Origin of the sequence: Halomicroarcula saliterrae (genome assembly GCF_031624395.1) — an archaeon.
In the GTDB taxonomy this organism is placed as follows: Archaea; Halobacteriota; Halobacteria; order Halobacteriales; family Haloarculaceae; genus Haloarcula; species Haloarcula saliterrae.
In genome coordinates, this window is sequence record NZ_JAMQON010000003.1 from 389,951 (window position 1) to 434,022 (window position 44,072).

Here is a 44,072-nt window from a genome sequence, read left to right on the forward strand (position 1 = left end):
CGGGCATGGGGCTCAGGACGAAGACGGCGCTCGCGGCGGCCGCCCGGTCACGGGGCCACGAGACCGCCTACGACGACGAAATCACGGCGCTGCGCGAGAGACTGGCCGCCCTCGACCGCTCGGAACCCGAACTCCCCAGCGCTCGCGACCCCGTCGACGGCGAGCGTCTCGCCGAGTTGCGGGAGACGGTCGCAGCGGCGCGTGGCCGGCTGCAGGCCCGCGAGGCGGTCGGGGCCGAGACGACCGCGGTCGAACAGGCGGTCCGTGAGGCCACCCGGACCCTCTCGGAGCGCGAGACCGAGCGGACGGCCGCCGAAGAGAGCCGCCGACAGCGACGCGAGCGGGCCCGGGGGTACCGGGACCGGCGGGCGGAACACCGACGCCTCGCGGACCGACTGGCGAACCGCCGGCGTGACGCCCGGCGCGAACTCGTCGCGACCGTCTCCGACCGGTTCGCGACGGCGCTGGACGCCCTCCCCGGGCCGACGCCGAGCGACCCCTTCGACGCGCCGGCGGTGCCGGCCGCGCTGGCGGTTCTCCGGCTGGCCCGGACCGACGCGCCCGTGGTGCTCGAAACCGACCGCTTCCGGAGCCCGGCGGCCGCGGCCGACCGGCTCGGGGCCCCGGTCGTCCGGTGCTGAGATTTAAGTCCGAACGGGCGACCACTCCTCGCCATGGTTACGTTCGACTGTACGACCAGCCACCACGACGGAGTGACGCTGGTCGCCGCCTACCTGCGTGATATCGAGGTGCCCACCCGGGTGGCCGTTCGGAATCGCCTCGACGGCCCGGTGTGGCCGCCCCGGAGCGAGGGGCTGCCCGAGGCGGGCTGGACCGAGACCGGCTTCTCGGGCGTCGTCGGTTCCGGGTCGACGGCGCTGGGCTATGCGACCCCCGCCCCGCCCGCGGAACCGCCGGCCGAACTCGTCGACGCCGTCACGGTCCCCGACGCCGAGCGAACCGAGACGCCGGCCGACGTCGTTCGCGAACTCGGCGACCCGTCGCCGCCGAGCGATGCGATTCCGGCCGCGGACGGCCCGGGGACAGCGGCCCCGAGGGCCACCGACTCGCTCGCTCCGGCGGTCAATCAGCCGACCACTGACGGCCCCGAGACACGGGGGGCCTCGCTCGCGGACGCGCAGGACACCGACTCGTCGGTCGAGCCAGCGCCCGACAGCCCCGACGAGCGGGCACAGCTCCCGTCGGCCGTCGGCCCGTGGATGGCAGAGATGGCCCGCCGAGTCGAGACCGCCGAGGCCCTCTCGGCGGCGGAGACCGTCCCCGACGCGACGGACGCGGTCCGCGATGCCGGCGGCCTGGCCGAGGTGCGGGCTCTCGCCGACGCACCCGACGAACGGCGACTCCGACTGGTCGCCCGTCGTGCCCGTCGGCTCGCACAGCGACGGTCGGCAGCGACGGTTCCGGTCGAGACGCTGTCGACACTGGCATGATTCTGGCCGTCACTGGGGGGAAAGGCGGCGTCGGGAAGTCGACGGTCGCCTACAACCTCGCGGCCCAGCTCGACGGCGTCGTCGTGGACGGCGACCTCGCGATGGCCGACCTCCCGGCGAGCCACGGCCCGGACCTCCACGACGTGCTGGCTGGCCGGGCCGCGGTCGAGGAAGCGGTCCGCGAGGACGGACCGGTGACGATGGTTCCCTGCGGCCGCACGCTCGCCGGCGCGCGGGCCGTCGAGCCGACGCGACTGGCCGACGCCCTCGAACGGCTCGACCGCGCTCACCGCTGGGTCGTCGTGGACTCGCCGGCCGGGCTCCGTGCCGACGTGGGACTCCCCCTTTCGGTCGCCGACGCGACGGTGCTGGTGACGACGAACTCGACGGCCGCCGTCGCCGACGCCCTGCGGGTCCGCGAGCTGGCCAGGGAACTGGACGCCGGGCTCTGTCGGGTGGTTCTCAACCGGACCGGACCGGAGCCCGCGACCGACTCCGTCGCCGACCGGTTCGGGGCGCCCGTCGTCTCGGTCCCCGACAGCGACGACCTCGCGGCGGCACAGCGCCACGGCCACCCGGTCGACCGGACGGCGCCCGACTCGCCCGCGGCGAACGCCTTCGAGGCGCTCGCGGCCGCCGTCTACTCCTGTAGCTCCGTGTAGGTGTTCCGCAGCGTGACGGGGGTCACGTCGGCCGCCGCGGCGGCGTCGGCCTGCGTGAGTTCGACGTCCCGTTCCTGGGTCGCGGTGTAGAGACACGCGGCCGCGACGCCGGCCGGGTTTCGACCGCCGATGAGCCCACGCTCCCGGGCCTCGTCGACGAGTTGCTCCGCCCGGTTTCGGACGCCGTCCGGCAGGCCGAGCGCCGTCGCAAAGCGCGGGACGTACTCCCGCGGGTCGATGGGCCCCGTCGGCAGCCCCAGCTCGCGGTTCAGCGCGTCGTAGGCCGCCCGGAGTTCGTCGGGGTCGGCGCGGGCGGCTCGACAGAGCTCTTCGACGGTCCGGGCGACCCCCTCGGTGCGACAGGTGGCATACACCGTCGCAGCGGCGAACCCCTCCAGCGAGCGACCTTGGAGCAGGTCCGCCTTCTGTGCCGACTCGAAGAGGACGCAGGCCCGGTCGCGGATGGCCGCCGAGAGCCCCAGCGAGCCGACGATGCGCCGGATCTCCGTGAACGCGTACACCTGATTGCGCTCGCGCTTTGAGCTGACCTGTGCCCGGCGGTGTTGCCGTCGCAACCGCGCCATCTGCCGGCGCTTGCGCCCCTTGAGCCGTGTCGACCGGCCGATCTCCGTCGAGAGACCACGGTCGTGTCGCGACCGGGTCAGTGGCGCGCCGGTGCGGGCGCTGTCGGTGTCGTCGTCCTCGAAGTTCCGCCACTCCGGTCCCCGGTCGATGCTGTCCTCGCCGACGACCAGCCCGCAGTGGGAACACACGGTCTCACAGCCGTCCTGTTTCAGCGCTCCGTCACACTCCGGACAACCCGACGTTGTCGTGCTCATACTCGACGCTACGCTCGCCGGGATGGTTAAAAAACCGACGGCTCGGGCGGTTAGCGGCCGATTCAGAGCTAAATCACCTACCGGTTACCGGTAGGTAACAGCTCCGGCCGGAGGCGCGTTCGCTCCGACGAGCGCCACTATTAAATTCCGAGCGGCAGAAGCAGATACCAATGGGGCTCGCCGAGATCGCCGCCGGCATCGAAGTGACCGAGCACCAGCGCGAGCACGGCGTCGCGGCCGTCGACGACACGGAGTCGTCGCTGGCCGAGCGGCTCCGGCCGTTCGCCGACCAGTTGCCCTGTGGCCCGGACGCCGCGGCGACCGTCGTCGACGCGTACGCGAGCGGTCGCGCCGTCGACGACTGCGGTCACGTCGCCGACGTGCCGCCGGTGACCGCCGCCAAGACGCTCCACCTGCTGGGCGAGCAGGTGTCCCCGGTCGGTCCACAGGGCCGCGATATCGTCGACGATTGGCTCGACGGGCGCCTCTCCCGCAGCGACGCGATGGCGCTTGCCGGCGTCGGCGAGCGCACCTTCGCCCTGGCGGCCTACGTCGAGAGCCACGACCCGCTGCCGGAGGCCCGCGACGCCGTGGAGGGGGCGCTCGAAACGGAGGACGAGGACCCGCTGGGGGAGGCGCGCAGCGACGTCGGCGAGCTGCTGTGAATCCCTGTGTGAACGAAATCTGGGCTACGTCGCTGTTGGTCGACGTCGGCGAGCTGCTGTGAATCCCTGTGTGAACGAAATCTCGGCTACGTCGCTGGTAAAGCGTCGGCGAGCTGTTGTGACTCCTGTGTGAACGAAATCTGGGCTACGTCACTAGTTCTGTCACTCTCTCGGCTGGACCACGCTTTTCACCTCTCGACGAGAACCCGGGGGTATGTCGGCATCCGAACTGGCGGCGGCAGTTGGCCGGGCCCTCGACGTGGACGCCGAGGCGTTCCACGCGACGGCGCGGGAAGAGGCCACCCAGCTCAAGGAGGAGATACGCTCGGGGACTTTCGACAACACCGAGGCCATCGTGGGGATGGAGCTCGAACTGTACGCCGTCGACGACCGGACCGACGCGTTGCGGCGGGTGCCACGCCAGTTGCTGGAGCTCATCGGCTTCGAGAAGGAACTCGGGCTCCACAACGCGGAGATGCAGACCAGCCCGCAGCCGCTGAACTCCCACGGGCTGGCCGCCCAGCGCGACGAGCTGAAGGCGTCGCTGTTGCCGGCACAGCAGCGCGTCCAGAGCGAGGGGATCCGGCTGGTCTCGGACGGGATGTGGACCGTGCCGCCCAACGGCGAGACCGGGCGTGAATACCTCTGTGACTGCGTCGAGGAGGACGGCGTCCGCATCGGGACGAACATGACCGACGCGGTGCGGTACCACACGATGGCCAACACCGGCTACCCGTCGGCGTTTGCACTCGACGCACCACACGTCTCGCTGTCGGCCGAGACGGTGATGCCCGAGTCGCTCATCACCTCTATCCAGCCCCACTACCAGATTCCACACGCGCCGGACCTCCCCGAGTACTTCAGCTACGCGCTGCGAATCGCCGCGCCCGTGCTCGCACTGGGCGTCAACTCCCCCTTCTTCCCGCCGGACCTCTACGACGACGCGCCGGACGCCGACATCGTCGCGGACGCACACATGGAGAACCGCATCGGCGTCTTCGAGTCCGTCCTGAACCCGCCCGAGGGCGACCCGACGCCGCCGAAAGTGTGTTTCCCGCCGGACTTCGACAGCGTCGAGGAGGCCATCGACGACATCGTCGAGGACGACACTATCGTCCCGCGACGCCTCCAGTCCGGGACCCGCTTCGACGACGACTTCGTTCACTTCCGGCACAAACACGGTTCGTACTGGCGGTGGGTCCGCCCGGTGTTCGAGGGGCCGACGCGGTCGGCGGCCAACGCCCGCATCGAGTTCCGGCCGCTGCCCGCCCAGCCGACCGTCGACGACGCCGTCGCCTTCGAGGCGCTCGTCGCCGGGCTGATGGAGAGCCTGGTCCGCTTCGAACACCCGATCCAGTCGTTGGACTGGGAGACCGCCAAGTCGAACTTCTATGCGGCCACCCGGGACGGTCTGGAGGCGGACATCGAGTGGATTACCGCCGACGGCGCGACGACGACCGCGACGGACAAGATATACGGCGAGCTGTTCGAGCACGCTCGCGAGGGGCTCGAACAGCGCGGGCTCTCGGCCGAGGCCGCCCACGAGTACATCCGACCGCTGCGCGAGCGCGTCGACCGACGCGTGACGCCCGCCCGCTGGAAACACGACTACGTCCGCCGCCGCGTCGAGGAGAACGTCCCGCTCGCGGAGGCCATCTGGGGGATGCAGGCCGCCTACATCCGCCAGCAAAAAGAGACGCTGCTCGAGGGGACCTTCCTCGACTGGCTCGACCGATGAGACTCTCCGACACCGAACGGCGCCTGGTGTGGCTCGCGAGCGGGCTCGCCGGTCTCGTTCATCTACTCGTCCCGGGCCTCTTGCTCCGACTCGCTCGCGTGGCCTATCGCTGGGGCCTCGCCGTCGAGTTCGACCCGAAATCGGGGGCGAAACGGCGCGTCCGACTCGTCGGCGTCGGTTTCCTGCTGTTCGCCGCCGTCCTCCGTCGGCTCCTACAGCGCTGATTCGACGTAGTCGACCGCGTGCTCGGCGCTCTCCACGCTCCTGATTCCTTCGAGGGTATAAGTACCGACACCAGCGACGGGTCGGCCCATATCGAGGGCGTGGCCCAGCTCCGAGAGCGTCCCGTTACTGCCGTCGACGGCAATAACAGCGTCGCCGTTCAACACCACGAGCACGTTCCGAGCGTTTCCCATCCCGGTGGCGACGGCCGTCTCGACGTCTTCGTTCGCAGCGGCTCGCTCCTCTCCGGGCAGGATACCGATCGTGTGACCGCCCGTCTCCCGGGCGCCCGAACAGACCGCGTCCATGACACCGCCGAGCCCGCCACAGACGACCTCGTGGCCGCGCTCGCCGAGCAACTCGCCGACGCGGTGTGCCTGTCGGTACTGGTCGTCAGTCACTGTCGAACCGCCGATAACGGAGACGCGCATACTCCGGTTACCGACCGGAGCGAAAAGAACCCCTCCCTCAGAGCTGGTCGAGCCAGTCCTGACACTGCGACGGTGACGCGTTGGTGATTTCGGCGAGCGCCGCGGCGTCGTACTCCGTGAGGTCCTCGACGGTCTGGATGCCGGCGTCGTGGAGGCGGTCGGCGTAAGTCGGGCCGATGCCCGAGACGGTGTCGACGTCGGCGGCCAGTTCGCCGCCCTCTTCGGCGGCGACGGCCTCGTCGGCCGCGTCCGCGGCGTCGGCCGCCTCGCTTGCGGCTTCGGCGACCTCTTCGACGGCTGCCCGGGCGTCGTCCTCGGGGGACTCGACCTCGATGTCGACCTCGTTCCGGTGGTTGCGCTCCCGGTACCACTCGCCGACGTCCGGCCAGAGGTTCTCGTGTGTCGACGAGGAGACCGACAGGCCGATGTGGCCCGTCGAGTACTCCATCGTCGTCGTGTCGTCGCTCGCGACGACGTCGTTGAACGGCTTGGAGGCCTCCGAGGGGACGAGGTGGTCGTACTCGCCCATCAGCTGGAGCACGGGCATGTCGATGTTCGCGAGGTCGACGTGTTTCCCGTCGAGCTCCAGCTCGTTCCTGTAGAGCTTGTTGTCCTGATAGATGTCTTCGAGGAACTGGACGTAGGTCTCGCCGGCGACGTCGATGCCGTCGCCGAGCCACTTCTCCATCCGGCCGAAGTTCTGGACGAACGACTCGTTCTCGATGTTCTCGGCGAAGCGGACGTACTTCGAGACGTAGTTCTCGACGGGGTCCATCAGCGCAAAGCCCACGTCGAGCATCTCTGCGGGGACGTTGCCGAAGGTGTCGGTCACGTCGTCGGGGTCGTAGTACTCCCCGGCGCCCCACTCTTCGAGGACGCCACCGGTCTGGTCGAAACAGAGGCCGGCGGCCATCAGGCCCAGCGCGTTGACCTTCTCCTTGTGGAGGGCCGAATACATCACCGACATCGTCCCGCCCATACAGTAGCCAAGCAGGTTGATGGCGTCCTCGCCCGAGCGCTCGCGGACCACGTCGACGCAGTTGTCGATGTAGCGGTTGACGTAGTCGTCGAGCGTGAGGTGCTGGTCGAGCCGCGAGGGCTCGTTCCAGTCGATGAGGTAGACGTCGTGGCCCGCTTCGAGCAGGCGCCGGACGACCGACCGCTCCTCCTGCAAGTCCAGGATGTACGGGCGGTTGATGAGCGCGTAGACGATGAGGATGGGAATCGACTCCTCGTCCTCCTCGTCGACCTCGATGCCGGCGGCCTCGGCGTCGTAGTGGAGCAGTTCGAGCTTGTTCTCCTCGTAGACGACATCGGAGGGTGTCTGGCCGACCTCGACGGACTCCATCAGTTCGAGTCGCTCGTCGGCGACCGACGCGGTGTCGACGGCGTCTGTCATCGACTCCAGCGTCTTGCGCTGCCAGTCGAGCGCGGCCGCGAACGGGCTGTAGTTACTGGACATGAGTTATTCGAGCTCTTCGATGATGCGGTCGAGCTTCTGTTCGACCGCGTGCTGGCGCCGTTCCAGCTCGACGAGGCGCTCGGCGACCTCGTCCATGTTCTCCCGGGTCGGGAACCCCATCTGGGCGATGGCGTCCTGATTGAGCTCCTGGGCCTCCTGTTGCATCTCCATCATCGACTCGACGAGCTGGCCGTTCGCTGCGGCGAAGGCCGACGTGCCCATCACGTGCTTGAACGCCTCGTTGGCCGACTTGAGCCAGATATCACGGAACTCGGCGGGGTCGACATCCTCGCCCTGTGCGGCGTCGGTCGAGCGTTCTATCATCTGTTCGGCCGCGTCGACCCACTCCTCGTAGGCCCGGTTGTACCCCTGCATCCCCTCGGAGAGTTCGTCTTCCGCGGGGATGGAGTCCTCGACCGCGTCGGCCCACGATTCGACGAAGGTCGCCTGTGCCTTCATGTTCTGCTCCATGGAGTCGGCGACCGCCGTGTTCATCTCCTCGACCATTTCGGTCCACTCGTCTTGCATCTGGTTTGTATCGCTCATTGGTGTACTATCGTCTTCTGGCGCACAAAAAACGGCTGGTTCGTTACGCCTCGACGGCGTCAGCGGCCTGGGCCTGCACTTCCTCGACCTGCGACTGAATCTCCTCGACCTGCTCTTGGACCTCTTCGAGCTGGGCGCCGAACTGCTCGGCGACCTCGACGGACTGGGACTCCAGTTCCTCGTGGGCCTCGACGAGCATCGACACCTGCTCGTCGACGGCGGTGACGTAGTCCTCGGTCATCTCGTCGTAGGCCTCGACGCCTTCGAGCATCTCGCTCTCGACGTTGTCGAAGACTTCGGCGTGGTTTTCGAGCAGGAAGTCGTACTGCTCGTCGACGGTCGCGCGGACCTCGTCGATGGTGCCGGCCATGCCGGGCACGGTGGTCTCGATGGTGTCGAGGTAGCTGTGGAAGGCGGTCTTCGAGAGCTCGACGCTGCGGCGCTGGGCCGACTCCTGGGTGTCGAGGCTGTCGATGAACGCCTCGTTGACGTTCTGCTGGAAGCTGACGGTCTGTTCCAGGGCCTTCTGGCTCTGCTCGATCGTCGCACGCTGCATCTCGAAAGCGGTCGTGACGGGGGTGGTGTAGTCTACCATTGGTGTATTACTCCGTGTTGTTCGTGACCGGGAGGACGACTGTCTGGACGATGTCACCTTCCTCGATGCCGAGCGCCTCGCGCTCCGCGTCGGGGATGCTGATTCGGCCGCCGCTCTGGACGCGAGTTTTGAACGTCGCCATCTGGCTCATCGCACCCAACTGATTCATATCGAAACTCGGCATGCCGCCGCTGGCGAACAACTGCTTCATCATCTGTTGTTGCTGTTCCATCGCGTTCTCGCTCGCCTGCTGCATCCCCTTGAACATCGGGGGCCACATCAGACCATCGTCCTCGTCGGCCATCGGTATCAGTCACTACTCCCTTCAGTGACTTAAAACTTTCCGTACTTTACCATCTGATGCCATTGAATGGTATTGGGTGGTATAGAGTTCTCAGCAGCCACGAGCGCCGCGCTCCGCCACGCAGCGGGCGTCAACAGAAATCTATACTGCCGTTGACGCAGGGTAGAAGCCGTCTCGTGGCCATAGAGTGGAATTTAACACCAAGGTTTAATAGCCCGACCCCTAAACACCATTTATCAATGAGTTCTGAATCACAGCGGAACCCGCTTCTGGACACGTGGACCGAGACATCTTCTCACATGTTCAACAGTGTCGTCGCAGCGAACCGAGCGGCGTTTGCGGCGTTCGGCGTCCAGTCCGACGACGACCTCCCGACGCCGGCGGAACGCATCGAACCGGACGAGGACCTCCCGGAGTGGCACGTAACCATCTCCGAGGACCACCCCGACAGTCTCGGCGTCGGCGACCGCATCGAGTTTACGAAGACCATCTCGGACAACGACGTCAGACAGTTCGCCGCCGCGAGCGGCGACACGAACCCCCTCCACCTCGACGACGAGTTCGCCGAACAGACCCGGTTCCGCGGTCGCATCGCACACGGGACCCTCGTCGGGAGCCTCATCAGCGCCGCGCTCGCGCGCCTGCCGGGACTGACCATCTATCTCTCACAGGACCTGGAGTTCCACAACCCCGTCCGCATCGGCGACCGACTCACCGCCGAATGCGAAATCGTCGAGGACCTGGGCGACGAGCAGTATCGACTGACCACGCGCGTCCGCGAGGACGATACCGTCGTCATCGACGGCGAAGCCGTCGTCCTCATCGACGAGCTCCCCGACGACAGCTGAACCCGGCTCACTCCGTCGTCGCACAGAACGACCGCATCGTCTCGTTGAACCACTCCGGGCGCTCCCGGGGCGGGTTGTGACCGCAGTTCTCTACGAGTTCCAGTCTGCTCTCGGCCACTGACGAGGCCGCTCGCCGGGACCACGACGGCGGCAAGAGCGGGTCCTCGTCGCCGTGAATCAGCAGCGTCGGCACCGCGAGCTCGGCCAGTCGGTCCGCGTAGTTGGTCCGGAAGCCGGTCCGCTGGAACTCGCTGCGCTGCCAACGGCGCATCGCCCGGACGGTCCGGCGGTCGACGACGCTGTCCACGTCCTCGACCAGCTGCTGTGGCGGCTCCGTGGCCCCCATGCTCCGCAGGCCGGCCCGTATCGCCGGCTTCGAACTGCTCACGCCCTGCCAGAGCATGTTCCCCAGCATCGGCGTCTGCAGGATGCCACTCGCGGCCGTTCGCCAGTAGGCGTCGCTCCCGAGCCCGTAGCTGTTGACCAGCGCCAGCCGCTCGACGCTCCCCCCGTCGAGCGCGTGGCCGAGCGCCAGCGCCCCGCCCATCGAGAGCCCCGCCATCGCGGGTTCGTCCACGTTCACGGCGTCGAGGAACGCCTCGACGGTCGCCAGATAGTACGGGGTCGTGTACGTGCGGTCGGGTTTGTCGCTCTCGCCGTGGCCCGGCAGGTCCGGGGCGTAGACGGTCCGCTCCTCGGCCAGCGCCGGGAGGGCGTGGCGCCACGACACCGTGGCGGCGTCGAGCCCGATTCCGTGGAGGAAGACGAGGGGCGGCCCGCTGCCGCCGGTTCGGTAGTGGAGGTCCACGTCGTCACCGTCGACGGTCAGTTCGACGCGCTCTGACGTGATTGCTGAACTCATTGTCAGCGTTCGGGGCCCGCGGCGGATGAGACTTTCCGTCAGACGTGTCAACGGCACTGCCATCCTCGGCCTGCAGCCGTCTCACGGCGCCGGGAACTGTGTGCGAGAGACTGTTCACTCCCTCTCTGTATCACCGCTCTCGTAGGCGCCGTTCCGTTCCAGCCGGGCTTTCTGCCGAACTACCGAGGGCGTCCGGCACCGGCCGGGCTCGCCGGTGACCTGCGGGACGGTGCAGTTGTTGCAACTCGCACACAGCGCGTCGCGGCCCGCGAGCAGCCGCGCGCCCAGCCGCGGCTCGGCGTAGAACGGCCGGGCCATCCCCACCATGTCCGCCGCCCGCGCCCCCTCGGCACCGAGATACCGGTCGCAGTCGGCCCGCGTCCGCAGCCCGCCCTCCAGCAACACCGGCACGTCGACCCGCTCGCGGACCCGCCGACAGAACTCGGCGTTCCAGCCGGGCTCGCGGTCGAAACGGCGGGCCTGGAGGCGATTGAGGAGCGCGACCGCCCGCGCGCGATATCGCCCGCCGAAGGCCGCCGCGTACTCGTCTCGCAGCTCGCTCGCGTCCCACGCGCGCTCGGGATAGGCGCCCCGGACGATGCTCATGTCCCAGAACGTCGAGACCTCGACGGGCACGACGGCGTCGTACCCGATTTCGGCCAGCCGAGCGGCCATCTCGACGGCCTCGCTCCGGGAGAGACACCGCCGAACGAAACCGGGTGCCGCGGTCTCGGCAGGCACCTTCGTCACCAGCGCCACGTCGCCGGCGTGCGCGCGGACGGCGTCGTGGACTTCCTCCAGAAACCGGACGCCGTCGGCGAACTCGTCGTCCCGGCGGTTGTAGAACGGCGAGAGAAACTGCTGGATCAGGCTCATGTTCGCCGCCGAGAGGTGGATACCGTCGTACCCGGCGTCGACGGCGTAGCCCGCACACCGACCGAACTGCTCGGCGAGGTCGTACACCGCCGCAGTCGGGAGCACGCGGGGCCGCAGGGAGACCAGTCCCAGCCGGTCGAGCGCCCGCAGCTGCCACGGCGGCCGCGAGACGGCCAGCTGTCGCTCGTCGGGGTGGCGCTCGCGGTAGCCGGCGTGCCACGTCGCCATGCTCCGCAGGCCGCCGTGGGCGAGCTGGAGAAATATCTTGCCTTCGTGTGCATGAATTGCGTCGGTGAGCCCCTCCAGTCGCGCGACGAACTCCGGGTCGTGGACTCGCGTCATGTTCGGGGCGGCACAGCCGCCCTCCGGCGTGACGATGCTGGCCCCCTGAAAGACGAGCCCCACGCCCGAGGCAGCGGTGGGTTCCAGTTCGTCGACGAGCGTCTCGACGGCCCCCTCGCCGTTGCCGGCACACTCGAGCACTGGCGCCCGGTAGAGCCGGTTGGGGACGGTACAGCCGCCGATGTCGAGCGAGTCGCCGAGCTCGGTCACTGGCATCTGGGCCGCCGTTCGTCCCCGTGCTGTCCGACCATGTGTGTCGATAGCACGGCGTTGACAAAACGGCGTCGTTCGGGACCGGGACTCACGGGTCGCTTCGCTCCCCGTTCGCGTCTATCGAGGAATCTCACTTCGTTCGATTCCTCGCTACTTCTCGACGACGAGCAACGCCACCCGCTCGCGGACGGCGTCGGCAAGCGTCCCCTCGGTAGCCGCGAGTTCGGTGTCGGTCACGTCGAAGAAGTCCCTCACGCGGTCGGCGTCGTACTCGCCGAGGGTATCGGCGGGGGCGAATCGGTCGCGCAGTTCCGCCGCGGCCGTCTCGGTGTCTTCGCTCTCCCCCACGACGACCGCGACCACCGGGCACTCCCCTTCGCCGACGCCCATCGCCAGCGCGCGGTTTATCTGGCGCCGTCCGGCGGCGTACAGCAGTATCTCGACGCCGAAGTCGTCGGCGATGGTGTCGCCGCGCTCGCGGGCGCGCTCCGCCAGGTCGACCGCCCGTTCGAGGTGGGCCCGGTCGACGACGCAGCGAGCGTCGAAGGCCTGAATCGTCACGCCGTGGGCCTCGCCGATGGCGTCGAGTCGCGTGACGAACTCGCCGACGTCCGTGATGTCCGCGACGCCTTCGACGACCTCCATCAGAAGTCCCCCAGGCTGGACTGGTCGTCGCTCGTCTCGTCGTCGTCCTCTTCCTCGCCGTCCCGCGGTGACTCCTCGTGGACCTCGACGTCGGGGTCCGGTTCGACGCCCTCCATCGAGGGGTTCCGGTGGCCGGCGTTTTCCAGCACGTTCTCGGCGGTCTTCCGCCGGCCTCGCAGCGCCGCCAGCACGACCGGTTTCGCGGCGTCGCGCAGCTCTGCGCGGTCGCCGATACCGGCCTCGAACAGCCGGCGGGCGCGCTTTCGGCCGACCCCCCGAACGCCGGCGAGGTCGACCAGTTCCTCCCGGACGCCGTGTTCGACGCGGATGCGGGCCTGACTGATGGCGCGGGCGGCGTCCGAGTCGACCTCGCCGGCCAGCGACTCGGCGGCCCCCAGCAGCCACTGGGCCGTCTCGACTTTCCCGCGGATGTCGCCCGGACCGACGCCGTAGCGCTCCGTGATGGTCTCCTCGTCGACCTCGCTGGCCCAGTCTTCGAGCAGCCGGGCGGTCTTGAGCGCCGAGAGCCAGTCCTCGAAGCGCTCGTCCTCGAACTCCGAAGGCGTCGGCCCAAGCAGTTCCGCCTCGCGTTCGTACAGCTCCATCTCGTACTCCTCGCGGTCGCCCGACCGGAGGTAGAGCTGGTACATGTCCGGCGTGCGCGAGACGAGGTGGTAGAGCCCGAGCGCCGAGATGTCCTCGGGGTCGGCCTCGGTCTCCTCGGCGAGTTCGCTCGCCGTGCTGAACGCGCCGTCGGCCGTCGCGTCCACGGGCTCGTCGCTCGCCTCCGGCTCGCCCGCGTGGCGCGCCCAGTACTCCAGCCCGTCGACGATTTCGGCGGCGCTCATCGGGTCCAGATAGAGTCTGGAGACGGTGTGGCCCAGCGACGTGGCGTCGAGCTCCCCTGCATTCACTTCGAGGAAGCCGTTCCGCTCCAGATACGTCAACACGTCGTCGACGACGCGCTCTAACCGACCGCCTTGGTCGGTCTGGCTGGCGTAGAGCGTCTGTTCGAGGAATTCGAGGAGTTCCGTCCGGGAGCGAGCGAAGCCCGAGGAGACGGTCGCGAGGATGTGGGTCCTGAGTGCCGGTTCGGCGGCGAGTTTCGACCGCACCGGCTCGGGGTCTGCCCAGACGTACCGCTCGAACAGCTCGTCGAGTTCGTCGTGGCTGCTGGCCACGAGGACGGCCTCGCCGTAGGGGTCCAGTCCCGGTCGGCCGGCCCGGCCCATCATCTGGTGCACTTCCAGCACTGAGAGGGGGGCCATCCCGCCCGCGCTCCCGTCGTAGCGGCGCCAGTCCCGGACGACGACCCGGCGAGAGGGCGTGTTGACCCCGGCCGCGAGCGTCGGCGTCGCACACACCACTTTGACGAGCCGGTCCTGAAACGCCTGCTCGACCAGTTCCCGGTGGCCCCGCGCCAGTCCGGCGTGGTGGAACGCGGCGCCGTCCGCGACGGCGTCGGCGAGGTCGTCGCTGGTCTCGGTGTCGCTCACGTCCCGGATGTCGGCGGCGATTCCTTCGAGCTGGCCCTTCTCGTCGCCGCTCAGGTGGGGCCGGACCGTGCTCGCCAGCCGGCCGGCTGCGGCCTCGGCGTTGCGCCGGGAGTTGACGAAGACGAGCGTCGAGCCGCCTTCTTCGGTTACCTCGCCGTCCTCGCCGTGGTCGTCCTGCAGCGTGTCGCGGACGACGGCGGCGGTGGGTTTCTCGCTGTTCTGGACCGCCAGCCGCTGCTGGCTCCCGTCTTCGAGGTGAAGCGCCTGCCCGTAGTGGACCCCCTTCTGGAGCTCGATGGGGCGCCAGTCCGAATCCACGAGCTCGGCGTCGAGCCACTCGGCCAGCTCTTCGGCGTTGCCGATTGTCGCGGAGAGGGCCACCGTCTGCAGGTCGGGGTTGAGCCGCCGGAGCTTGGCGAGCGTGACTTCCAGCGTCGGGCCGCGCTGGCCGTCGTCGACCAGATGGACCTCGTCGCTGACGACGCAGGTCAGGTCCTCCAGCCACGGCGCGTCGTTTCGCACGAGGGAATCGACCTTCTCGCTGGTGGCGACGACGATGTCCTTGTCGCCGAGCCAGCCGCCGTCGGACTCGTAGTTGCCCGTCGAGACGCCCACGGAGAGCCCGTACTGCTCGAACTGCTCGAACTCGGCTTGCTTCTCGCTGGCCAGCGCCCGGAGCGGGACGATGTAGAGGGCTTTTCCGCCGCGAGCGACGGCCGACAGCATCGCTAGCTCGGCGACGAGCGTCTTCCCGCTCGCCGTCGGAATGGCGGCGACGATGTTGCCGCCCTCGGTCACCCCGGATTCGACGGCCTCGGCCTGTGGGGGGTACAGTTCCTCGATGCCCTCGGCGCGTAGATGACCGGGGAGCCAGTCGGGGACTCCCGGCAGGTCCGCAACGTCCATTACCCCGTCGTTGGGTCCCGCTTCGATTTAAACTGTCGTGATGCGTTCCCCCGAACCGTTTTTATGGCTGGTTGCCATCGCGAGAGTATGGGAACCACCGTCGACGGTGCCACCGATTCGGCCCGGATTCTGCTCGTCGACGACCAGCCCGACCTCGCGGAGGTGACCGCGCTCCACCTCGAGGACCGCCGCGACGCCTTCGACGTCCGGTTCGTCACCGACGGCCCGACGGCCCTGGAGTTCCTCGACCGAACGGCCGTCGACTGCGTCGTCAGCGACTACGAGATGCCCGGGATGGATGGCCTGGAGCTCCTGCGGGCGGTCAACGACCGGGAGCCGTCGCTGCCCTTCATTCTCTACACCGGCCGGGGGAGCGAGGAGATAGCGAGCGAGGCCATCAGCGCCGGCGTCACTGACTACCTCCAGAAGCGGACGACCAGCGACCAGTACGACGTGCTGGCCAACCGGGTCGAGAACGCCGTCGCCCGCCGCCGCTCCGAGCGGGCCCGCGAGGAGTCCGAGGGCCGCTACCGAACGCTGGTCGATGCCTCCCCTCACGCCATTCTCGTCCACTACGGGGAGGACATCGTGTACGTCAACGACACCATGGTCCGGCTGTTCGGCTTCGCGACCCAGTCACAGGCCCACGGCACCGAGGCGATGTCGTACGTCCACCCCGACGACCGCGACGCCGTCCGCGAGCGGATGCGCCAGGTGCTCTACGACCGGGGCGAGTCCGACTGGATCGCTTGGCGGCTGCTGCGCGACGACGGCGAAATACGCGAGGTCGAGAGCCGCGGGACACCGGTGGTCTACGACGGGCAGACGGCGGTGCAAGTGGTCGTCCGCGACCTCACCGACCAGCGCCGTCGCGAACGCCAGCTCGGCGCGCTCAACGATGTGCTGGGCGACCTCTCGGGAGCCGGCTCGCGGACTGCCGTGGGCGAGACCGCCGTCGACGCCGCCGTCACACTGCTTTCGGACCCGCTCGTCGGCGTCTTCGAGGACGTCGAGGGGGAACTCCTCGAACTCGCGACCGGGGGAACCGACGGCGACGCGTTCCCCATCGACAGCCGGGGTCTCCCAGAAGACAGCGTCGAGATGGCCACGTATCGCACAGGCACGCCGCGGGTCGTCGACGGCTACGCCGGCCGCGAGGACCGGCTCACGCCCGGTGTCGCGACAGCTTTCCTGTTTCCGCTCGCCGACCACGGGCTCCTCTGGGTCGGCTCGACCGGCTCTCGGGGCTTCGCGCCGACCGACCGGGACCTGCTCGAAATTCTGGGCCGCTCAGTCGTCGCCGCCCTCGACCGTCTCGACGACTGATAGGGGCGGTCGTAGCTCGTTTCGGGGTCGCGCCCGCCCGGTGTCGCCGCGCAGGGAAACCGCTACAACGACTCCCGTGAGGACAACGCCTTTGTCCGTCACCGGCGAAACTCGCGTATGCAAATCGAATACGACCGGGACACCTGCATCGGGATGTTCCAGTGTGTCGCGGAGTGGGACGGGTTCGAACGCGACGAGGACGCCGGCAAAGCCGTGCTCGTCGACGGCGAGGAGACCGAGGACGACATCTTCGTCCGCGAGGTCCCCGAGGACGCGGAGTTCGACGCGAAGTTCGCCGCGCGGGCCTGTCCGGTCGAGGCCATCACAGTGTACGACGACGACGGCGAACAGCTGATTCCGTGAGTCACCACGGCTGGACCTCGATGTCGCTTCGGGCGAGCGCGAACACGGCGCCGAGCCCGACCACCGGGACGACCACGAGCAGCCCCGACACTGCTGTCAGGACCCACACGAGGTTCACGAGCAGTCCCACGCCGAAGGCATACGAGACGGTGACGTACGCCGCTCGCCAGGAGAGCCGTCGGTTTCGCAGGTCCTCGATGCCGTCGGTACGGACGTTCTCCAGCCCCAGCCAGTCACAGACGATCCAGTACCCGTCACCGTGGATGAGGGGGTTCAGCGCGAACACCACGTGTCCCGCCACGGTGAGCAAGACGAGCGTGACGAGCCGCGAGCCGGGGTCGAGAAACGCCAGCGCGACGAGCGGGAGCGCGGCCACAAGCTCCAGTAGCGGCCCGGCGAGGTTGACCCACACCCGGCGGCTCCGGGGAAGCATCCAGGCGCCGGTCGTGTCGGTGACCACTGCCGGGAGGACGCCGTTGACGAGGTCGACCCGTATCGACGGGTCGAAGTGGTGCGCACTGACCGCGTAGTGACCGAGTTCGTGGACCGCGACGTACGCCGCGGCGAGACCGACCGCCGCCACGACGTCGACGACGGTGAGCCCTGCGAGGAACGCTGAGGACAGGCTCGGGAGGACGTGGGCGACACCGACAGCGACGACCGCCACGAGGCAGACGAACAGCCCTACTCGGGGCCAGAGCCGGACCCCGGCCGGCGGCACGAGCCTGACGACGGGGTCGCCCTCCCGGAACACGCCCGACTCGATGTACGACTCCACCAGCGCAAGCGCCTCCTCTGCCGTGGTCCCGGCCGTCTCGACGACTACCGTGCCTCCGTCGGCCTGTTCCCGCAACTTCGGGAGCGGCACCGACCCGCGCGCGACCGCCGTCAGCAGGTCCACGACGGCCCGGTTGACGGTCCGGAACCCGCCGTCGGGCTCCCGGAGAAAGTACGTCCCGTCCACGGTGCCCCAGACGAACCCGTACGCGGTGTCGTCGTGTTCGACCTCTCGCTCCATACTCACGAGACGAGATACGCGGCCAGTTCGTCGGCGACGTCGGTGATGCCCGCCGAGTCGGGGAGCATGAACCGGCCGCCGGGGTTGGTTTCCATGAGCGCGTACGAGCCGTCCGGCCGGCGGCGGAGGTCCACCGCCGAGTGGGCCATCGGGGCGGCCTCGACCGCCCGACGCACGTCCCGGCGAACCGGGACCGGGAGGTCGACCGCGTCGGCACCTATCTCCCCGCCGGGGGCGTTCTTGAACGTAAAGGCCGCCTCGTCGTGGGTGTACTTGAACGCGCCGACCACCGTGTCGTCGGTCACGTAGGCTCGCACGTCCTCGCCGGGGACGAACGCCTGGAACAGCACCGGCGTCGTCAGGTCGTCGAGCCGGTCGGCCTCGTCGGTCGTCATGACGTGTGCCCCGCCGACGCCGCCGATGGCCTTGTAGACGACCCTCCCGTGTCGCTCCAGGAACGACCTGGCCGTCTCGGAACTGACCGTGGCGACCGTCTCCGGGACGTCGATACCGAGTGACCCGTACACGTCACAGGCGTACGTGGTCCGCTCTTCCCACTCCAGGGCGTCGTGGGTCGGCACCACCGTCACCCCGTGGTGTTCCAGCGACGCGAGCAGCCCTTTGCACAGCCCACGGTACTCCCGGAGCTGTGTCAGCGCCGCGAACGGGTTCTCGTCCTCGCTGACACAGCCGTCGATACCGTCCTCGATAGCCGGAACGAACAGGGAGTTGGCCTTGACGTACACCCCCTGTATCTCGTCGATGTCGAACGCCCGGTCACCGAACCTGACCCTGTCGGCCTCGATGTCGTGTGTCAGTGGTCGGTCGCTCGGCCACTCGTCGACGTCGACGGTCACCACTGACTCGCCGTGGTCCCTGACGGCGTCCCGAAGCAGGTCGAACTCGTGGCCCCGGTCACGCCCGAGTAGCATGACTGTCATACGACGTCGTGTCGAACGGCGAGGAAATAATCCTTTCCGACAGGTATAAAATCAGCATCTTTAACATGTAAAATGTATCTACTATATGCAAATTTAACTGATATAAAAAATTAATCTAGTTGGCAAGTGACGCTACTACACCCATTCTTTTCGATTGAGCGACACTACTTACGGCCGCCGTTATGGACGACAAACACCTCATCGGCGAACTCGAAGACCGAGACGCAGAGGACCGTGAAAGCACCGTACACATCGTCACCTCGCTCATCTGGGAAGGCTACTGATACTGTCGGCTGTAATCACGTGAACGATTTCGCCACCCCGGGGTGGCGAATATCTTCACGAAGTTACAGCCAACAGTATGACGACCGAGCGGTCACAGCTTCGCCTGCCCGTCGACGCCGCTGGACCGGTGATTCGTCACCGGTGTCGCACCGACGGGGGTTCGAGTCGTCGGCCGGGCCGCCGTCCGGTCGAAACTGACAGGGGCGTCCGGACCAAGAATTCGCCATGGTCCGGCGTGCCCTCCGTCGCCTCGTCACGGCGGTTCCCGCCCTCCTGTCCCGGTTCGGACTGGTCGACAGAGCGAAGGCCACGGAGGCGACCGACCTGGCCGCGCCGGTGATGGTCACCGGCGGCCTCCGCATCCTGTTGCGGCTGGCCGACTTCCTCATGGTCGGCATCGCGCTGGGCGACGCCGCCATCGCCGGCCTGGAACTGGGCTTTCAGTACTACTTCGTCGGCTTCGGGCTCTCGCTTGCGGTCTCTTCGGGCACGATTAGCGTCGTCTCCAGACTCCAGGGTAGCGACCGGCCCGACCGTGCGGACCTGGCGGTCAAGCAGTCGCTGTGGCTGGCGCTCCTGATTTCGGCGCCCCTGACGCTGGTCTCGTGGCTCTACCCGGAGGCGCTCGTCGGCGTCCTCTCGGGCGACCCGACGACCGTCGACTACGGCGCGACCTACCTCTCCATCGTGATGCTGTCGATGGCCCCGCGGTTCTGGAGCATGGTCGCTTCGCGGGCGCTGGCCGGCAGCGCCGACACCCGCACGCCGATGTACGTCCGGCTGCTCACGCTCCCGACGAACATCGCGCTCAACGCCGTCCTCATCTTCGGCCCCGGCCCGTTCCCGGAACTCGGCATCGCCGGCGCGGCGTGGGGTACCGCCGTCGCCAACACGCTCGCGGCGACCATCTTCCTCGGGCTGCTCGCCTCCGGTCGCTACGCGGTCCAGCTGCCCGTCCGCGGGCCGCAGGTCGACCTCTCGTTGCTCCGGGAAATCGTCCGCGTCGCGCTCCCGCTGTCGGGGATGCGGCTCCTCCAGACGTTCGCCCGGTTCCCCTTCCTCTTCATCCTGGGCGTGCTCGGGACGCCGACGCTCGCGGCCTACGCCATCGGCCGACGCGTCATGTTGCTCGCGCTCATGCCCGCGTGGGGGTACGCGACGGCCGCCTCGACGCTCGTCGGCCAGCATCTCGGGTCGGGCGACGAGGAGTCGGCGTCGGACTACGGCTGGCAGACGCTGCGGGTCGCACTGGCCGTCCAGCTCGCCGTCGCCGCCGTCCTCGTCGTCTTCGCTCGCCCCATCGTCTCCCTCTTTGGCACCGAGTACCCCGCTCTCGCCGCCCAGTTCGTCCGCGTCTTCGGCCTGCTCGTGGCGGGCTTTTCGATCTCCCGGACGATGCGGGGCAGCCTTCGAGGTGCCGGTGACACCCGCTGGCCGCTCTACGGGACGATTCTGGGCGGCTACTGCTTCCGGCTCCCCGTCGCGATGCTCGCACTGCCCGCCGGCTTCGTCGTCACCGTCCCGCTGGTGGGCGTCGCCATCTCGCCGGGGCTGGGACTGGGACTGCCGGCAATCTTCGCCGCGCTGGTCGGCGATTTCTACCTGAAGGCGGCGGTGAATACGGGGCGGTTCTGGACCGGGAAGTGGCGGGACGTGGCGAGGAAATCGGCTGTTGGTGCGAGCGACGATTGATGTGGGCTCTGCTCCCGTCGCCACTACTCCGAAGACGACAGTCCTTGACGGCCAGAAAGCCCCCGGACGCTCGACGGCTGCGACTCGCTGCGCGCTTCGTCACTCGTTCCTGCAGTGCTTGCTTCGTCTCGCTCGCCGAGCGTCCGGCCCCTTTCAGTCCCGCCCCGTGAGCCAGCCGACCGGGCGGGACTGAAAGGGCGGTCAGTTGCACGAACCCCGACGATGCAAGCACTGGACCGAGCGAACAGCGAGTCGCGGAAGTGCAACTGACCGGGGCTTTCTGGCTGTCTTGCATCCCGTCCGCTGAGCGGCTCACGGCCGCTTTTGTTCCGGTGACGCCCACCCAGACACACCCACCCACAGCCGATGCTAGCGCCGAAGTCTTAAACAGGCAGAACCCCGTACCCGGAACTATATTATGAAACACGTGAAGATTCCGCAGGACCGGATCGGCGTGCTGATCGGCGAGGGCGGTGAGACGATGCGGGAGATAGAGTCCCGCGCGGAGGTGCGTCTGGATATCGATTCCGAGGACGGGACCGTCAAGGTCGAGTCCGTCGGCGACCCCGTCACGGCGCTGAAGGGCCCGGACATCGTGAAAGCCATCGGCCGCGGGTTCAAGCCCGACGACGCGATGGCGCTGCTCGACGACGACATGATGATGTTCGAGATGATCGACATCGAGGCCGCGGCCCGGAACAAGAACGACCTCCGCCGACAGAAGGGTCGGCTCATCGGCGAAGGCGGCCGGACGCGCGAACTGATGCAGGAGCTGACCGGCGCGGCCGTCGTCATCTACGGCTCGACGCTCGGTATCATCGGCGGCCCGGAACAGGTCGACGCGGTGCGTGAGGCCGCCGAGATGCTGCTCGACGGGGCGCCCCACGGCTCGGTGTACTCGTTCCTCGAACGCAAGCACAACGAGATGAAACACAAGGGGCTGGAGTACCACCAGTTCACGGGGTGACCGGCGACCGAAGTAGCCGCGTAACCGACACTTCGGCGCCTGCTGCGTTTTTTCAGTATCTGGGCGTAACATATAACCCGTAGAGCGGTCAACAACTTCGACGGACAACTGTGGCGAACGACACTGACGGTCCGGGCGGGACCACCGAGACGGAGAGCGGCCAGACCGTCACCGAAGTGATGGACCGGCTGGAAGAGCTCCGCGCCGACGAGGGCGACCGCTCGACGGCGGACGAGGGCATCCTGCTGGACCAGCTCGACGAGGTCGAGGGGCGGCTGCTGGCCTTCGGCGAGGGGCTGGGCGGCGAGGCCGACGACGTGACGGACCTCCCCTTCACCGAGGAAGCGGGGCTCGACCACATGCCGGAGCCGCTGTACGTCCGCCACGACACGGAGATGCTGAATCAGGTCACCTCGTGGCTGTTACAGGACCAGCATATCGGGCTCGTCAGCCCCTACGGAACCGGGAAATCCGCGTTCCGCGAAATCGTTCTGCGGGACCTCTCGAAACACGACGACTTCGTCGTCACGCACCTGGACAACCCCCGCGAGACGACGGCCCGGTCGATGTATCAGACGGTGCTGGAGGCGGCCTACGGGGCCGGCTACTCGATCAAGCCGGGCCACTACTCGCAGGTCCGCAACGGCATTCCGTGGGCGACGGCGGAGGCGAAAAAGGCGGTCCACGAGGTCCTCAGGCGGGTGCGTGCCGACGGGAAGACGCTGCTGCTGGTCGTCGACGAGATAGAGGTGTTGACCGCCGACCTCCTCTCCCCGCTGCAGGTGGCCGGCGACGCCGGCGTCCGACTGTTCCTCACCGGCACCCCGGACGGCAAGCGCCGCGTCGCCGAGATCCGCGGGACCCTCGACTCGCGCCTGCGATACTACGAGAACATCGACCCCTTCTCACCGGACGACATCGCCGAGTACGTCGCCCGCTCGCTGGCGTACTTCCGGGGCCAGCAGTACCGCGGGGAGTCGCCGGACCTCTTCACCCGCGAAGCGATCGAGGACATCCACGAACGGACCGACGGGAACCCCCGCGAGGTCCGCATCGAGTGTCGCGAGCTCTTCACTCGCGCCGCGTTCGTCTGGTACCGGACCGGGCAGGATATCGACCGAATTCAGGTGACGCCCGACCTGCGACACCGCCGGTTCGGGATGGGCTACTGACGACCCAGTAGCCGGTATATAAATAGGATGCGACAAACGGTATCACACCGGACAGCGGCGCCGCAGTGTCGCGGTGATTCGCCCGCCACCACAAGTTTTATATAGAATCACTTTCAATCATCGTGTGACTATGGCTCAACAGCAGATGGGCAATCAGCCCATGATCGTACTTTCCGAGGAGTCCCAGCGCACCTCTGGGAAGGACGCCCAGTCGATGAACATCACGGCGGGCACAGCCGTCGCCGAGGCCGTTCGGACGACACTGGGTCCGAAGGGCATGGACAAGATGCTCGTCGACAACTCCGGGTCCGTCGTCGTCACGAACGACGGCGTCACCATCCTAGACGAGATGGACATCGAGCACCCGGCGGCCAACATGATCGTCGAAGTCGCCCAGACCCAGGAGGACGAGGTCGGGGACGGCACGACGACGGCCGTCGTCATCGCCGGTGAACTGCTGTCGAAGGCCGAGGAACTCCTCGACCAGGACATCCACGCCACGATTCTCGCACAGGGGTACCGACAGGCCGCCGAGAAGGCAAAGGAGATCCTCGAGGAGAACGCCATCGACGTCGACGCCGACGACACCGAGACTCTCGAGAAGGTCGCCGGCACCGCGATGACCGGCAAGGGCGCCGAGTCCTCGAAGGACCTGCTGGGCGAGCTCGTCGTTCGCGCGGTCCAGTCCGTCGCCGACGACGACGGCACCGTCGACACCGACAACATCCAGATCGAGACCGTGGTCGGCGGCGCCACCGACGAGTCCGAGCTCGTCGAGGGCGTCATCATCGACAAGGAGCGCGTCCACGACAACATGCCCTTCGCCGTCGAGGACGCCGACATCGCCCTCCTCGATACGGCCATCGAGGTCCCCGAGACCGAACTCGACACCGAAGTTTCGGTGACGGACCCCGACCAGCTCCAGGAGTTCCTCGACCAGGAAGAGAAACAGCTCAAGGAGTACGTCGACCAGATCGCCGCGACCGGCGCCGACGTCGTCATCTGCCAGAAGGGCATCGACGACATGGCCCAGCACTACCTCGCACAGGAGGGCATTCTGGCCGTCCGACGCGCCAAGAAGTCCGACATCGAGGCCCTGTCGCGCTCGACCGGCGCCCGCATCGTCTCGAACATCGCCGACATCGAGGCCGACGACCTCGGCTTCGCCGGCTCCGTCGCCCAGAAAGACATCGCCGGTGACGAGCGCATCTTCGTCGAGGACGTCGAAGACGCCCGCGCGGTCACGATGATTCTCCGCGGCGGCACCGAACACGTCGTCGACGAAGTCGAGCGCGCTATCGAGGACTCGCTCGGCGTCGTCGCCGCCACGCTGGAGGACGGCAAGGTCCTCCCCGGCGGCGGTGCCCCCGAGACCCAGCTCGCGCTGGGCCTGCGTGACTACGCCGACTCCGTCGGTGGGCGCGAACAGCTCGCCGTCGAGGCCTTCGCCGACGCCATCGACGTCATCCCACGCACGCTCGCCGAGAACGCGGGCCACGACCCCATCGACTCCCTCGTGGACCTCCGCAGCAAGCACGACAGCGGCAACCAGACCTTCGGCCTCGACGCCTACTCCGGCGAGGTCGTCGACATGGAGGAAGACGGCGTCGTCGAGCCGCTTCGAGTCAAGACCCAGGCCATCGAGTCCGCCACCGAGGCGGCCGTGATGATCCTGCGCATCGACGACGTCATCGCCGCGGGCGACCTCAAAGGTGGCTCCGGCGACGACGACGAGGAGGAAGGCGGACCCGGCGGACCCGGCGGCGCAGGCGGCATGCCCGGCGGCGGCATGGGCGGCATGGGCGGCGGCATGGGCGGCATGATGTAGGAGACGAGCGAAGCGAGTCTCCGAACAGCCAAGCGGGGAACGTAGTGACCCGCGAGGCTTAGACCGCTTTTTGCACGTTCCGGCGGTCGAGCGCCACGGTGCTCGACACGCCTCCACGGCAAAAACGTCCTCAGAAATCGAAGATTTCTGATGGGCTGCGGTAGAGCTTCGCTCTACCGAGCGTGGCGAAAAATCGCGGCCTCGGCCGCGGACACCTGCCCTACCGCAGTCCGCACCGCTCGCTAACTGACTTCTCTCTTCGCGTTTCACCGGTGAGCGGTCGCTTCGTCGCGACCGCGTTGGGTGCCTTCCAGCCCCCATCACAAAACCTATCAGTAACGACAGTCGATTGACGAGTATGTGGCTCCAACGACACAGTGTCGTCGAAATCGCCGGCTTTGTCGGGGGAGCACTGGCGGTAGCGGTGGCGGAGACGAGTATCTTCGCGGAGCCCACGAAGTGGGTCGTCGCGCTCGTTGCCACGGTGGTCGGGGGCCTCGTCCTGGGACACGCGCAGTACGCCGTCGAGCGCGACTCGGCGAGTGGCCGACGCCCCATCTTCGACGCCCCGGCGGCCAACGTCGGGTGGTGGGCGCTGTTCTACGCGCTGGTGTTCCACACACCACCTCGCGTCGCCACCGAGGGCGCGAGCAGTCTCTCGGACCTGGGCGTCCTGCCGGGGTGGTTCGTCGTCGCCGCCTTCGTTCTGGTCACGCTCGTCTCGCTCGCGCTGGGTGGCGTCGACCCCAGGGTTCGGCCGTCCTACTCGGAGTACACGGGAAAGCGCGACACGCTCGGTGAGGAGTAAGTAACGATGAGAGCGGTCTTCGACGCAGGCACGTATTTCCCCGACCGACCGCCGACGTGGCTGGAGGTGGGTATCACGCTGCTGGTGACCGGCACCGTCGCCGAGAAGGTGCTCCGCGGCGACGTCGTCTCCTGGCCGGCGCTGTGGGCCGGCTTCGCGGTGTTCGCCGTCGCGCTGGGCCCGGCGTCACAGAGCACACTCGGGGCCCGAATCGGGCAGTGGTTCCGTGGCCTCGACGGCTTCACTCGCGGCGCAGCCATCGTTCTGTTCGTCGCCGGCTTCGCCCTGCTGTCCCGGTTCGCGTGGTTCCCCGACGCGCTGCTCTCGGATTTCGGCAGTGGTGGGTTGCTGGCGGCCGTCTGTTACATGGTCGTCTACGTCGCGTGGGCCGGCGGGGTGTCCGGGTGGACGAGCGGCGGGGCCGACGGTCCCTGACCGCTTCACCTGTCGAGGGAGAGCGACGAGTCAAGAGCTGTTCAAATACTTGAACTGTAATGCCAATATGGGCTCCCGCGCGGTTTCGTCGGTCATCGACCGGGCGGCCACAACAGGAGGCCTGCCTCGCTTCGTCGGCCCGGCGCTCGACCATATTGTTGGTAAGCAGCAGGCTCAAGCCCGACACGCACCTGCCACGAACCGGACAGATGGCTGTCGACCCACTCGGCATCGGACTCGCAGTGCTCGCGACCGTCGGGTTGGCGGGCCAGAGCATCGCGGTCCGACAGGCAGCGAAGTCGCGGTCTATCACCGACCTCGTCGCCGTCGTGTTCGCCGTCAACGTGCTCGTGCTCGTCCCGGCGACGGTCGCCCTGTACTACCCGACCTTCGGCCTCACACCCACGGCGGTCGGCGCCTTCGCAGTCGCTGGGGTACTGGGGTCGCTGCTGGCGCGGGCCGCGCTGTTCGTCGGCATCCACCGGTTAGGGGCGAGCCGGGCGGAGCCGCTGAAGTCGACGTTCCCGCTGGTCGCCGTTGGCTCGGCCGTTCTGGTGCTGGGCGAGCCGTTGACCGCGACGCTCGCCGTCGGCGTGGGGCTGCTGGTGGCGGGAGCGGCCGCCGTGTCGGGTGACGCGCGCGCCAGCGGGGTGACCGCCTCGGGGCGGCAGGTGTGGGTCGACGTCGCCTTTCCCCTGCTGGCCGCGCTGTTGCTCGGCGTCGACCCCGTCTTCACCAAGGTCGGGTTCGCCGAGGGGACGCCGCCGCTCGTCGGCGTGACGGTCCGCGTCCTCGCGGCCGCGGGCGGCTTCGGCGGCTACCTCCTCTGGCGGCGGCTCCGCGGCCGGGGGTACCGGCCGTCGCGGCCGACCCGGCTGACAGTCGCCACCGGCGTCGCGAACACGGTGTATCTGGTGGCGTATCTGGCCGCGCTGGCTCGCGCACCCGTCTCTGTCGTGGCCCCGGTGCTGGGCGCGAGCCCGCTGCTCGTCCTGCTCGGCTCGGTGGTCGCGGCCCGGCGCGACGAGCAGGTCACTCTGCGGCTGGGCGCTGCGGTCGCGGTGCTCGTCGCCGGCGTCGTGCTCGTTCTGCAGGGGTGACCCGCGGCGCGGCAGCGGCCGAGCGGTGCAGTCGGACGCGACCCGCCTACTCCATGCGGCCCGCCGAATCGGGGTCTCTGAGTTCGGGCGGCAGTTCGAGTTGCTTGATACCGGCTCTGTCGTCGATACCGAACCGATAGATGGCGGTCGTCTCCGACTCCGCCGCCCGCTCGAACAGGTCGGGGCGCCAGGAGATGTCCAGCCGCTCTTCGAGGGCCGCCCGTTCGGCCGCGGAGACCGCCTCGACACTCCCCGTCAGCAGGACGCTACGCCAGTTGAACGGGGCGTCGACGCTGTAGACGAGGAACTGCGCGGCGTCGGCCCGGTCCGTCAGCGTCCGCTTCTCGCTCTCGCCCCCGAGAACGTAGACGAAATAGAGGGCGTCCTCGCCGTCGAACCAGTAACTCAGCGGCCGGAGCATGGGTGCGCCCTCGGTCGGAACGCCGAGCACGCCGACGCTCTCCCGTTCGAGCGTCCGCTCGATGTCGTCGTCGTCCATCCGCCGCATCCCGAACGGTTCGAGTTCTTCGACTGTCATGTTCCGCCGTTCGTCGCTGTCGAACATAAAAACACCAGCCGGGCAGAGCGGCGGAGACCGCCCGCGCCCGAGTCGAAACTGTTCTGTCCGTCGCCGCGTGACGCCCACCAGTGTCGCTGCTTGGCATCTTCGCGACCGCCATCCTCCCCATCGTCGCAGTCGCGGCCGTCGGCTACGCGCTGGGTCGGTTCGAGGACGTCGAGGCGGACGCGCTGAACACCGTCACGGTGTACGTGCTCGCGCCGGCGCTCGTGGTCCACAGTCTGGCGACCTCACAGCTGACCGGCGGGACCATCCTCGGCATCGTGGGCGCCGTTTCCCTCTTTACCGTCGTGATGCTCGCCGTCGGCGAGGGAATCGGCCGGCTGACGGGTCAGACCGAGCCGATGCTGGGCGCGTTCGTCCTCGTCACCGTCTTCCCGAACACTGGCAACTACGGCATCCCGCTCGCGGACTTCGTCTTCGGGCCCACGGGTCGGAGCGTCGCCGTCCTCGTCACCGCTCTGCAGGCCGTCATGCTGTATACGGTCGGTATCTACATCGCGGCCAGGGGCGGCGAGAACGACCCGCTCACGGACATGAAACGGGTGTTCGGCGTGCCGCTGGTGTACGCCGTCGCCGTCGCGCTGGTGGCGCGCTACGCCGGGGTCGTCCCGCCGGCCGACTCGACGTTGATGCAGACGCTCGAACTGGTGGGCAACGCCTCGATTCCGGTGATGTTGCTCATCCTCGGTATCCAGCTGGCCGGCGTCGACGTGGCGGGGACGCTCCGCCCGGTCGGCGTGGCCAGCGGGCTCCGGCTGCTGCTCGCACCGGTCGTCGCCAGCGGTGCTGTGCTGCTGGTCGGATTCGGGAATCCGACGGTCGCGCGGGCCGTCGTCCTGCTGTTGGCGACGCCGACCGGCGTGACGACTATCATCCTCGTCGGCGCGTTCAGCGCCGCGGGCGAGGGGCTCGCGCCCGGTGAGTTCACCAGTGCGACCGTCTTCGTCACGACGGTCGTGAGCGCCCTCACCGTGACGGCGCTCGTCGCGGCGCTGGAAGCGGGGCTGCTCGTCTAGTCGTCGGCGACGGCCGCCTCGGGGCCGCCACGCGGGTCGGCCTCGCGCCAGCTGCCCCGCGTGAACCAGGCGACGGCGATGACCGCTGCGATGACGTTCGAGACGCCAAAGGAGAGCCAGATGCCCTGTTCGGCGAGCGAGAACGCGAGGACGTCGGTGACGGGGCCGACGACCCACGACGGCGTCGCGAGGGGGCCGCCGAGCCACGACGGCAGCGGCACCGAGGCGAGCCACGCCGGCGCCGGGACGGCGCGGGAGGCGACCCACGCCACCGGCAGGCGGACGACGCCGAGCATCGTGACGGCGAGTGCCGCCGACGTGAGCGTCTTGCCCGCGCCGCGGAAGCCGCCCGAGTAGGCCCGGACGATGCCGATGAAGCCGAAGGTCGGCGCGACCCACTGGAGGAACTCGGCGCCGATGCGGACGACCTCGGGGTCGTTGCTGAAGACGCTCACGACGGTCGGCGCGGCGAAGATGGTGACGACGCCCAGCGCCGACAACAGCAGGAACGACACCTTCGCCGCGAAGTGGTTGGCCTCGGCCGCCCGCTCGGGGCGTTCGGCCCCGAGGTTCTGGCCGGTCATCGTCTCGACCCCGCGGTCCATCGCGATGGCGGGCATGAAGACGAGCGAGAACACGCGGATGCCGACGCCGAAGGCGGCCACGACCGTCACGGAGAACGTGCCGACGATAAAGAGCATCGCGTTGACCGACAGCGCGCGGCCGGTCCCCTCGATGGAGGCGGGGACGCCGATGGCGAGCAGCTTCTTCAGGTAGGTGAAATCGGGGACCATATCCTGCGGGTTGATCTGGATGCCGTGGTCGCCACGCAGCATGATGGCGATGCCGACGGCGAAGGCCAGCCCCCGCGAGAAGACGGTGGCGACGGCGGCCCCGACCACGCCCAGTTCCGGGAACAGCCACCAGCCGAAGATGAGGAACGGGTCGATGACGATGTTCAACACGACGGTCCCCAGCATCACGAGCATCGGCGTGACGGTGTCACCGGCGCCCCGCATCAGCGAGATGAACACGAAGAAGCCGAACATCGTCGTCAGTCCCAGCGAGACGACCTGCAGGTAGCCGGTCGCGCCCGGGAGCACCTGGTCGGAGGCCCCCAGCACGCTGAGGAAGTCCTCGACGAAGAAGAAGCCGGCCGTCCCCAGCAGCACCGACGCGATAACGGCGAACGTGAGCGTCTGGGAGGCCGCGTACTCGGCTCTGTCCGGCTCTTCGGCCCCGGTGTGCTGGGCGACGAGGACGCTCCCGGCGACGGACAGCCCCATCCCGAGGGAGATGAGCAGGAATATCATCGGGAAGGCAAACGAGATAGCCGCGAGCGCGGTCGTGCTGTACTGGCCGAGCCAGAAGGTGTCGGCGAGGTTGTACGCTACCTGCAGCAGGTTCGTGATGACGATGGGAAAGGAGAGGAACAGCAGCGGCTTCCCGATGGGACCGCTCGTCAGCTCCAGTTCGTCCTTCCCCTTGAACAGCCCGCCCAGCCGCTGGGCGAGGGCGCGGACCCGGCGGCGCGCGGTCACGCTTCGATACCCTCCCGCTGCTCGGCCAGCAGGTGTCGCTCGATGTACGACCGCAACATCCGCTGGGTACACTCGACGGAGCGGCCGACCGTGACCCGCTCGGTCGAGGCCCCGGTCAACACGGTGACCAGAAAGCGCGCGGTGTCGGCCGGCTCGACGTCCGCCGCGAACGTGCCGTCCTCGATGCCGGCCTCCAGCACCTCGGTGAACTCCGCGACCAGATACTCCTCGAACCGGCTCAGGCGCTCACGGAAACCGGGCTCGTAGGGCGCCTGCGCTCGTATCTCAAGCACCGCCGTCTCGAACCCCTCGGGTTCGCTCTCGGGCTTCTGGAGGACGACGTCGACCAGTGCCAGCAGCTCCGCGTGGGGGTCGGCCGCCTCGATGTCGGCCGTCCGCTCGACGAAGCGGTCGTAGAGGAACTCCAGGAACGCACACAGCAGGTCGTGTTTGCTGTCGTAGTGGTAGTGGAGCGCGGCCTTGCTCTTGGTCGATTCGTCGGCGATGTCCTGCATCGTCAGGTCCGCGTAGCCGTGGGCACACAGCGCGCGGTGGGTCGCACACATGATCTCTTCGGCGGCGTCGCCATCGCTCATTACCGGCACTAACTGACTGGTCAGTCAAGAACCCGTTGGTTCGACGCGGCCCCCGCCCCGACACTCGGGCAGCTACCGAAGGTCGAGGTCGAACTGCTCGTGCTCGCTGGCGGTGTTGAGCACCACGGACGTGTTGGACTCCTTGATCTCCGGGTCGGTGAGCAGCTCCTTGATCTGGGCGTTCATCCCGTCGGTGTCGGTGAACTTGCCGACGGCGATGATGTCGTAGTCGCCCGTGACCTCGTATACCGATATCATCTGCTTGTGGCTCTGGAGGCTGTCCGTGACCTCGGGGAGCGACGACCCCTCCACCTTGAGCTGGATGATGGCGGTCACGTCGTAGCCGAGCGCGTCGTAGTCGACTTTCGGGGTGTAGCCGTTGATGATGCCCTCGTCCTCGAGGTCGGAGAGGTGATTCGAGACGGTGGTGACGGACACGTCGAGGTCTTCACCGAGGCTACGGAGGCTCGCGCGGCCATCCCCCAAAAGGGCATTCACTAACTTGCGGTCGAGATTTTCGTACGTCATTACATCCACTCACGGTAGCGGGGGATTAGAATTTTACGAATGTCCAAATGCGGCCGAGGAGGCCGAAATCCTTGCGTAAAACGGCAGGGTTTTAGTAGTAGCAGTGGTCCTACCCGATGTCCAAGCATGACAAGCGAACTTTCCGCTGAGGCCGAGGAGGTACTCGACGAAATCGATGAGCAGAACGTCGACTTCCTGCGCCTTCAGTTTACGGACATCCTCGGTACAATCAAGAACGTCTCGATCACGGCCGACCAGGCCGAGAAAGCATTCACGGAGGGCATCTACTTCGACGGCTCCTCCATCAACGGCTTCGTCCGCATCCAGGAGTCCGACATGCGTCTGGACCCGGACCCGTCGACCTTCGCCGTCCTGCCGTGGCGAGAGAACGTCGAGGGTGGGTCCAGCGCTCGACTCATCTGTGACGTCATCGACACGTCGACCGGCGAGCCGTTCTCGGGCGACCCCCGCGGGGTCCTCAAGGACGCCATCGACCGCGCCGAGGACATGGGCTACGACGTCAACGCCGCCCCCGAGCCGGAGTTCTTCCTGTTCGAGGAAGACGAGGACGGCCGCGCGACGACCAAGACCAACGACGCCGGCGGCTACTTCGACCTCGCGCCGAAGGACCTCGCCTCCGACGTCCGCCGTGACATCATCTACGGCCTCGAGGACATGGACTTCAACATCGAAGCGTCCCACCACGAGGTCGCCCAGGGCCAACACGAGATCAACTTCACGTACGACGACGCCCTGACCACGGCCGACAACGTCGCCACCTTCCGGTCCGTCGTTCGCGCCATCGCGGCCGAACACGACCTGCACGCGACGTTCATGCCGAAACCCATCCCGCGCATCAACGGCTCGGGCATGCACACGCACATCTCGCTGTTCCAGGACGGCGAGAACGCGTTCCACGACGAGGACGGTCAGTTCAACCTCTCGGACACCGCACAGAGCTTCATCGCGGGAATCCTCGACCACGCACCCGCCATCGCGGCCGTCACCAACCCGACCGTGAACTCCTACAAGCGCCTGGTCCCCGGCTACGAGGCACCCGTCTACGTCGCCTGGTCCGACCGGAACCGCTCGGCGCTCATCCGCAAGCCGGCCGCCCGCACCCCGGCCGCCTCGCGTATCGAGGCCCGCTTCCCCGACCCGTCCTGTAACCCGTATCTCGCCTTCGCGGCGCTCATCCACGCCGGGCTGGACGGCATCGAGCGCGACCTCGAATGCGACGACCCGGTCCGCGAGAACATCTACGAGTTCGACGAGGAGAAACGCGAGGAGTACGGCATCACCACGCTGCCCGAGAACCTCGGCGAGGCCATCGACGAGCTCGAACAGGACGAAGTCGTCAGCAGCGCGCTGGGCGAGCACGTCTACGAGAACTTCGTCGAGGCGAAGCGACAGGAGCACAAGGAGTACCTCGTCGACGTCTCCCAGTGGGAGCTCGACCAGTACCTCGAGACGTTCTAAGCGGTCTCACGCAGGCTTTTTTTCGCGACGCGCTCACCGACCAGCGGCAGCGACAGCACCGCTCCCATCCCGACGGCCGTGAGCAGGCCGATAACCGGGTCCGGCGGCTCCAGTGCCAGGACACCGACGGTGAGCGCAGCGAGCATCGGCCCGCCCAGCCCGGCCGTGACCGCCGCGCCCCGCCGGGTCGGTGCCGGGACCTCGTCCAGCGCCGTCCAGACGACCAGCCCGCCGACGCCCAGCCCGAGCGCGGCGGCGGTGTCACGGGTCAGCGCCCCGGCGACGACGCCGACGGCGGCCACGACGGTCACGAACGCGAACACTCGCGCCGGCGTCCGGAGCTTCGTCAGGGCGAACCACAGTACCGTCACCGCGATGGCCGAACCGGCGACGACGTCGACGAGATAGTGGACGCCCAGGACGAGCCGGGACAGCGAGACGACCGCGGCGACCCCTCCCGCGACCGCGTAGCGCTGTCGCCGGGTGCCGACCTGCAACGCCCACGCGAGCCCGCCCCAGACGAGGACCGTCGTCGTGGCGTGGCCGCTCGGGAACCCGTACCCCCGGCCGGTGACGACCGACTCGTAGAACGCCCCGACGGGCCACGGGAGGCCGGACGCGGCGGCCACCATCCCCGCGCTCGGCGGCCGCGGGAACGCGAAGAGGACTTTCAGGGAGACGGAGACCGCGGCGGCGCTGGCGAGCAGAGCGAGCACCGTTGCGCCCCGCTTCCGGCTCAGTCCGTCGCCCAGACGCGGCGTTACAGTCCCGAACCAGTAGGCCAGCACGCTCAGTGTGGAGACGAACCAGAAGTCCCCGAGCTGCGTGACGACGGCGAAACAGACGGCGACCGCGGTCGGCAGCTCCGCGAGGAGCTCGGTGAGGCCGACGCCGCGGTTCATCCACGCCAGTCGCGCACCCTATCGAGCGCTCGGCCGGGCAGACCCGTGACTTGCAGGCCGACGCCGACCACGACCATCACGACGTACAGTCCCAGCGTCGAGAGCCAGATCACGAGCATCGCCAGTACGGCCCACAGCCCCCGCAAGTAGTAGAACGCGCCGAGCGTCATTATCGTCCCGTACAGCAGGACGACGTAGGGGCCCCAGCCGCGGGCGTGACCCCGACGCATCCGTCGACGGACGTACTGCTTGAGGTCGCTCTCGACGTCGTCGCGGTGGAGCGTTCGGTCCTCCACGTCGTCGCGGAACTCCTCGAACTCCTCGCGTAGCTTTTCGAGCTCCTCGTCGGTCAGGTCGTCGACACCGTCCGGCGGCGGTGTCTCGCTGTCGGCTTCCTCGCTCATCGCTTTGTTGGACCCTCGAAGGGACTCGTGTTGTAATTGCCGGTCCGTGCCGCCGGTCAACACGGCGTTGAGGACGGCGCCCACGAGCAGGAGCTGGCCGGCGAAGTAGAACCACGTCACGAGCAGGAGGACGCCGCCGATGACGCCGTACAGCTGGAACCCGCCGGCGACGGAGGCATAGAGGCCGAACAGGGTCGCGAGCGCCGTCCAGCCGACGGCGGCAAACAGCGTCCCCGGGAGGGCCTCGCGGGCTGTCATCTGCGTGTCGGGGAACAGATAGTACAGCGGGAGAAAGGCCACGACGAATATCGGGACCAGCGCCAGTCCCGAGAGCGCCACGTCCACGCCGAAGACGGCGCCGAGCGTACCGACGGCGGCAAAGCCCACCAGCGCGAGGCCGATGCCGGCCAGCGCCGCCACCGCGTCGACGACGCTGTCGAGGAACCCCCCTGACTCGTGGGTGTCGTAGATGCGCGAGAACGCGGTGTCGACGCCGCGGAACACCTTCAGCGACCCCCAGACCATCACTGCGAGGCTGACAGCGGTCGCCCCGCCGCGACCGCTCGCGTTCGTCAGCGCCGACCCGACCAGCCGCGCCGCCTGCGGTGTCAGCGCCGTCCCGAGGGCGGCGACCACCTCCTCGGCGAACGACTCGCCCCCGACGAACGTGGCGACGGCGAGCCCAAGCAACAGCAGCGGCAACAGCGAGACGAACATGTAGTAGGCGATGCTGGCCGAGAGAAAGGAGACCTGCTGGGTCCGGACGGCGCTGACGAGGTCCCGGCTCACGGTGACGGCGCGATTCCGGTTCACAGGTAGCTGTCGAACGGCCACCACATATAGCTCCGCGACGTCCGCGATGTGTGCGGGTTTCACTCCCACACAGAGTTTATCACCCGCCACTGCGAGGTCCGGACATGGAGACGGCCATACGGACGGGGACGATGCAGGTGACGGTGCTGTGTCTCGTCGCCGCCGCTATCCTGCTCGCGCTCGGGCTGGCCGGCGCGGCGGCCTCGCTGGTGCTCGTCGGTGTCTTCCTCGCGCTGGCGGTCGGGCTGTATCTCACCCGTCCGACGCCACACGTCGGCCCGGTCCTCGGAATCGACGTCGACGGCTTGCTCGACTCACTGTGGCTCGCCCCGGTCCTCGCGGCGCTCCCGCTCCTTCTGGAGCCGGCGGCCTCGCCCGAGGAACTGCAGGCGCTGGGCGGCCTGCTCGGCCTGCTCGGCATGGTGAACTACTTCCTCCGGCCGGTGTATCTGCTGGCCTACGCCGTCGTCGAGACGATACAGCGGTGGGGCAGCGGCTCGGCGGAGCGCTAGTCGGCGGTCGCTTCGCGGATTTCGACCACGTCGGCGTCGGTCTTGACCGTCGTCCCGCCGTAGTGCGTTCGCGAGGCCTCGTAGCCCGCCGACCGCAGTTTCTCGATGAAGGTGTCCATCGCCTCGGCGCCGCGGCCCCAGCGCTTGCAGAGGCGGTGCTGGTCGTAGTGGGTCGGCGTGTCCAGCTCGGCTGCCAGCGTCGAAAGCAGCGACTCGACCTTCCCGGCGGTCCCCATCTCCTCGGTGACGTGGTCGGTGACCGCCTCGGCGAAGGCCGGCTCGCAGGTCCGGGCCAGCCAGATGGGGCCGGCGGTCTGGAGGTGTTCGTCGCAGTGCGGGCATGCGTCGGGGGCGTCGGCGATGAGCCCGCGCTCCGCCTCCCGCCAGAGACAGCGCTGGCAGTAGTAGACGTGGCCCAGCTCGTCGATGCAGTCGTTGGCTACCTTGGCCCCGTGGTCGAACTCCAGATAGGTGCGGACGTAGTGACTCGTCGCGTGGCTCAGTATCGGCCGGGCGGCGATGTCGTAGCGGGCGGCGGTCCGGACCATCGCCGACAGCAGGACCCGAAGCCCCATCTCGGCGTGGAACTCCGTGTTTCGCGGCACTGCGCCGTAGCTGCGGACGCCGCTCTCGAAGTGGGCGCCACACAGCGGCGCGGTGTCGGTGGCGGTGACACAGAGCAGGTGTTTCGTGCCCTGCACCGCGGCGTCGGCGAACGGAATCGGCGTCCCGAACGGGTCGAGGTCGACCACGTCGAACGCCTCCGAGTGCATGAGGACGTTGGCGTTCTCGTGGTGGACCTCGCCGTCGAGGCCGTTCGCGTCGAGGTTCTCCCGGCACAGCACTACGGCGTCGTCGTCCACGTCACACAGCGCCGTCTCCCAGCCGTCGGCCGCCGCTCGGACGCCGCGGATGCCACTGGCGGCGGTGGCGTCGAGATACGTCTCGACCCGCGGTGTCCGCTCCCGGTAGGCCCGCAACGTCGCCACGGTCAGGTCTCGATTCAGCTCCTGGACGGGGTTGAAAAACACGTCGGCTCCCTTCCCCGCGTCGGGCTGTTCGGGGACCGTGACGGTCACCTGCCCTTCACTGACGCGCATACCGACTCCTGCCGGCGACGGCCGTTAAGTCGTTCGGACGCCCGCGAGTCAGTGCTTCTCACGCACAGTCGCTTCGGCCGCGACTGGGAGCCGGACCGTCACCGTCGTACCGCCGCTCCTGTCGAAGGAGAGCTCGCCGCCGAGCGAGGTCGTCGCCCAGCGGACCAGCCAGAGCCCCATCCCGCTGCCGTGTTCGAGGGCGGTCTCCTGGCCCCGCTGTAACACCGCCAGCTCGTGCTCCGGAATGCCCGGTCCGTCGTCGGCGACCGAGAGCGAGACCGCGTCGTCCTCGACTGTCGCCCGCACCGTGACCGCGGCGTCGGGGACGTGCTGGAGGGCGTTTTCGACGAGGTTCTCGACGACGACGCCGAGCAACACCGGCTGGCTCTCGACGGTGCAGTCCGCCGGGACGTCGACGGTCACGGTGCCGCCGTACTCGGCCGAAAGCGGCGCGACGGTCTCCTCGACGAGCCCGCGCAGGTCGACGGGTTCGAGCGCCGCCTCGTCGCTCCCCGCCTCCGAGAGCGTGCGGGCCTTATCGCCCGAGGCGACGAGCCGGTCGACGGCCCGTTCGATGGTCGCCGCGTGGTCGGCCGACTCCCCGTCGAGGGTGTCCGCGAGCAGCTCCGCGCGGGCCTGGATGACGACGCTCTCGTTGCGGACGTTGTGTCTGAGAAACCGGTTCAACACCTCTAGACGCCGCTCCCGCCGTATCTCGTCGGTGATGTCCTGGAAGACGACGGTGTAGCCGAGCCGGGTGCCAGCGCCGTCGGTGAGCTCGGTCTGTTGCAGCTTGTACTGCCGGCGGCGGCCGCTGTTCTCGACGCCGAAGCGGTCGTCGTCCTCGCCCGGCCGGAACCGGCCCCCGTCGACGTGCCCGTCCAGCGGCTCGGTCAGAGCGTCGCGCTTCGGGACGCCGAGCATCGCCTCCGCGGCGGGATTGAGATTCACGACGCGGCCCGCCACGTCCACGATAGCCACCGGCGTCGCGATGTCGTCGATGGCCGCCCGCTCGCCCGCCCGACGGGTCGCCGGATGGAACTCGAACATATCGCTGCGGACGAACGCGTAGCCGTCGAGCGCGAGATGCGGGAGGAAGGCGAGCGTCGTCAGGTTCACCGCCGGGCCGATGCCGAGCGCCCAGGCGAGCACCGCCAGCCCGGGCGGAACCGGGCTCAGCCCCACCGCGATGGCTTCCCGACGGTACAGCGGCCCGTAGCTGAGCACGGTGTCGAACACCAGCATCGTCCCGAACACGACGAACAGCATCGTGCCGAAAATCGACAGATAGCCGAGCGGCTGGATGGCGGTCTCGACGACCGACGCCGTCCCGCTCGCCGTCACCCGCGCGCCGGTCCACAGCAGCCCGTGTGCGCCGTTCGTCAGCGCGAGCACCGACACCGCTCCCGGGACGACCGCGAGACCGCGAAACAGCGGACTCTCGAGGATGGCCCGGCGGCCGGTGTACCCCAGCGCGAACGCGAGGAAGAAGTAGCCCAGCCACAGCAGACAGACCCACGTCGTCGCCTCCAGCGCCAGCCGAACGGACGGCCTCGACACCAGCAGCGCAACGCCGTAGACGACCGACCAGACGGTGATGGTCGCGATGGTCGCGACGAACCACCGCGCGCCCGGTTTGTCCCAGTGCGCTCTGAGCTGTGCCAGCACGTACAGCGACCCGACTCCCGCCCCGAACGACCCCAGTGCGAGCCACGGGATGTCGGCCATGACACATCGTGAGTCTCGGGCCTGTTTTACGCTTCCGGGCCAGTAATCACGGCTGAAAACGGCCAACTGCTCTCCGACGCCATCCCGGTGCCACACCGGAGCTATCAGGTCACCCGGCCGAGCCGACGCTGTTTTGTCGGCGCTGTCCGTATCGAGCGTGTGACCGCTGTCGAGGAATGGGTGGCCCAATTAGCGGACGCCGGGGAGCTGACCCCGGAGCTAGTCTCCGCTATCGTCGACGTCCACGGCAAACGCGGCCGCCAGGCCATCGAAGCCGTCGGCGAGGGCCGCGTCAAGCGGTACCGGGACTTCACGGTCGTCGTCGGCCACGCGGACGAGTACATCGTCGAGGACGGCCAGTGTGGCTGTGCCGACGCCGAGTACAATCTCGACCGCGAGGACCCCGAGCAGCTGTGCTGGCACGCCATCGCCGTCCGCATCGCCGACGCCATCGACGCCGTCGACGCCCACGACATGTGGTACTCGGACGTTCGTGACTTCCTATAGTACCTTTTTACTGCAGGGGTTTCCTCGGCCGACTCCGTCGGCCTGCGGGAACCCCCCTTTGCAAAAATCTACGCTAAAAACTCCCTTCACGCTCCCTCGCGCTGCTCGGTCGCGTGAAGTGAAACCGCTCGCCGACGGCGAGCGGTATGCGCCCTGCGACAGCCTGCCCGTCCCCGTCCTCGCGCGATGAAACGCGCTTCACGGCCACCACGACCGCCGGCTGCGCCGCCAATCGCCGCCCTCAGCCAACCGGCCGCCCGCCACCGTACGTCACCTCGCCCTCGAACGCGAACCGGGCGAGCGCACGGTCGCCGAGGTCGAGGTCGCGCAGCGTCGCCGACCGGTCGTGGTAGCCGACCATGACCTCGAACTCGCGGGACAGCGGTCGGACCCCGAAGCGGCCGGCCATGCTGACTGGGAGCGCTTCGAGTTCGCCGTCCCGGACCGTGTAGCTGGTCGTCCCGTAGGTGGCCGGCCAGGTCCGCGGACGCGCGATATCTACGGTGACGACGTGGTCGCCGTCCTCGACGACGCTCGTCGTGCGTCGGGACCCCTCGTCGTGGTGAGATATCCGGGCGACCGTCTTCGGGAATCCCCACACCTCGTCGCCGAGCGCGCGGGCGGGTTCGGTCGTCACCGGGAGCGAGTGGACGTAGCCGCCGTACTCCCCGGTCGCGAGGGGGACCAGCGGGCGCGGTGACGGCCGGGGCGTCGCCGTCAGGACGACCGCGAGCTCGTCGTAGGGGCGCATCGCATCGTCGCCGATGCGGTGGTATTCGACGGCGAGGACGGTGACGGTGGCCCGCCGCGGGGTGAGCCGAACCGGCCGGAGCCCATCGGGCAGCAACTCGGCGACGGCGGCGCTGTCGGCGGGCATCGTCACGCCGGTTATTGTCGCCGCCGTCTCCAGGGGCAGCGTCACGGTCTGGCCCGTCGAGAGGGTCACGCTCCCGCCGTCGGCGGTCATCGCCACCACCGCGCCAGCCGCGTCGTCAGTCGGCCGAACCAGCGCACCGCCGGGTCCGACAGCCACGCTGGGAGCCGCTCGGTCCACCGCAGCAACGCCGCGGGCCGGCCGACCGTGTAGCGTGCGCGGGGGTCGTCCTCGGTCGCCGCGTCGAGAATCCTCGCCGCGACCCGTTCGGGGGCCATCGCCAGCGGGCCGCCGTCGAGCCCCCAGCCGCGTTCTAAGTCCTCGTACACTGCGTCGTAGTCGGCCGTCCGGTCGTCGGCGAGCTTCCCGCGGGCGTTCTCGGCGAAGGTCGTCTCGACCCACGCGGGCTCGACGAGCGAGACGTGGACGGCGGGGTTGTCGGCCAGTTCCATCCGGAGCGCGTCGGTCATCGACGACAGCGCGGCCTTCGCGCCGCTGTAGGCGCCCATGCCCGGGTAGGCGTTCCGCCCGAGCACGCTGGAGACGTTGACGATGCGGCCGCCGGCGCGGCGCATCTCCGGCAGGACCGCCCGCGCGAGTCGGTGTGGGCCGTGCGCGACGACGTCGAACACGTCACGAACGACCTCGGGGTCCACGTCCTCTATCGGCCCCGGTGCGGCGTAGCCGGCGTTGTTGACAAGGCAGTCGACACCGCCGGTCTCCGCACGGACGGCGTCCGCGACGGCGCGACACTGCTCGTCGCTGGTCACGTCTAGCTCCCGCGTCCGACAGCGCTCGCGGACCCGTTCGGGCAACGGCGTCGACACGTCGGTGGCGTAGACTGTCCACCCGCGAGCGGCGAAGGCACGCGCCGTCGCGGCGCCGATACCGGAGCCGGCGCCGGTCAGCAGTACCACCGGTTCCGCGTCGGAGGTCATACGTAGAAATAACTCCCGCTCGACACAAGAACCTCACCGTCGGGCATCCCTGCACCTCCGGTGCGGTACGACGCTCCGCTACCGCTGTTCGACGCAGTAATCGACGTAGTTCCGGAGAATCCGCAGCCCGGTCTCGCCGGACTTCTCGGGGTGGAACTGGGTTCCGAAGACGTTGCCGGCCTCCGAGGCGACGATGGAGGCGAAGTCGGTCCCGTAGTCGGTGGTGGCGACGACCGCGTCGTCGTCCTCGGGCACGGCGTAGTAGGAGTGGACGAAGTAGGCGTAGTCCCTGTCGACGGAACCACCGGTTCCGTCTGCCCGTGGGGTCTTCGACCCCACGCTGTCAACGCCCTCGACGAGCGGGTGGTCCCGCTGGACGTCGAGCTCGTTCCAGCCCATGTGGGGCACCGTCTGGTCACGGGAAAAGCGGACGTTCTGTCCGGGGATGAGGTCCAGCCCCTCGGCGTCGCCCTGCCCCGCGTGGTCGGCCTCCTCGCTCGTCGTCAGCAGCATCTGCATCCCGAGACAGATGCCAAACAGCGGCGTCCCGGCCGCGGCCTGCTCTTCCAGCGCCGCGCGGAACGGCCCGGCGTTCTCCATCCCCTCGGAGAAGGCCCCCACGCCGGGGAGGACGATGCCGTCGGCGCTCCCGAACTCCGCCGGGTCCGCCGACAGCGTCACCTCGGCCCCGGCGCGTTCGAGGCCGCGGGTCACGCTCCGGAGGTTCCCGAGCCCGTAGTCGACGACGACCACCTCCGCGGTGGTCTGTCTGGCGTTCATATCCCCGGATACGCCAAGGCCGGCTAAGTGGCTTCCCCTTCGGACAGCACTTGCGGCTAGTACGAGTGAGTTTGTTTCCGGTGGAGTTGCTACTGCAAGTCAGATCGCCTCCTGTACTGACTGACACCGCGAACAGCCAGAAGCCCTTGCTGCGGTGGATGAACCTAGAAATCTCCCAGCCGCTTCTGCCCGCTCTCGCCGTCAGTAAACTCTGCGGCCTTCTCCAGCGTCGATCTGAACGTCTCATTCTGGCTCGGGTCGTACAGCGTCGCCGCCGGGTGGACACATATCATCACCGGCTGGGGGCTCCCGTCGACGGTCATGTCGGCCACGTCGCCGGCCTCGCCGGTGACGGCCACGTCCCGTTCGAGGAGGTGCTCGCCGGGCACCTTCCCGAGCGTGACGACGAGTTCGGGGTCCACCAGCTCGATTTCCTGCTCCAGATAGCCCCGGCAGTTCGCCAGCTCTTCCTTGTGTGGGTCGCGGTTCTCCGGCGGGCGACAGCGCACGCAGTTGGTGATGCGAACGTCACCGCGGTCGAGTCCCACCTCCCGCAGCGTCTCGTCTAACACGTCGCCGCTGCGGCCGACGAAGGGCTCGCCCTGTTCGTCCTCGTTGGCGCCGGGACCCTCGCCGACGAACAGCAGGTCCGCGTCCGCCGGGCCGACGCCGTTGACGATCTGCGAGCGCGATTCACACAGCGCCTCACAGCGCCGGCATTCGGTCACCGTCAGCCCGTCCATGGTACCCATAGACGTGGCTTGGTGCGGCTCCGTATCAAGGGCAGTGGTTGCGAGTGTGCGGCGGTGTCCCACCGGAACGGTAGCCGGAGGTGCCCCTCGCGCCGGAACGGTGGCCGGAGGCAACCCCAGTGTACTGGTACGACGCGGCGAACCCGCGCTCACTCGCTCTCGGCGACGGCCCGTGCCGCGAGTCGGGCCACCCGGAGCGGTTCCGGGCGGCCGCCGTCGGGGGTGAACGCCCGAACCACGTCGGCCGCGTCGTCGGGTGCGAGGCCGACGCTGCGGACGAACAGCGTCTCGTCGTTGACGGTGAGTTCGCGGCGCTCCGGCTGGGAGCGGTAGGTCGCCAGTCGGTCCTCGACGGCAGCCTCGTCGTCGAACGCGTCACGGATGGCGTCGGTGAGGCCCGGCGACACCTCGAAGGATACCGACAGCGTCGGCAGTCCCGTTCGGTCGGCGACGGCGTCGAGGTCGAGCACGTTGAACCACGCCGGGGCGATGCCGGACAGCAGGAGAAACTGGACGTCCTCGCGGTCGAGTCGGTCGAAAATGTCGCAGACGGCGGCCGTCGCGTCGCTCCCGCCGACGGTGCAGGTCCCGAAACCGAACCCGTCGACCACGCGGTCCGCGCGGACGACGGCCCCGGCGAGATGGCTCCGGTCGTCCCGGTCCGACGCTGCGATGCCCAGTGCACGTCGCCCCGGTTTCACGTGTTCGTGCTCTTGTCCTCCTTCATCTCTTCGAGCCGGTCGAGCAGCTCGTCGTTCGACGCGGTGAATTCATATTCGACGTCCCCCTGATGGGTCTCCCCCTCGGTGTCGAGCCCATCGTCGTCGTCGAAATCTGTGTCGTACTCCTGGTTTTCCTGTTCTGACTCGTCGTAGCTCCCGAACCCCATTGCATGAATAACTATGTACTTCATGGTAAAAAATCACTCGGCGGATTCGCGGGACGGCGTTCGCGTGTGCGCGCATGCGACACGCGCGAAAGCTCCGATAGGCTCCGGCTAACCTATCGGCGTCCTGCGGGTCGGCTTACCGGGACTCGGGCGCCTCGACGTTCCGGTTGCCGGCGTGGGCGTCGGCCCCCACACCCGGCGCAGCCCACTCGACAGCGTTGTCGAGCACCCGCTGGACGTCCTCGCGGTGGTAGATGGGATAGGTCTCGTGGCCGGGCCGGAAGTAGAAGACCCGGCCGCGTCCCCGCCGGTAGCAACAGCCGGAGCGGAACACCTCGCCGCCCTCGAACCACGAGGTGAAGACGAGGCTGTCCGGTTCGGGCACGCCGAATGGCTCGCCGTAGGTCTCGGTCTCCTCGATGACGATGGCGTCGCCCAGCCCGTCGACGATGGGATGGCCGGGGTCCGTAATCCAGAGCCGCTCGCGCTCGTCGCCCTCGCGCCAGGTCAGGTCACACGGCGTCCCGAGCAGGCGCTTGAACGGCTTCGAGGCGTGGGCGGAGTGGAGGACCAGCAGCCCCATCCCCTCGTTGACGCGGTCGACGACCCGGTCGACGACCTCGTCCGCGACCTCGTCGTGGGCGGCGTGGCCCCACCAGACCAGCACGTCGGTGTCGTCGAGGACTGCCTCGGTGAGCCCGTGCTCGGGCTCGTCGAGTGTCGCCGTCCGGGTGTCGTGGCCCCGTTCGGCCAGCGCCGCGGCGATGGTCGTGTGGATTCCATCGGGGTAGACGTCGGCGACGGCGTCGTCCTCGCGCTCGTGGATGTACTCGTTCCAGACCGTAACTGATGGCATGAACGTGTTTCGGGTGTGGCTCGTGTTAAGTTGGCGTTTGCTCTCGTAACAGTTGATAGCAACTCGCTCCGTCTGTGGCACTCGGAAGCCCTCAGCCGCTCGACCCGGCTCGTTACTCTCGGCCACGCATCTGCTCACACTGGGACTCTGGAAGCCCTCACCCGCTCGGCGCGGCTGTGCGGGATATCCTCGCAGCGCTCGGATAGGGCCCGCGCAGCCGCGCCGACCGGGTTCGG

General features: G+C 68.4%; 47 protein-coding genes (1 of these 47 cut by a window edge). 20 read left to right on the plus strand and 27 right to left on the minus strand.

Annotated features, from left to right (window positions below; all coding sequences use genetic code 11):
- The 3 genes in view from NDI56_RS13200 to NDI56_RS13210 are tightly spaced (at most 33 nt apart) and all read left to right on the plus strand, a layout consistent with a single transcriptional unit that may run on beyond the window.
- Positions 1-641, plus strand: the 3' portion of a protein-coding gene (locus NDI56_RS13200) for a DUF7856 family protein (protein WP_310920009.1). Its footprint begins 169 nt before the window's first position; the window shows 641 of its 810 coding nt (coding positions 170-810); its start codon lies beyond the left edge, outside the window; its stop codon occupies positions 639-641.
- Positions 642-674: 33 nt separating this feature from the next.
- The gene (locus NDI56_RS13205; protein ID WP_310920010.1) at positions 675-1,451 is read left to right on the plus strand and encodes a DUF7857 domain-containing protein; all 777 of its coding nucleotides are present in this window, start codon (positions 675-677) and stop codon (positions 1,449-1,451) included.
- Positions 1,448-2,113 carry a MinD/ParA family ATP-binding protein gene (locus NDI56_RS13210; protein ID WP_310920011.1) on the plus strand — a complete coding sequence of 222 codons (666 nt, stop codon included), beginning with the start codon at positions 1,448-1,450 and terminating at the stop codon, positions 2,111-2,113. Before NDI56_RS13205 ends, NDI56_RS13210 begins: the two co-directional genes overlap by 4 nt.
- Here NDI56_RS13210 and NDI56_RS13215 read toward each other — a convergent pair.
- Positions 2,092-2,952, minus strand: a complete 861-nt coding sequence (locus tag NDI56_RS13215; protein ID WP_310920012.1) for a transcription initiation factor IIB — start codon at positions 2,950-2,952, stop codon at positions 2,092-2,094. The genes NDI56_RS13210 and NDI56_RS13215 overlap by 22 nt on opposite strands.
- Positions 2,953-3,122: 170 nt before the next feature.
- Here NDI56_RS13215 and NDI56_RS13220 point away from each other — a divergent pair, with 170 nt between their 5' ends.
- The 3 genes from NDI56_RS13220 to NDI56_RS13230 all read left to right on the plus strand — a co-directional run bounded on the left by NDI56_RS13220 (position 3,123) and on the right by NDI56_RS13230 (position 5,579).
- Entirely contained in the window at positions 3,123-3,617 is a 495-nt protein-coding gene (locus tag NDI56_RS13220) for a DUF7858 family protein (RefSeq protein WP_310920013.1), read from the plus strand.
- Between the two features lie 214 nt (positions 3,618-3,831).
- Positions 3,832-5,355 carry a glutamate-cysteine ligase family protein gene (locus tag NDI56_RS13225; RefSeq protein WP_310920014.1) on the plus strand — a complete coding sequence of 508 codons (1,524 nt, stop codon included), beginning with the start codon at positions 3,832-3,834 and terminating at the stop codon, positions 5,353-5,355.
- On the plus strand, positions 5,352-5,579 hold the full coding sequence (locus NDI56_RS13230; protein WP_310920015.1) for a hypothetical protein: 228 nt from the start codon (positions 5,352-5,354) through the stop codon (positions 5,577-5,579). Before NDI56_RS13225 ends, NDI56_RS13230 begins: the two co-directional genes overlap by 4 nt.
- Here NDI56_RS13230 and NDI56_RS13235 read toward each other — a convergent pair.
- Genes NDI56_RS13235 through NDI56_RS13255 form a run of 5 tightly spaced genes read right to left on the minus strand, consistent with a single transcriptional unit; the run spans position 5,568 to position 8,915 of the window.
- Positions 5,568-6,008, minus strand: coding sequence for a TIGR00725 family protein (locus tag NDI56_RS13235; RefSeq protein WP_310920016.1), 441 nt, complete (start codon positions 6,006-6,008; stop codon positions 5,568-5,570). The genes NDI56_RS13230 and NDI56_RS13235 overlap by 12 nt on opposite strands.
- 37 nt (positions 6,009-6,045) lie before the next feature.
- The gene (phaC, locus tag NDI56_RS13240) at positions 6,046-7,470 is read right to left on the minus strand and encodes a class III poly(R)-hydroxyalkanoic acid synthase subunit PhaC (RefSeq protein ID WP_310920017.1); all 1,425 of its coding nucleotides are present in this window, start codon (positions 7,468-7,470) and stop codon (positions 6,046-6,048) included.
- Between the two features lie 3 nt (positions 7,471-7,473).
- Entirely contained in the window at positions 7,474-8,016 is a 543-nt protein-coding gene (locus NDI56_RS13245) for a poly(R)-hydroxyalkanoic acid synthase subunit PhaE (protein WP_310920018.1), read from the minus strand.
- Between the two features lie 43 nt (positions 8,017-8,059).
- Complete coding sequence (locus NDI56_RS13250) at positions 8,060-8,611, minus strand: hypothetical protein (protein ID WP_310920019.1); 552 nt, start codon at positions 8,609-8,611, stop codon at positions 8,060-8,062.
- Positions 8,612-8,618: 7 nt separating this feature from the next.
- Positions 8,619-8,915: an AbrB/MazE/SpoVT family DNA-binding domain-containing protein gene (locus NDI56_RS13255; RefSeq protein ID WP_220588406.1), complete on the minus strand. Its 297-nt coding sequence runs from the start codon at positions 8,913-8,915 to the stop codon at positions 8,619-8,621.
- A 299-nt stretch (positions 8,916-9,214) separates the two neighbouring features.
- Between NDI56_RS13255 and NDI56_RS13260 the strand changes: the two genes are divergently transcribed.
- Positions 9,215-9,763 carry a MaoC family dehydratase gene (locus tag NDI56_RS13260; RefSeq protein ID WP_310920135.1) on the plus strand — a complete coding sequence of 183 codons (549 nt, stop codon included), beginning with the start codon at positions 9,215-9,217 and terminating at the stop codon, positions 9,761-9,763.
- A 7-nt stretch (positions 9,764-9,770) separates the two neighbouring features.
- Here the strand turns inward: NDI56_RS13260 and NDI56_RS13265 are convergent, their stop codons facing one another.
- The 4 genes from NDI56_RS13265 to NDI56_RS13280 form a co-directional block, all read right to left on the minus strand.
- Complete coding sequence (locus NDI56_RS13265; protein ID WP_310920020.1) at positions 9,771-10,625, minus strand: alpha/beta fold hydrolase; 855 nt, start codon at positions 10,623-10,625, stop codon at positions 9,771-9,773.
- A gap of 114 nt (positions 10,626-10,739) precedes the next feature.
- Complete coding sequence (locus tag NDI56_RS13270; protein ID WP_310920021.1) at positions 10,740-12,059, minus strand: oxidoreductase; 1,320 nt, start codon at positions 12,057-12,059, stop codon at positions 10,740-10,742.
- Positions 12,060-12,206: 147 nt separating this feature from the next.
- Positions 12,207-12,701, minus strand: a complete 495-nt coding sequence (gene cgi121 / locus NDI56_RS13275) for a KEOPS complex subunit Cgi121 (RefSeq protein ID WP_310920022.1) — start codon at positions 12,699-12,701, stop codon at positions 12,207-12,209.
- Complete coding sequence (locus NDI56_RS13280; RefSeq protein WP_310920023.1) at positions 12,701-15,103, minus strand: ATP-dependent DNA helicase; 2,403 nt, start codon at positions 15,101-15,103, stop codon at positions 12,701-12,703. Before NDI56_RS13280 ends, cgi121 begins: the two co-directional genes overlap by 1 nt.
- A gap of 87 nt (positions 15,104-15,190) precedes the next feature.
- Here NDI56_RS13280 and NDI56_RS13285 point away from each other — a divergent pair, with 87 nt between their 5' ends.
- On the plus strand, positions 15,191-16,429 hold the full coding sequence (locus NDI56_RS13285; protein WP_310920024.1) for a response regulator: 1,239 nt from the start codon (positions 15,191-15,193) through the stop codon (positions 16,427-16,429).
- Between the two features lie 117 nt (positions 16,430-16,546).
- On the plus strand, positions 16,547-16,792 hold the full coding sequence (locus tag NDI56_RS13290) for a ferredoxin (RefSeq protein WP_310920025.1): 246 nt from the start codon (positions 16,547-16,549) through the stop codon (positions 16,790-16,792).
- A gap of 1 nt (position 16,793) precedes the next feature.
- Here the strand turns inward: NDI56_RS13290 and NDI56_RS13295 are convergent, their stop codons facing one another.
- Positions 16,794-17,810 (minus strand): hypothetical protein, encoded by a 1,017-nt coding sequence (locus NDI56_RS13295; protein WP_310920026.1) that lies wholly within the window; start codon positions 17,808-17,810, stop codon positions 16,794-16,796.
- A 2-nt stretch (positions 17,811-17,812) separates the two neighbouring features.
- A complete protein-coding gene (locus tag NDI56_RS13300) occupies positions 17,813-18,751 on the minus strand; it encodes an ATP-grasp domain-containing protein (RefSeq protein ID WP_310920027.1) in 939 nt (312 codons plus the stop codon).
- A gap of 510 nt (positions 18,752-19,261) precedes the next feature.
- Between NDI56_RS13300 and NDI56_RS13305 the strand changes: the two genes are divergently transcribed.
- The 7 genes from NDI56_RS13305 to NDI56_RS13335 all read left to right on the plus strand — a co-directional run bounded on the left by NDI56_RS13305 (position 19,262) and on the right by NDI56_RS13335 (position 27,038).
- Positions 19,262-20,728 (plus strand): MATE family efflux transporter, encoded by a 1,467-nt coding sequence (locus tag NDI56_RS13305; protein ID WP_310920028.1) that lies wholly within the window; start codon positions 19,262-19,264, stop codon positions 20,726-20,728.
- A 418-nt stretch (positions 20,729-21,146) separates the two neighbouring features.
- Positions 21,147-21,695, plus strand: coding sequence for a KH domain-containing protein (locus NDI56_RS13310; protein ID WP_310920029.1), 549 nt, complete (start codon positions 21,147-21,149; stop codon positions 21,693-21,695).
- A gap of 179 nt (positions 21,696-21,874) precedes the next feature.
- The gene (locus tag NDI56_RS13315; RefSeq protein ID WP_310920136.1) at positions 21,875-22,867 is read left to right on the plus strand and encodes an ATP-binding protein; all 993 of its coding nucleotides are present in this window, start codon (positions 21,875-21,877) and stop codon (positions 22,865-22,867) included.
- A gap of 145 nt (positions 22,868-23,012) precedes the next feature.
- Positions 23,013-24,695 (plus strand): thermosome subunit alpha, encoded by a 1,683-nt coding sequence (thsA, locus tag NDI56_RS13320; protein ID WP_310920137.1) that lies wholly within the window; start codon positions 23,013-23,015, stop codon positions 24,693-24,695.
- Between the two features lie 358 nt (positions 24,696-25,053).
- The gene (locus tag NDI56_RS13325; RefSeq protein WP_310920030.1) at positions 25,054-25,503 is read left to right on the plus strand and encodes a hypothetical protein; all 450 of its coding nucleotides are present in this window, start codon (positions 25,054-25,056) and stop codon (positions 25,501-25,503) included.
- 6 nt (positions 25,504-25,509) lie between these two features.
- Positions 25,510-25,938, plus strand: coding sequence for a hypothetical protein (locus NDI56_RS13330; protein ID WP_310920031.1), 429 nt, complete (start codon positions 25,510-25,512; stop codon positions 25,936-25,938).
- A gap of 209 nt (positions 25,939-26,147) precedes the next feature.
- Complete coding sequence (locus NDI56_RS13335; RefSeq protein ID WP_310920032.1) at positions 26,148-27,038, plus strand: EamA family transporter; 891 nt, start codon at positions 26,148-26,150, stop codon at positions 27,036-27,038.
- A 46-nt stretch (positions 27,039-27,084) separates the two neighbouring features.
- Here NDI56_RS13335 and NDI56_RS13340 read toward each other — a convergent pair whose 3' ends face one another.
- Positions 27,085-27,576, minus strand: coding sequence for a pyridoxamine 5'-phosphate oxidase family protein (locus NDI56_RS13340; RefSeq protein ID WP_310920033.1), 492 nt, complete (start codon positions 27,574-27,576; stop codon positions 27,085-27,087).
- Between the two features lie 110 nt (positions 27,577-27,686).
- On the opposite strand from NDI56_RS13340, the gene NDI56_RS13345 reads away from it, so the two are divergent.
- Positions 27,687-28,637, plus strand: a complete 951-nt coding sequence (locus tag NDI56_RS13345; protein WP_310920034.1) for an AEC family transporter — start codon at positions 27,687-27,689, stop codon at positions 28,635-28,637.
- Here the strand turns inward: NDI56_RS13345 and NDI56_RS13350 are convergent.
- From NDI56_RS13350 to lrp, 3 genes are all read right to left on the minus strand, one after another.
- The gene (locus NDI56_RS13350) at positions 28,634-30,178 is read right to left on the minus strand and encodes an MATE family efflux transporter (protein ID WP_310920035.1); all 1,545 of its coding nucleotides are present in this window, start codon (positions 30,176-30,178) and stop codon (positions 28,634-28,636) included. The genes NDI56_RS13345 and NDI56_RS13350 overlap by 4 nt on opposite strands.
- Positions 30,175-30,774 (minus strand): TetR/AcrR family transcriptional regulator, encoded by a 600-nt coding sequence (locus tag NDI56_RS13355; RefSeq protein WP_310920036.1) that lies wholly within the window; start codon positions 30,772-30,774, stop codon positions 30,175-30,177. The genes NDI56_RS13350 and NDI56_RS13355 overlap by 4 nt, the downstream gene beginning before the upstream one ends.
- A 72-nt stretch (positions 30,775-30,846) precedes the next feature.
- Entirely contained in the window at positions 30,847-31,302 is a 456-nt protein-coding gene (lrp, locus tag NDI56_RS13360; RefSeq protein WP_310920037.1) for an HTH-type transcriptional regulator Lrp, read from the minus strand.
- Positions 31,303-31,428: 126 nt separating this feature from the next.
- Between lrp and glnA the strand changes: the two genes are divergently transcribed.
- Positions 31,429-32,781: a type I glutamate--ammonia ligase gene (glnA, locus tag NDI56_RS13365; protein ID WP_310920038.1), complete on the plus strand. Its 1,353-nt coding sequence runs from the start codon at positions 31,429-31,431 to the stop codon at positions 32,779-32,781.
- On the opposite strand, the gene NDI56_RS13370 is transcribed toward glnA, so the two are convergent.
- Together NDI56_RS13370 and NDI56_RS13375 are read right to left on the minus strand one after the other, a co-directional pair.
- On the minus strand, positions 32,778-33,683 hold the full coding sequence (locus NDI56_RS13370) for a phosphatase PAP2 family protein (protein ID WP_310920039.1): 906 nt from the start codon (positions 33,681-33,683) through the stop codon (positions 32,778-32,780). The two genes, glnA and NDI56_RS13370, sit on opposite strands and share 4 nt — an antisense overlap.
- On the minus strand, positions 33,680-34,900 hold the full coding sequence (locus NDI56_RS13375) for a YihY/virulence factor BrkB family protein (RefSeq protein ID WP_310920040.1): 1,221 nt from the start codon (positions 34,898-34,900) through the stop codon (positions 33,680-33,682). Before NDI56_RS13375 ends, NDI56_RS13370 begins: the two co-directional genes overlap by 4 nt.
- Before the next feature lie 104 nt (positions 34,901-35,004).
- Between NDI56_RS13375 and NDI56_RS13380 the strand changes: the two genes are divergently transcribed.
- On the plus strand, positions 35,005-35,412 hold the full coding sequence (locus NDI56_RS13380) for a hypothetical protein (RefSeq protein ID WP_310920041.1): 408 nt from the start codon (positions 35,005-35,007) through the stop codon (positions 35,410-35,412).
- On the opposite strand, the gene NDI56_RS13385 is transcribed toward NDI56_RS13380, so the two are convergent.
- Positions 35,409-36,512 carry a tRNA (guanine(26)-N(2))-dimethyltransferase gene (locus tag NDI56_RS13385; protein WP_310920042.1) on the minus strand — a complete coding sequence of 368 codons (1,104 nt, stop codon included), beginning with the start codon at positions 36,510-36,512 and terminating at the stop codon, positions 35,409-35,411. The two genes, NDI56_RS13380 and NDI56_RS13385, sit on opposite strands and share 4 nt — an antisense overlap.
- Positions 36,513-36,560: 48 nt before the next feature.
- Positions 36,561-38,240, minus strand: coding sequence for a histidine kinase N-terminal 7TM domain-containing protein (locus tag NDI56_RS13390; RefSeq protein WP_310920043.1), 1,680 nt, complete (start codon positions 38,238-38,240; stop codon positions 36,561-36,563).
- Between the two features lie 159 nt (positions 38,241-38,399).
- On the opposite strand from NDI56_RS13390, the gene NDI56_RS13395 reads away from it, so the two are divergent.
- The gene (locus NDI56_RS13395) at positions 38,400-38,747 is read left to right on the plus strand and encodes a hypothetical protein (protein WP_310920044.1); all 348 of its coding nucleotides are present in this window, start codon (positions 38,400-38,402) and stop codon (positions 38,745-38,747) included.
- A gap of 241 nt (positions 38,748-38,988) precedes the next feature.
- Here NDI56_RS13395 and NDI56_RS13400 read toward each other — a convergent pair whose 3' ends face one another.
- The 7 genes from NDI56_RS13400 to NDI56_RS13430 form a co-directional block, all read right to left on the minus strand.
- A complete protein-coding gene (locus tag NDI56_RS13400) occupies positions 38,989-39,714 on the minus strand; it encodes an acetoacetate decarboxylase family protein (protein WP_310920045.1) in 726 nt (241 codons plus the stop codon).
- Positions 39,711-40,559, minus strand: coding sequence for an SDR family oxidoreductase (locus tag NDI56_RS13405; RefSeq protein ID WP_310920046.1), 849 nt, complete (start codon positions 40,557-40,559; stop codon positions 39,711-39,713). Before NDI56_RS13405 ends, NDI56_RS13400 begins: the two co-directional genes overlap by 4 nt.
- 78 nt (positions 40,560-40,637) lie before the next feature.
- Positions 40,638-41,339, minus strand: coding sequence for an imidazole glycerol phosphate synthase subunit HisH (gene hisH / locus NDI56_RS13410; protein WP_310920047.1), 702 nt, complete (start codon positions 41,337-41,339; stop codon positions 40,638-40,640).
- 164 nt (positions 41,340-41,503) lie between these two features.
- A complete protein-coding gene (locus NDI56_RS13415; RefSeq protein WP_310920048.1) occupies positions 41,504-42,091 on the minus strand; it encodes a uracil-DNA glycosylase in 588 nt (195 codons plus the stop codon).
- Between the two features lie 149 nt (positions 42,092-42,240).
- The gene (locus tag NDI56_RS13420; protein ID WP_310920049.1) at positions 42,241-42,792 is read right to left on the minus strand and encodes an endonuclease dU; all 552 of its coding nucleotides are present in this window, start codon (positions 42,790-42,792) and stop codon (positions 42,241-42,243) included.
- Positions 42,789-42,980, minus strand: a complete 192-nt coding sequence (locus NDI56_RS13425) for a DUF5786 family protein (protein WP_310920138.1) — start codon at positions 42,978-42,980, stop codon at positions 42,789-42,791. Before NDI56_RS13425 ends, NDI56_RS13420 begins: the two co-directional genes overlap by 4 nt.
- A 136-nt stretch (positions 42,981-43,116) precedes the next feature.
- Positions 43,117-43,836, minus strand: a complete 720-nt coding sequence (locus tag NDI56_RS13430; RefSeq protein ID WP_310920050.1) for a ThuA domain-containing protein — start codon at positions 43,834-43,836, stop codon at positions 43,117-43,119.
- Between the last annotated feature and the right edge of the window lie 236 nt (positions 43,837-44,072).

Coding starts and splice junctions, on each gene's coding strand:
- NDI56_RS13400 (WP_310920045.1), bottom strand. CDS start 39,714: ATGACCGCCGACGGCGGGAGCGTGACCCTCTCGACGGGCCAGACCGTG.
- NDI56_RS13340 (WP_310920033.1), bottom strand. CDS start 27,576: ATGACAGTCGAAGAACTCGAACCGTTCGGGATGCGGCGGATGGACGAC.
- NDI56_RS13310 (WP_310920029.1), top strand. CDS start 21,147: ATGAAACACGTGAAGATTCCGCAGGACCGGATCGGCGTGCTGATCGGC.
- glnA (WP_310920038.1), top strand. CDS start 31,429: ATGACAAGCGAACTTTCCGCTGAGGCCGAGGAGGTACTCGACGAAATC.
- NDI56_RS13235 (WP_310920016.1), bottom strand. CDS start 6,008: ATGCGCGTCTCCGTTATCGGCGGTTCGACAGTGACTGACGACCAGTAC.
- NDI56_RS13260 (WP_310920135.1), top strand. CDS start 9,215: ATGTTCAACAGTGTCGTCGCAGCGAACCGAGCGGCGTTTGCGGCGTTC.
- NDI56_RS13430 (WP_310920050.1), bottom strand. CDS start 43,836: ATGCCATCAGTTACGGTCTGGAACGAGTACATCCACGAGCGCGAGGAC.
- NDI56_RS13280 (WP_310920023.1), bottom strand. CDS start 15,103: ATGGACGTTGCGGACCTGCCGGGAGTCCCCGACTGGCTCCCCGGTCAT.
- NDI56_RS13405 (WP_310920046.1), bottom strand. CDS start 40,559: ATGACCTCCGACGCGGAACCGGTGGTACTGCTGACCGGCGCCGGCTCC.
- NDI56_RS13270 (WP_310920021.1), bottom strand. CDS start 12,059: ATGCCAGTGACCGAGCTCGGCGACTCGCTCGACATCGGCGGCTGTACC.
- NDI56_RS13355 (WP_310920036.1), bottom strand. CDS start 30,774: ATGAGCGATGGCGACGCCGCCGAAGAGATCATGTGTGCGACCCACCGC.
- NDI56_RS13285 (WP_310920024.1), top strand. CDS start 15,191: ATGGGAACCACCGTCGACGGTGCCACCGATTCGGCCCGGATTCTGCTC.
- NDI56_RS13290 (WP_310920025.1), top strand. CDS start 16,547: ATGCAAATCGAATACGACCGGGACACCTGCATCGGGATGTTCCAGTGT.
- NDI56_RS13245 (WP_310920018.1), bottom strand. CDS start 8,016: ATGAGCGATACAAACCAGATGCAAGACGAGTGGACCGAAATGGTCGAG.
- NDI56_RS13215 (WP_310920012.1), bottom strand. CDS start 2,952: ATGAGCACGACAACGTCGGGTTGTCCGGAGTGTGACGGAGCGCTGAAA.
- NDI56_RS13210 (WP_310920011.1), top strand. CDS start 1,448: ATGATTCTGGCCGTCACTGGGGGGAAAGGCGGCGTCGGGAAGTCGACG.
- NDI56_RS13325 (WP_310920030.1), top strand. CDS start 25,054: ATGTGGCTCCAACGACACAGTGTCGTCGAAATCGCCGGCTTTGTCGGG.
- NDI56_RS13265 (WP_310920020.1), bottom strand. CDS start 10,625: ATGAGTTCAGCAATCACGTCAGAGCGCGTCGAACTGACCGTCGACGGT.
- NDI56_RS13415 (WP_310920048.1), bottom strand. CDS start 42,091: ATGGGTACCATGGACGGGCTGACGGTGACCGAATGCCGGCGCTGTGAG.
- NDI56_RS13425 (WP_310920138.1), bottom strand. CDS start 42,980: ATGGGGTTCGGGAGCTACGACGAGTCAGAACAGGAAAACCAGGAGTAC.
- thsA (WP_310920137.1), top strand. CDS start 23,013: ATGGGCAATCAGCCCATGATCGTACTTTCCGAGGAGTCCCAGCGCACC.
- NDI56_RS13380 (WP_310920041.1), top strand. CDS start 35,005: ATGGAGACGGCCATACGGACGGGGACGATGCAGGTGACGGTGCTGTGT.
- NDI56_RS13335 (WP_310920032.1), top strand. CDS start 26,148: ATGGCTGTCGACCCACTCGGCATCGGACTCGCAGTGCTCGCGACCGTC.
- NDI56_RS13385 (WP_310920042.1), bottom strand. CDS start 36,512: ATGCGCGTCAGTGAAGGGCAGGTGACCGTCACGGTCCCCGAACAGCCC.
- NDI56_RS13230 (WP_310920015.1), top strand. CDS start 5,352: ATGAGACTCTCCGACACCGAACGGCGCCTGGTGTGGCTCGCGAGCGGG.
- hisH (WP_310920047.1), bottom strand. CDS start 41,339: ATGAACGCCAGACAGACCACCGCGGAGGTGGTCGTCGTCGACTACGGG.
- cgi121 (WP_310920022.1), bottom strand. CDS start 12,701: ATGGAGGTCGTCGAAGGCGTCGCGGACATCACGGACGTCGGCGAGTTC.
- NDI56_RS13250 (WP_310920019.1), bottom strand. CDS start 8,611: ATGGTAGACTACACCACCCCCGTCACGACCGCTTTCGAGATGCAGCGT.
- NDI56_RS13220 (WP_310920013.1), top strand. CDS start 3,123: ATGGGGCTCGCCGAGATCGCCGCCGGCATCGAAGTGACCGAGCACCAG.
- NDI56_RS13305 (WP_310920028.1), top strand. CDS start 19,262: ATGGTCCGGCGTGCCCTCCGTCGCCTCGTCACGGCGGTTCCCGCCCTC.
- NDI56_RS13370 (WP_310920039.1), bottom strand. CDS start 33,683: ATGAACCGCGGCGTCGGCCTCACCGAGCTCCTCGCGGAGCTGCCGACC.
- phaC (WP_310920017.1), bottom strand. CDS start 7,470: ATGTCCAGTAACTACAGCCCGTTCGCGGCCGCGCTCGACTGGCAGCGC.
- NDI56_RS13330 (WP_310920031.1), top strand. CDS start 25,510: ATGAGAGCGGTCTTCGACGCAGGCACGTATTTCCCCGACCGACCGCCG.
- lrp (WP_310920037.1), bottom strand. CDS start 31,302: ATGACGTACGAAAATCTCGACCGCAAGTTAGTGAATGCCCTTTTGGGG.
- NDI56_RS13390 (WP_310920043.1), bottom strand. CDS start 38,240: ATGGCCGACATCCCGTGGCTCGCACTGGGGTCGTTCGGGGCGGGAGTC.
- NDI56_RS13300 (WP_310920027.1), bottom strand. CDS start 18,751: ATGACAGTCATGCTACTCGGGCGTGACCGGGGCCACGAGTTCGACCTG.
- NDI56_RS13225 (WP_310920014.1), top strand. CDS start 3,832: ATGTCGGCATCCGAACTGGCGGCGGCAGTTGGCCGGGCCCTCGACGTG.
- NDI56_RS13255 (WP_220588406.1), bottom strand. CDS start 8,915: ATGGCCGACGAGGACGATGGTCTGATGTGGCCCCCGATGTTCAAGGGG.
- NDI56_RS13295 (WP_310920026.1), bottom strand. CDS start 17,810: ATGGAGCGAGAGGTCGAACACGACGACACCGCGTACGGGTTCGTCTGG.
- NDI56_RS13205 (WP_310920010.1), top strand. CDS start 675: ATGGTTACGTTCGACTGTACGACCAGCCACCACGACGGAGTGACGCTG.
- NDI56_RS13315 (WP_310920136.1), top strand. CDS start 21,875: ATGGACCGGCTGGAAGAGCTCCGCGCCGACGAGGGCGACCGCTCGACG.